At 59.2% G+C, this 41,081-nt stretch carries 30 protein-coding genes; 20 read left to right on the forward strand and 10 right to left on the reverse strand.

What is annotated here, in order from left to right; translation table 11 throughout:
* The first annotated feature begins 277 nt into the window (after positions 1-277).
* The gene (locus JNN07_06965) at positions 278-613 is read left to right on the forward strand and encodes a hypothetical protein (protein ID MBL9167466.1); all 336 of its coding nucleotides are present in this window, start codon (positions 278-280) and stop codon (positions 611-613) included.
* A gap of 1,166 nt (positions 614-1,779) precedes the next feature.
* Positions 1,780-2,193 (forward strand): GFA family protein, encoded by a 414-nt coding sequence (locus JNN07_06970; GenBank protein ID MBL9167467.1) that lies wholly within the window; start codon positions 1,780-1,782, stop codon positions 2,191-2,193.
* Here the strand turns inward: JNN07_06970 and JNN07_06975 are convergent.
* Positions 2,152-2,325, reverse strand: a complete 174-nt coding sequence (locus JNN07_06975; protein MBL9167468.1) for a hypothetical protein — start codon at positions 2,323-2,325, stop codon at positions 2,152-2,154. The genes JNN07_06970 and JNN07_06975 overlap by 42 nt on opposite strands.
* Positions 2,326-2,337: 12 nt before the next feature.
* Here JNN07_06975 and JNN07_06980 point away from each other — a divergent pair, with 12 nt between their 5' ends.
* The 5 genes from JNN07_06980 (at position 2,338) to JNN07_07000 (ending at position 8,347) form a co-directional block, all read left to right on the forward strand.
* Positions 2,338-2,604 carry a hypothetical protein gene (locus JNN07_06980; protein ID MBL9167469.1) on the forward strand — a complete coding sequence of 89 codons (267 nt, stop codon included), beginning with the start codon at positions 2,338-2,340 and terminating at the stop codon, positions 2,602-2,604.
* Positions 2,605-3,001: 397 nt separating this feature from the next.
* Positions 3,002-3,349 (forward strand): hypothetical protein, encoded by a 348-nt coding sequence (locus JNN07_06985; protein ID MBL9167470.1) that lies wholly within the window; start codon positions 3,002-3,004, stop codon positions 3,347-3,349.
* 111 nt (positions 3,350-3,460) lie between these two features.
* Entirely contained in the window at positions 3,461-3,868 is a 408-nt protein-coding gene (locus tag JNN07_06990) for a hypothetical protein (GenBank protein ID MBL9167471.1), read from the forward strand.
* Between the two features lie 1,248 nt (positions 3,869-5,116).
* Positions 5,117-5,566 carry a hypothetical protein gene (locus JNN07_06995; GenBank protein MBL9167472.1) on the forward strand — a complete coding sequence of 150 codons (450 nt, stop codon included), beginning with the start codon at positions 5,117-5,119 and terminating at the stop codon, positions 5,564-5,566.
* 114 nt (positions 5,567-5,680) lie between these two features.
* The gene (locus JNN07_07000; protein ID MBL9167473.1) at positions 5,681-8,347 is read left to right on the forward strand and encodes a hypothetical protein; all 2,667 of its coding nucleotides are present in this window, start codon (positions 5,681-5,683) and stop codon (positions 8,345-8,347) included.
* An 85-nt stretch (positions 8,348-8,432) separates the two neighbouring features.
* Here JNN07_07000 and JNN07_07005 read toward each other — a convergent pair whose 3' ends face one another.
* Complete coding sequence (locus JNN07_07005) at positions 8,433-11,060, reverse strand: hypothetical protein (GenBank protein MBL9167474.1); 2,628 nt, start codon at positions 11,058-11,060, stop codon at positions 8,433-8,435.
* Between the two features lie 143 nt (positions 11,061-11,203).
* Positions 11,204-12,394, reverse strand: coding sequence for a hypothetical protein (locus JNN07_07010; protein MBL9167475.1), 1,191 nt, complete (start codon positions 12,392-12,394; stop codon positions 11,204-11,206).
* 110 nt (positions 12,395-12,504) lie between these two features.
* Here JNN07_07010 and JNN07_07015 point away from each other — a divergent pair, with 110 nt between their 5' ends.
* From JNN07_07015 to JNN07_07035, 5 genes are all read left to right on the forward strand, one after another.
* Complete coding sequence (locus JNN07_07015; GenBank protein ID MBL9167476.1) at positions 12,505-13,356, forward strand: ABC transporter substrate-binding protein; 852 nt, start codon at positions 12,505-12,507, stop codon at positions 13,354-13,356.
* Positions 13,353-14,495 carry a 1-deoxy-D-xylulose-5-phosphate reductoisomerase gene (locus tag JNN07_07020; GenBank protein ID MBL9167477.1) on the forward strand — a complete coding sequence of 381 codons (1,143 nt, stop codon included), beginning with the start codon at positions 13,353-13,355 and terminating at the stop codon, positions 14,493-14,495. Before JNN07_07015 ends, JNN07_07020 begins: the two co-directional genes overlap by 4 nt.
* Positions 14,496-14,635: 140 nt before the next feature.
* On the forward strand, positions 14,636-15,883 hold the full coding sequence (locus tag JNN07_07025) for an 8-amino-7-oxononanoate synthase (protein MBL9167478.1): 1,248 nt from the start codon (positions 14,636-14,638) through the stop codon (positions 15,881-15,883).
* Positions 15,883-17,352 carry an adenosylmethionine--8-amino-7-oxononanoate transaminase gene (bioA, locus tag JNN07_07030; GenBank protein MBL9167479.1) on the forward strand — a complete coding sequence of 490 codons (1,470 nt, stop codon included), beginning with the start codon at positions 15,883-15,885 and terminating at the stop codon, positions 17,350-17,352. Before JNN07_07025 ends, bioA begins: the two co-directional genes overlap by 1 nt.
* A gap of 185 nt (positions 17,353-17,537) precedes the next feature.
* Complete coding sequence (locus JNN07_07035; GenBank protein ID MBL9167480.1) at positions 17,538-21,485, forward strand: Ig-like domain-containing protein; 3,948 nt, start codon at positions 17,538-17,540, stop codon at positions 21,483-21,485.
* 96 nt (positions 21,486-21,581) lie between these two features.
* Here JNN07_07035 and JNN07_07040 read toward each other — a convergent pair whose 3' ends face one another.
* Entirely contained in the window at positions 21,582-21,839 is a 258-nt protein-coding gene (locus JNN07_07040) for a hypothetical protein (GenBank protein MBL9167481.1), read from the reverse strand.
* Between the two features lie 279 nt (positions 21,840-22,118).
* Positions 22,119-24,476, reverse strand: a complete 2,358-nt coding sequence (locus JNN07_07045; GenBank protein ID MBL9167482.1) for a hypothetical protein — start codon at positions 24,474-24,476, stop codon at positions 22,119-22,121.
* Between the two features lie 243 nt (positions 24,477-24,719).
* Here JNN07_07045 and JNN07_07050 point away from each other — a divergent pair, with 243 nt between their 5' ends.
* Positions 24,720-25,349 carry a lamin tail domain-containing protein gene (locus JNN07_07050; protein MBL9167483.1) on the forward strand — a complete coding sequence of 210 codons (630 nt, stop codon included), beginning with the start codon at positions 24,720-24,722 and terminating at the stop codon, positions 25,347-25,349.
* A 298-nt stretch (positions 25,350-25,647) separates the two neighbouring features.
* Here the strand turns inward: JNN07_07050 and JNN07_07055 are convergent, their stop codons facing one another.
* Positions 25,648-26,907, reverse strand: coding sequence for a beta-lactamase family protein (locus tag JNN07_07055; GenBank protein ID MBL9167484.1), 1,260 nt, complete (start codon positions 26,905-26,907; stop codon positions 25,648-25,650).
* Positions 26,908-27,274: 367 nt separating this feature from the next.
* Between JNN07_07055 and JNN07_07060 the strand changes: the two genes are divergently transcribed.
* The 3 genes from JNN07_07060 to JNN07_07070 all read left to right on the forward strand — a co-directional run bounded on the left by JNN07_07060 (position 27,275) and on the right by JNN07_07070 (position 31,166).
* Entirely contained in the window at positions 27,275-28,093 is an 819-nt protein-coding gene (locus tag JNN07_07060) for a hypothetical protein (GenBank protein MBL9167485.1), read from the forward strand.
* Between the two features lie 300 nt (positions 28,094-28,393).
* Positions 28,394-29,269 (forward strand): hypothetical protein, encoded by an 876-nt coding sequence (locus JNN07_07065; GenBank protein MBL9167486.1) that lies wholly within the window; start codon positions 28,394-28,396, stop codon positions 29,267-29,269.
* A 667-nt stretch (positions 29,270-29,936) separates the two neighbouring features.
* Positions 29,937-31,166 carry a TCR/Tet family MFS transporter gene (locus JNN07_07070; protein MBL9167487.1) on the forward strand — a complete coding sequence of 410 codons (1,230 nt, stop codon included), beginning with the start codon at positions 29,937-29,939 and terminating at the stop codon, positions 31,164-31,166.
* 27 nt (positions 31,167-31,193) lie between these two features.
* Here JNN07_07070 and JNN07_07075 read toward each other — a convergent pair whose 3' ends face one another.
* Positions 31,194-31,850 carry a hypothetical protein gene (locus JNN07_07075; GenBank protein MBL9167488.1) on the reverse strand — a complete coding sequence of 219 codons (657 nt, stop codon included), beginning with the start codon at positions 31,848-31,850 and terminating at the stop codon, positions 31,194-31,196.
* A gap of 15 nt (positions 31,851-31,865) precedes the next feature.
* Positions 31,866-33,296 (reverse strand): Asp-tRNA(Asn)/Glu-tRNA(Gln) amidotransferase subunit GatB, encoded by a 1,431-nt coding sequence (gene gatB / locus JNN07_07080; protein MBL9167489.1) that lies wholly within the window; start codon positions 33,294-33,296, stop codon positions 31,866-31,868.
* A 466-nt stretch (positions 33,297-33,762) separates the two neighbouring features.
* Here gatB and JNN07_07085 point away from each other — a divergent pair, with 466 nt between their 5' ends.
* From JNN07_07085 to JNN07_07095, 3 genes are read left to right on the forward strand one after another with little or no spacing between them, the layout of a single operon-like run.
* A complete protein-coding gene (locus JNN07_07085; GenBank protein ID MBL9167490.1) occupies positions 33,763-35,682 on the forward strand; it encodes a PAS domain S-box protein in 1,920 nt (639 codons plus the stop codon).
* Entirely contained in the window at positions 35,679-36,902 is a 1,224-nt protein-coding gene (locus JNN07_07090) for an HDOD domain-containing protein (GenBank protein ID MBL9167491.1), read from the forward strand. The genes JNN07_07085 and JNN07_07090 overlap by 4 nt, the downstream gene beginning before the upstream one ends.
* On the forward strand, positions 36,899-38,104 hold the full coding sequence (locus JNN07_07095; protein MBL9167492.1) for a response regulator: 1,206 nt from the start codon (positions 36,899-36,901) through the stop codon (positions 38,102-38,104). The genes JNN07_07090 and JNN07_07095 overlap by 4 nt, the downstream gene beginning before the upstream one ends.
* Positions 38,105-38,272: 168 nt before the next feature.
* Here JNN07_07095 and JNN07_07100 read toward each other — a convergent pair whose 3' ends face one another.
* A complete protein-coding gene (locus tag JNN07_07100; protein MBL9167493.1) occupies positions 38,273-39,124 on the reverse strand; it encodes an MBL fold metallo-hydrolase in 852 nt (283 codons plus the stop codon).
* Between the two features lie 212 nt (positions 39,125-39,336).
* On the opposite strand from JNN07_07100, the gene JNN07_07105 reads away from it, so the two are divergent.
* The gene (locus tag JNN07_07105; GenBank protein MBL9167494.1) at positions 39,337-39,810 is read left to right on the forward strand and encodes a BON domain-containing protein; all 474 of its coding nucleotides are present in this window, start codon (positions 39,337-39,339) and stop codon (positions 39,808-39,810) included.
* 2 nt (positions 39,811-39,812) lie between these two features.
* Here the strand turns inward: JNN07_07105 and JNN07_07110 are convergent, their stop codons facing one another.
* Positions 39,813-40,715: a mechanosensitive ion channel gene (locus tag JNN07_07110; protein MBL9167495.1), complete on the reverse strand. Its 903-nt coding sequence runs from the start codon at positions 40,713-40,715 to the stop codon at positions 39,813-39,815.
* Between the last annotated feature and the right edge of the window lie 366 nt (positions 40,716-41,081).

Genomic DNA, 41,081 nt, shown 5'->3' on the forward strand with positions numbered 1-41,081 from the left:
CTGTCGCTGCGGGGGCTCTGCTACGACAGATTACCTTTTGAACTGCGAAGCGAATGATCTGGATGACACTCAGGACTCAGAAGCAATCCTCTGACACCCTCCCAGCCGAAGGCCTCCGCGTAGCGGCTTCGTCCAACCAGCCCGATCGAGGACAACCCCGACCAACCCTGGGATTTGCCCAGCTCGACATGACCATCTCAACCTTGATCAGACTTGCCGATTGTCACCTTACAGGTCGGGGTGCCTCATCGGGAGATTAGGCCTCTCCTCATACCCTATGTCTGGCGATATTTCCGAACGTGACTGGAAGGTGTTTCGCGAGGTTCACAGGCATGCCTTGGAGCGATTCAGTGCGAGAATTCTTGCTGAGGCTCAGGCAGAGATCAGCCGCCCTGAGAGCACATCGCATGAGAGATATCTCCGGCTCTACCGACTATTTGAGGAGCGGGATCACGATATTGCACGCGCCTTCAACGATCTGCGTCGCTCGACCGCTCTCATGCAGCTTGGGATTCTCGACGTCATGGGCCTGGTCACACCCCAGGAGCTTGAGCGCTTTAGTCCAGAGGTTCGCGAGTCGCTGGCGCTGCTCGCCCGATTCCGAAAGGCCTAACACGTGCGACCGAGTGGGCGGCCTTCAGGTTACGCCATGTCCCCGGCTGGTTTCGGGACTGTGATCTTGGCCTCTCTGCCCATTGTTCCGCATTCGATCGGCCGTCACTCATCTTTGAAGCGTTACCCATGAAAGTCACGGTCTGGGCAGTCTGTAGATCGGCTCTAATCCTTTGCCTGGCAATCCAATTGGCGATTCATCGCGTAGCCTCCGTAGAGGAGGCCATGCGCTTTGGAGTGGGTCTCACGACTTGTGCCGTCTGTCTTGCGTTGTTTCAAGGTGGTCTCTGGCTTTTCTGCGACATCGTTACCTTAAGGCGAGGCGGCTGGCTCACCCCTTCGTTCGGCCGAAGTCCATTCGCAGCGGATCAAGGCCCCGGGCTGCATTTGGGGACCGGAGCTAAGGTGTTAGTTGGGTTCGGATTACTTAAGGTATTGTCCGCCTTCCTCCAGGGGATGCCATCTTTGGTTCTTGGGCTCTGGCTGCTGTCGGTGGGCGTACTCCTTTGGGGCTGGCAGAAACTTCTTAACCGCCTATTTCGATCCCGGTTTATTCGTCGGTGAGGCTAACCAGCCCGATCGAGGACAACCCCGACCAGCCCCTGGATTTGCCCAGCCCGCCTTGACCATCTCAACCTCTAATGGACTTGCCGATCGTCATCTCACAGGTCGGGGTTTCTCATCGGGACGTCGTTGGACCGATTTTGGATGATGAAGTTCTGGGCTCGATTCTTTGGCAAGGACTATGGTCCTCCACCAACTCCCGATGAAAGTCACCCTTCAGCTATCTGCGGATGCCGGGTGGTGGAGACGCTCTATTCTGCAAGCCGAAGGTCCCGAGTCTTTATCGCTACTGACGACGATCAGTGTTTTCGAGTTTTCTTTGAAGAGTGGGATGATTCGGACTGGCAGGATGGAGGAAAACCGTTTTGGTATCCACGGCGCACAGGAATAATCACCGACTCGCACGAACGCGCCAAAGTGTGTGCTTTAGAGTTTCTCCAGGCCACGTGACCTCCGTCGTTCCAGCCCACTCGATCCAACAGCGCTTAGCCTGCGAGTTTTCTACATGATCACCGTTCTTGCATTCCAGGTTTCGCCCGAGTTGGCTCTCGCTTGGCGGGCTGTGGATCAGCGAACGTTAGGGGGCGTTCACGTCTTGCATTCATGAACCCAACCATAATCTGCGGTGGTTGTTTGTGCGGTTTGGTCCGCTACGAGTCGGCTGGACAGCCTTACAACGTCACGCACTGCCATTGTTCGGATTGTCGTCGGAGCAGTGGCGCGCCGTTTGTAACGTGGGCATCGTTCCGTCGGAGTGAGTTTCGATTGCTCACTGGACAGCCGCGAGAGTTGGGATGGGCTGGGCGGCTGCGTTCGTTCTGCCCCCAGTGCGGTACGCCATTGACGTTCATGGCCAGTCCAGAAGCAGGCGAGCTTGATGTTACAGTTTGCAGCTTCGACCATCCTGCGATAGTGACACCAGCCGACCACACTTGGGTTGATGACCGGCTGCCTTGGATTCGTTTAGCCGATGGTTTACCGACTTATGGACAGAAGCGAGAGACCCACGTCGCCTAACGAGAAAGTCGACCGAACCACCGCCAGCATCGGGATTCCGGGCATGATCACACTCACTACATCCGCCACTTCGTTGAGCGCCTCCGTACGGCGGCGGTCGGTCACGACTGGTCGTTCGGCTGCGCAATTCACCGCGATTGATTCATGAACTATGGGGCAGAGAACGTGGATTTGCGAGACGTCCGGTTCACTCCGGAGCTCCTGAGCGCCATCCCTGAGGCGACCGCCCGGATGTATTCGGTGCTCCCAATCGCGGATGCGATTGACGGTCTTGTGATAGCTACGGCGTATCCCTTCAATCTGGAGGCGATTGACGATCTACACCAGATCGTGGGCAGGGATATCGAAATTCGATGCGCAGATGCGGGCCAGCTTCGTGTTTTCATCAAGAATCATTACGGCGGAGATTAGCTGTGACTAGTCCATCGCCGAACCGCTACTCGATCCAACAGCCCTCAGCCTCCGAGTTTTTCACATGATCACCGTTCCTGCATCTCAGATTCCGCCTGAGTTGGCTCCCGGTCGGCGGCCTGTGGCTCAGTGGATTCGTTCGACAACGGAATGATCCAAGTCTGCTGGAAAACGATTCGTGGGTTCGCAACGCTAGGCGTGCTGCTCTGGTTTGTCGTGCTTGCGTTGATGCCCGTCTATGGCTGATTCCGCTCTTTATCCTCTGGATTCTTGCCGGCTTGTTCACCGTGTGGAAGGTCCGTTGGTGGTGCGCAATGAAGAGCCGAACAAACTCAGTCGACTGAACCTTCGCTAGCGCGCCGGGCACTCACCTCGAAAACGTTGGGCGTATTGAGCCATGAATTCCGATGCACTTTCTCGTCAAGTCATGAGGCTCGCACAGCGCAAAAGCCGGAAGGTCGGACGAGTGTTGACTCGTGAGGAGATTCTTCGATTACATGTTCAGACAGTGGAGCCTTGGAAGCGCATTCTCATTTTTGCGATGGGACTCTTAGTCGGCGCCTTCTCGTTTCTATGCTTTCGCGTGGGAGCACCTGTTTGGATTTGGGTGGGGTTCGCTTTGTGTTCTGCAGTTATCGTTCTCTGCGGAGCGTTCGGTCGCAAGGCGTATCTCGATCGTGAGCTTCAGAAAATGAAGGATGAAGGAGCGACGAGATTGCTGGATGCGATCATCAACGGATTGTGAGGCGTCGACAATGTCGTTCATCCGGGAGGGTTCTGGGCGTAAGTTCATATCATGAAAGTTCTTAGGTATACCCCATACCGGCGCGTCCCTGAGTGGTTTCGTTGGACGTCTATGCGCATCTTACCTTATCTGGCAGTTCTTTGCCTGGCGCTCACGGGGTGCCAGTTTACTCCGTCACCCACCAGGCAGCCTGTTACCACGAACGATGTGATCGGCGTGTGGTCGTTCACTGAGGACTACTCCAAGACCACGGTATTCCTGACGTTCATGCCATCAGGAGTTTTCACTCAGCAGGTTGTTGCCACCACACAAACGAACACCGGGGTTGGCAATTGGACGTTGGATGGACCGAATTTGCAGCTCACAGGTTTTTTGGCGCAGACCGGCTTCGGATGGAAGCCCGATTCGATACGCTGGTATTTCATCGATGGCGACAAAAGGAAGTTGGAGATTTTCGGTGGCGCGTTTCCGGATCCGGACGCTTTCCAGCACTTGAGCTATTTGAGAGCGGCACCATGACACATCACGATCGGACGTCCAACGAGTTCGTGGATCGAACCACCGTCCGCATCCGGAGTGCTGACACTAGTATCATCACTACACCATCTACTTCGTTGAGCGCCTTCCTACGGCGGAGGTCGCTCACGGTTGGTCGTCGGTGGGCATGAAGCGCGTTTGGCTTTCGGATTGTCGGTCGCTCATCCATCTCCTGGTCCTTGGATTAATACGAAGCATGTCGACACGGTGGACATCGAGCGGCGATCAGGAACACCCCACTCCCCAACACCTTGTGCGAGCGATCCTGGCTCATCTCATCGAGGCGGCTGATAGTTCTTCTTGGGCTCACTTCGAGGTCATTGCGCAGGAAGGGTGGTATAGAAATCTGCTGTGGGGCAAGGAGCCATGGGTTGAAGTTGCATACGTGGACCACGGTTGGTTGCAACTCATGGATCTGAGGCCAGCTTTTGGCGGACCTGACTTTTGTCGAAGCTCGCCGTGTGCCTCTTTCGCTCCTCCTTCCTTCGACGCAAGCCACGCCTATCCAAGTTATTGCGCATCGCGACCGATTATTTCATACGTACGTATGAAATAATCGGGAAATGGTTACTCCTGATTCACAGTGTGCAGCCCTGCTGAGAACGCTATTCTGGCTCTGGCTGACGGCTTTGCGCTTCGGCATCGATGTTCATGCTGTCGCTGATCTGGTGCCTGAGGACAAGTTTCGGCCGCTACAGATTAAACTATACGTACGTATGGAACAATCCGTCGGGGGACACTTGGGTGTCTGAAGCAGGGCTCGTTCCCAATAACAATCGGCTGGTTGACGTCAGCGCGATACGCGATACGTGAAATGAGGCTGCTGGGGGAACTGCAGCTGAGCGGTAGTCAAATTACTCGACTGACCCTTCCACCCTCACTCGGGGCCTTACAGGTACTGGATCTGAGCGCGAATCCACTCACCCGATTCGTGCTCTGGGAGCCACTGGCTGGGAAATGGCAACGAAGCACCGAATTTATGCCATGAGCTGTCCTTCGCCTCACACCATCAACGTTTCGACCGAGACGGTGGATCCAACAAATGAATCTCGTAACAAATCGGGAGGCCTTCGGCGGGAACGTAGTCACGTTGCCTAATGTCTGTCCCCCCCCCAGATTCTTCGTGAGATTGTCTTTTGGCCGCTGTCGAATGTAGTGAATTACCTGCGATGTTTTCAGGGCTACCGTCATAGGAGGTGGGGGCTGTAAGGAATGATTTCGGTGTGGGTTATGCATCCGCGAGTGATCACTGTGATGTTGTTGATGGTTCCGCTCGTTGCGAGCGCGAATCCGGTCATGGTGGATGGTCAGTCACTCCTGGCGTTCTCGGTGGTGGCTTTGTGCGCGCTGGTGATCGAGTCGGGAATGGTCACGCTTACTTTGGCCAGTTGCGGACTTTTCATCGTTCCAGCATTCATCACCTCCATCTTCCTCAATGTGGGATTCTTTCTGTTGGGCTTTGTCCCGCTTAGCGATCGAGTGTCTCTGTGGATTCTCGAGCCGGGCGTGGTTCTTGCGGATGCGATCCTCATTAAACTCATGTCGGCCATCCCCATCCTCCAGGATGCGGGGTTTGAGGGGGTAGGGTGGCGACGCGCTCTTCTGGCTTCGTTGCTGGGTAACACTTCGTCATTCTTCGTCGGTGTCATCCTCTGCGGTGCTCCATGGGTCGTGCACTAGCCCAGCAGCCCTTAAGGGACGGAGCAGAGATAAATCTGGGTTTTGTTGGAGGAGTTCTAGCAGGATGCCGATGACGACAGCAGGAATTACGTACAACCGGAGAGACGCGATCTTATGTCGAAATCAATCTGCAATGGGATAAGCAGGCCTAGTCGGCCATGGCATGGCTTGATCCTGGCTTTCATGGTTCATCTCGAGCTCGCGGCGCAGTTTTACGCGCCGCGCACGGAAGAGCACGATCCGGCCCAACGCTTTTTTCTGACCGAGGTATGTCGGCTTCTGGCCTGGCGTGAGAATGGATCCGAATCCAAACTCGCCACGATCACGAACTCGGTTTATCCCCTGCGCACCGGTGGTGTCGATTGGCACCTCAAGTTCCTTTCTCCCTCCGGAAGTCTCTCCAAGACCGGGCTCGTGAGCTATTCCACGAACCTGCTGGAGCAGGGGGATGGATACTATCGCGAGGTGTATCGGAAGGTTCAGGCGCTTGGCTGGGCACCTGTTCCTAAGGCCCTGCCCGAGGAGATACGAAAAGCCTATTGGCGCGGGGCCTTGCGAGCGAAGGTGTCGCGCGAGGAGAGTCTGGCTGAGGGCTTTGGGATGGTGACCAAAGGGGGTCAGGCATGGGGGGCAATCGAGGCGGCAGAACTCTCGGGGTTGCTGACCCATGCGGTGCTTCCTGGAGTGGCGGGGCGGGCCAGCATTGACTCTGTTCTCCTGGCCCGAGCATTTGGCTGGCTAGCGTTTGCTGAGGCGGCGAGTTCGGCGTCCCTTGCCGACCTTTACATCCCCGGACTATTCCTCTCCGGGAGAGAGCGAATCGCGCGCTCGATGTGGAAAGAGGCTGCCTCCAAGGGGCTGGTCCCGCCGAATGCGCTCACGTCGGCCTGGGGGGTCTGGCTTGGTCAAACCAAGTCGCGTCCATTCTATCAGTCCGCCGTCACGAACCGCTATTTGCCCATGCTGATGCCGATGTTGGTGTACGATGAACTGGTGAACAGCAGCGGAAATCTGCTTGAGGAGTTTCTTCCCGCCCTGGTGGATGCCAAGAACGCCATGTCGCTTCACAACTTTGGTCCGTTTCTCTCGACCCAGATGGGTGTCGGGGCTGGCCATTTTATGGACGGAGGGTGGCCCGAACTTCAGCGCGCCGCGTGGCTGCGCTTGATCCAAAGCCGGCCAGCCGAGTTCTTTGGGCCGACCAACTTCAGCTCTGCATTGAAGCAGAGTGTGGCTGCACGTCAGGCAGCGGGCGCTTCCAAAACGGCGGCGGACCAGAGTATTCCCGGGCTTAGGGAGCTCGCCCCGCTCCTTCGGCTTGGTCAGATCGAAGGGGTGGGTCCCCTGGCACCTACCGCAGTCGCGACCGATCGCGATCTTCTCAACTACGGATGGGAAGCGGCAGGTTTGCAGATGGGAGCCCGCTATCAATTCGTAAATCACCGGTGGGGAGTCCATGAGGTCGGCAAATCCATTCGCCAGGCCGCTCGCACTGCCGCGGAAGGCTGGACGCCGTTTTTCGAGAACGAGCGGGCGTCCAAAGTGGCGAACTATGACGCCAGCCTTCGTCGGCTGGAGCTCGTCGAAGGGCTGTTCCAGTTGGTCGGATTCAACCGTCATGCCTATGCCGATGCGGGGCCTGAGAACCCCAGATCCGCCCAGCGATTTGTCCGCCGCGCTTACCTTCGTCCCTGGGACGCGGAGTGGCAGTGGCGAACTCTCTTTGATGGAGGCGACAGCGTTTCGAATATTGTTCCTCATTTGCGGTGGATGGCCAATGAGGCTGGACCCCGGGGATTGGTGGTGGGGTTGCGCTATCTGGCATCAGTCGGTGTTCAAGGGGTTCAGGAGCTGCCGGGAGCGCTGGCGGCACGTGGCGAACTAGCCGAGCGGCTGCCTCAAAAAACCGAGTTATACCTGGAGACTCGCGCTCTGGTTCCGACGAACTTTGTGGTCGCTGGGGAGGTGAAAACCGTGGACCAACAGCGACTGGACCAGGCGAGGGAATTGGAACGGATGTATTGGGACACCGATACTGAGGAGCTGGGGCGTCGAACCTTGGATGCCTATCTGCTGGCGGACGCCTACCCGTCCACCGTGCGTTTCTACAGTCAGATTCGCACCAACCTGACCGATACCATCTCCTTCTCGCATCGACTCGGACAAAGCCTTTTCCTCCTCGGCTACTTTCAAACCAATGACCTTCTGCAGTCCTGGGCGGTCGAGAACAGTCGATCCGGCAGCAGCTCGGATCTGCAACTGGGGATTTACCGTGCGGCAGCCAAGAATGACCGGAAAGCCCTCGCGGCCGCAGTCCAGGACTACATCGAGCGCTATGGATCAGATACCGGACCCGATGATCCACTCCAGAAGCTGCAAGGCTTCCTCCCATTGCTCCCGGCTCTCTCCGATCCGAAGAGCCCCAAATACACCGAGGCTTTGGAATATTTTTCGGGGTCAGATCGGTGGTCGATCTTGCGCTGGATGTGGGTTCGGCGGTTCGAACTTCCTCAGGAAGATGCCATCACATTTCTGGGAGGCCGGGAGAATGAGCCGTTCCTAGGTTTCCTGGTTCAATTGCTGCTGAAAGATCAGGAGGCCATGGAGAGGATGGTCAGAGCCTATTTTGGAAATCCGAGGAATCTTGAGGTCGGCCGTTCCTTCGTCATTCGTTATCTTTACGCGCAGCACGCCCAGAAGAAGCCAACGATTCCTGATGAGAATATGCGTCCTGCGCAAGCCAAGACGCTCCGCCAGGAAATCGCCGAGTGGCTGCGGTGAAGCGGGAGCTTTGTGGGCCCTTGGCGGAGAGCTTTGCGCCGTGTGTCGCCGCCCGGATGCCAGCGAATAGGCCTCGTCAAGGAGGTTAAAAGTCCCTGAACTGACCGGGCTGCGCGTGCTTGAGTTCCGAGGGGTTGGGCCGGTCGGGTGCGGAGCGCGATGCCCTGGGTCCAGGGGCAGTCCCAGATGGTCTTCTCTGGCTGGTTTTGCTGGTGGCACGCGTGGTCAGCTCATCGGTCGCAGTGGAAGAGTGCGGCTTCGCTCGCTGCCCGGAGGGCGTAGTCCTCCCTCCGACCATAGTCTGGAGATGGGTCACAGCGTCATTGACCGCCTTGGCCTGGGAGCTGAGTTGCTCGCTGGCGCTGGCGCTTTCCTCAGCGCACGCCGCATTCGCTTGCGTGACCTTGTCCAACTGAGATATCGCGAGGTTGATCTGTTGGATACCGGTGGATTGTTCAGTCATGGCTGTTGCAATGCCGGCTGCCTGCTCGTCGACCTCCTTCACGCGGCCTACGATCTCTCCTAACGTCTGCCCCACCTCTTGAGCCGCGGTCGCGACTGTGTCCACGCTCGCGACCACCTTCTCGTTCACAGTGACTCCCTGAGCCGATTGCTGAACAGCTGCCTCGATCAGTACTGCCGTTTCCTTGGCGGCCGTGGCACTTCGCTGGGCCAAGTTGCGAACCTCGTCCGCAACCACGGCAAATCCCAACCCTGCTTCGCCTGCGCGTGCAGCCTCGACCGCGGCGTTGAGCGCGAGAATATTGGTTTGGAAGGCGATTTCGTCGATGGTTTTGATGATTTTGGAGACATTCAAGCTGGAAGCTCGGATACCCTCCACCGCGGTTCGCATTTCGCCCGCAGCGGACCGAATCGTATCCAGCGACTCGTTCAGCCGCTGGTTGGATTGAACCCCCGAGTCGGCTGACACCTTCGTGGCCGCGGCCAAATCCTTGGTAGCCTTGGCGGAATCCGCGCTCCGCTTTACCATGCTGGCGATTTCCTCGAGTGCTGCGCTGGTCTCCTCCAAAGAAGCTGCTTGTTGGCTGGCTCCCCCGGCCAGGGTCTGGCTGGCGGACGCCACTTGTGCTGAGGCGGCGGCCGTCTGTTCCGCGCCGGCGAGAAGTTCGGAGGCGATCTCGCGCAGGGGTGGGACGATGGATCGGCTGATAACCCAGGTTAGGAACGCACCCAACGCTAGCGCGGCGATCCCGATACTAACGATCGCTGCTTGGGCTTCGGTCATCTGCCGTTGCATGCGCGGCCCGGCTTCGTTCTGATCCGCCAGAAACGCCGCTTCCAAGCCTTCCATTTCCTCTTCGATCAAAGTTCCGAGTTCGCCCATCTGGCGGTTGATACGAGTTGCCTCGGCATTCTTGCCGGCGAACGCGAAGGTCTTCAGCTCCTTCAGCAGACCGGCATGGACCTCAACTTGAGATTCGATCGTTTTGATCGTTTTATGACGATCGGGCTCGGTGATCTGTTCCTCGATCTCATCCAGTGCTTCCCTGAGGAGTTGGCTGTGGGACTCGTAGCGGTTCAGCGTTTCCTGACTGCGGGCCAGCATCAGATCCTTGGCTGCGATTTGCATGAGCAGAAACTGTTCGAGAACGGCAGCTCCCTCATTGCTATGCCGAGCATCCGTTCGGAATTCCTTGAAGCCTTCGAGTGCGGTGTGGAGGCCTTCATATCCCGCGAAGCCCACTCCGGCGAGCACCGCGAGCAGGGCGGCGAATCCAAGCGAGATTCGCTGGGGAACCCGCCATCGCGGCAACACCGAGTTGGCGAACCACCAGGCGGCGGCCATGAGCAGGAGTAAAGCACTGGCTGTCCCAAGGACCCAATGCATCACCCGGGCTTCGGCCGGTGCGGCGCTGGGCGTGGTGCGAGCGTGTGTGTTAGCTTCTGCGCCGGAGACGCCTGCTTCCTTCGCTTGATGCGGCGCGTGGGGAGCTATTTCTGAATGACCCGACTCCGCCTGATGTTGGTTCCCGCTGGTGTACGAGAGCAGTCGCGATTGCTCCTGGTGCTCGCCAAGCCAGGTCACCGTTCCTGATTGGAGATCATAAATTGCGCCCATCACTTTGAGCCGGCCTGCTTGGACCAGCGATCGAACTTCAGGACTTCGCTTGAACAGGTCATCGATGGAGATCCAAATATTGGCTTGGACTGCTTCGAGCATCAAGGCCTCACCCACCAGGCTTGGGCTGACTGATTTGGCCCGGGCGGCGGCTGGAGCGATGTTGTCGACCAGGGAGGGGATGCTTCCGTGGACTTCGGCTCCCTCGACCACTGCTTTTACGGCGCCGCATGAGGTATGGCCCATCACTATCAAGAGCGGGGTCTTCAGGTGTCCCACGCCATACTCTATGGTGCCCACTTCATCCGTGTCCGAGACATTGCCCGCCACCCGGATCACGAAAAGGTCACCCAGCCCTTGATCCAGAATCAACTCGGGTGCAAGTCTTGAATCCGAGCAGGTCAGGATGGTTGCAAACGGAGTCTGGCCGGTCGCCAGGGCCGCACGGCGGGCGGAGTCCTGGTTTGGATGTAGTGGCTTGCCTGCTACATAGCGCGAGTTACCCTCGGCGAGACGCTGGCGCGCCTGGTCCACCGTGATACCACTATCCACTGATGCCTGCGCGATCGAGCTAAAGCCCTGGGCCAGCAGGGTTACGAGCATAACTGCCAGTGTCCTAAGGAGTGCGTTCATGTTTTGGTTTTCCCCTCCCCTTCTAGCGGCAGTTTTTAGGCCTTCTGTAGAGGATTCTCGGGAAAACCAACGGAGCCTTGCCCTACCGCTGTGACGTTATACCGCCGTTATTGGCCCAGGCAGCGGCATTCACCACAGTGAAGTCAGATGGGCTTTCGGCCCTCGGAGCTCCGTTTGAGCGCGAAATTCAGCACGATCAGTGCGGCCCCTCCGCCGAGGGCGAGCCACAGCAGGGAACGCGCTTGTGCTGCCACGACAGCCGCTGATTTGTCCGCAGCCTCACGAACCTGGTCCGGACGGGTCATGGTGGCCAGTTGGCTCAACTGATGGCTGAGGTTGGTGACTGAACGTTCCAGGATCAGCACGCTCGACTCCAGCGCCTGCACCCTCCGTCCCGCCTGTTCCACCTGCCCGAGCGCCGCGGACACCTCAGCCCGGGCGGCCACACTTTCTGCCAGCTCCCGCGGCAGAGCAGCCAATCGGTCTTCAATCCGCTTAACCTGCTCAGGCACGATCCGTTGCAGGGCGCCCAGCTCCTGCAGGGACGCCATCGCCTGACTCACCTCCCCATGTCCGAGCAGATTGGCGGCAGCTGACTCCGCATGCCATTCGGTGAGGCGGGGAATGCGGCTGGCCAGAAAAATAGCCCGCTCCCCCAAGAGCTGTGCGTCGTGTGTCGCCGCCCGGATGCGTGCGAATAGGCCTCGTTCGGTCGCGCTTCCTCCGGCCAGTGTGGTCGCCAGCTCCTTCGCGAATGCGTCGAAACGGATGAACTCCGAGACCGCCGGTCCCGGATGGTTTTGGCGCCAGGTCCGGACGGTCTGCTCCACTTCGCGTATCTCGTCCGCTGACAGGTAACGCTCCGAATGCGTCCGGATGTGATGCTGGATCCCTTCGAAGGCGGAATCGATTTCCGGGGCGTGCGAGCCGAACTCCCGAGTCGACCGGGCTTCGGTAATCCAAATCTGATGCGAGAGCGCGGCCATGGCGAGGAGGTCCAGAACCTGGACCAGAGCGTTGGGGCCCGCGACGATCGCATAGCTGGAAGTCGCGTAGGCAGCCTTCAATCGCAGCGCCTCCTTGCGTGCCGCAGAACTTTCACTCGCCGCCGCCACCCGATTGCAGGCAGCTGCCAGGCGGGCCACCTGCCATTCCACCAACGCTTCATTCTCTACCATAAGCTGGGCCATGGCGTGCGACGAGGCGTCGGCGGGCGCTCGAGAGCTGGGGGCGGTGGCGGTCGAGGCTTCCGAGGGTGAAGATAGGGAAGCCGGAGTGCGGCAGCCTTGGACGAGAAGAGCCGGCAACAGTAGCAGCAAGGGACGGGTCAGCATGTCGACACCCATTGGGTGGGCCGTACTTTGGCTGTGGGCCTGACTAAGTTCAAGTCCGCCTTGCTGAAAAGGGGGTGACATCCGGGCCGGAACCGATTTAGCTCTTCAGCATGTCGCAGACGACTTTGACTTTAGGGCACTCTCCGGATCCGGATGATGCTTTCATGTTTTACGGGCTGGCCAAGGGGCTGGTCCCGTCGAACGGCTTTGAGTTTGAACATATTCTCCAGGATATTCAGACCCTGAACGAGCGGGCCACCCGCGGCGAGTTGGATATTTCGGCAGTGAGCATTCATGCCTACGCCTACTTGTCGGACAAGTACGTGCTGCTGCCCAGCGGGGCGAGCATGGGAGATGGCTACGGGCCGATGCTGGTGTCCCGCGCTGCCCACTCGCGTGAAGAGGTGATCCGACGGCGGATCGCGGTGCCGGGGACCATGACGAGCGCCTTCCTGGCCCTCCAGCTGTGGGCCGGCAAGGGAGCCAGCGAGCTGGACTATATCGTAGTCCCGTTTGACCAAATCTTTTCGGCAGTGAAGTCGGGCCAGGCGGACATCGGCCTGATCATCCACGAGGGCCAGCTGACCTACCAAAATGAGGGGCTGCAGGTCTGTGCGGATTTGGGAGCGTGGTGGAAGCAGAACCAGGATGGTCTTCCCCTTCCGCTCGGCGGTAACGTCATTCATCGTCGTTTCGCCCCACCGGTGCGCAAAGCGATCTCCGATATTCTAACCGCCAGCATCCAATACAGTTTGGATCATCGTCCGGAGGCGGTTCGGCACGCGCTGCAGTACGCTCGTGATATGGGAGTCGAACTCGCCGATCGGTTCGTCGGGATGTATGTGAACCATTGGACTCTCGACTATGGAGACGCGGGACGGGAGTCCATCCGCCGTTTTCTGGGACAGGCGTTTGAGCGGGGGTATCTAAGCAAGAAGGCGGAGCTGGAGTTCGTCGCATGAAGAATGTTGTTTTGTTAGGCAGCACCGGATCCATCGGCACCAGTACACTCAAGGTGGTGGAGGACCTCCCGGACCGTCTGCGCCTGATCGGATTGGCCGCGGGAAACAACCTCGATCTCCTGATCGAGCAAGTGCGAAGGCACCAGCCGGCTGCCATCTCGCTGCAGGACCCCGGCAAGGCTCAGCAGGCTCAAACCCTGCTGGGCACATCCACCCAGGTTCACTGCGGTGAGGAGGGCTTGATCCGCTTGGCCACCCTGCCGGGCGCCGACATTGTGCTGATTGCCATCGTGGGAACGGCGGGGCTGCAACCCGCGCTGGCTGCCATTCGGGCGGGCAAGGACATCGCCATTGCATCCAAAGAAATTCTCGTCATGGCGGGGGAGACGGTGATGTCCGAGGCCCGGAAACATGGAGTGCAGGTTTTGGCCGTGGACAGCGAACACTCGGCCATCTTTCAATGTCTCGATGGCAAACCGGCGAGTTCGGTGCGCAATCTGTGGCTGACAGCCTCGGGCGGGCCGTTTCGGCGTCTGGATCGAGCTGAATTCGGAAAGATCACCGTCGAGCAGGCTCTCAAGCATCCCTCGTGGGTCATGGGGCGCAAGATCACCATCGACTCCGCCACCCTTTTTAACAAGGGCCTGGAGATGATCGAGGCACGCTGGCTCTTCGACGTCGAGATGCCACGGGTGAAGGTGATTGTGCATCCGCAAAGCGTGGTGCATTCCATGGTGGAGTTCGTGGATGGCTCGATCATCGCCCAGCTCTCCACTCCCGATATGTGCCTGCCCATTCAGTATGCGCTGCTTTATCCGGAGCGGGTGAACAGCGACCGGGTGCAAACCGACTTTGCGAAGCTGAGCCGGTTGGAATTTGAGGATCCGGATACCGAGCGGTTTCCCGCGTTGAACCTGGCCCGTCGTGCCGGGGAGGTAGGCGGCACCCTGCCGGCGGTGTTGAACGCGGCCAATGAGGTGGCGGTGGAGGCTTTTTGTCAGCGTCGCATCGGCTTCGAGGCGATCAGCACCACCGTCAGGCGCACCATGGATCGACATCGAGTGGTGGAGAAGCCCAGCCTGCCGCAGATTCTAGAGGCGGATGCTTGGGCGCGCGAGGAGGCGGGCCGGCTAGGATAATCCCAGCCATTCGCATTTTGGATTTTCGATTGGTTTGAACGCGGACGCGGACCTTTCGACTTTGCGCGGGGAAATGACCCTCGTCATCGTCCACGGCAAATCGGAAATCGCAGATCTAAAATCCAAAATGCCGACCCTGCATGAAGCCTTTTGACGACGAGTTGCTGGCCCGCTTGTGCTCCCTGGATTCCCAGGGACTGCGGCGGCGTTTGCGTCGCGTGGATTCCCCGCAGCAGTCGCGTTTGCAGGCGGAGGGCCGCGAACGGGTTAATTTTTCATCCAACGACTATCTCGGTCTCGCGAACCATCCCGTGTTGAAAGAGGCGATGATTCATGCCGTCGAGCGGCATGGGGTGGGCAGCGGGGCGTCCCGGTTGGTCTGTGGCTCCCTGGCCCCACATCATGAGCTGGAGGAAGCCTTGGCGGCGTTCAAGCAGACGGAGGCGGCGCTTACCTTTGCGTCGGGATACGCCACTGCAGTGGGAACCATTCCGGCGCTCGTGGGTAAAGACGACTTTGTCATCACGGATAAATTGGTCCATGCGTGCATCATCGACGCCGTGCGCCTCTCGGGTGCGACGTTGAGGGTGTTTAAGCATAATGATGTGGAAGACCTGGAGCGGATGCTGCGCTGGGCGCAAGCCGAGCGGGAGTCCAAGAGCCGGGCCGCCGGAGCTTCGGGGTCATCTCCTGCACCCGCGCCGGGCGAGGGACAGATCCTGGTCATCACGGAGAGCGTGTTTTCGATGGACGGAGATCTGGCTCCCTTGCGGAATGTGGTTGAGCTTAAGGAACGCTACGGGGCTTGGCTAATGGTTGACGAGGCTCATGCCACCGGACTTTTTGGCGAGCGCCGGAGTGGGCTGCTGGAAGCGATGGGTCTGGCGGGCCGCGCGGAGATTCAGATGGGGACTCTGGGCAAGGCCCTGGGAGCCTCCGGCGGATACATTGCCGGATCTAGCGCGCTGATCGATTGGCTGGTGAACCGAGCGCGCAGCTTCATCTTCTCCACCGCGCCGTCCCCCGCGGTGGCTGCCGCCGCGCAAGCGGCGGTGGAGCTGGTGCAGAGCGGGGAAGGGGAGCTGCGTCGCCAGCGTGCTTGGAGCCAGGTGAACCGACTTAAGGAGGCAGTGATCGAGGCTGGGTGGGTATTGCCTCCCGCGCAGAGCACCATCCTGCCTCTCATCGTCGGCGGGGAGGCGGATGCCTTGCGCTTGGGGCAGTCGTTGCTGGAGGCAGGGTTTTGGATTCCGGCGATCCGGTATCCTACGGTGGCGCGAGGCAAGGCTCGGCTTCGGTTCACGGTGACGGCGGACCATACCCTCGAACAAATTAACGCGCTGGGTGAAACCCTGAAGACACTGCGCGCGAGCTGGAATCTCGGCTAATGCATCCGATCGCTCAATTGGACCGCCGTTACGTGTGGCATCCGTTTACCCAGATGGCGGACTGGTCCAAACGCGAGCCCATCATCATCGCCGCAGGGAAAGGGGCGGTGTTGCGGGATGTTCACGGTCGATCCTACTTGGATGCCAATTCTTCCATCTGGACCAATCTGCACGGACACGGGCATCCGCGGATTAACCGGGCGATTCAGCGTCAGCTGGGCAAGATTGCTCATTCCTCCGCCTTGGGGTTTGCCAACATTCCAGCATCGCAATTAGCCGCACGGCTGGTTCGTGCCGCCCAACCGTTGAAAGGGCGCGGGGCTGTCGTCGCTGGCAAGGGGCAGGGACCGACGCTCAGCAAGGTTTTCTTCTCCGACGACGGTTCGACTGCCATGGAGGTGGCGTTGAAGCTCGCTTACGAGTATGCGCGTCGGGTGACCCGCCTCCGTCTGCCACGGTTTCTTTCGCTTCAGGGAGCCTACCATGGCGATACTGTGGGAGCGGTGAGTCTGGGGCACATCGACCTGTTCCACCGGGCGTATCAGCGCCTGCTCTTTCCGGTGGATTCGGTCATGGCTCCCTACTGCTACCGCTGTCCCTTCAACCGCGCCCGGCCGGAACGAGCGGATGCGCGGGAGTATCGACGCTGTCATTGGGAATGCGTGGATCAGGTGGCGCGCAAGTTCGAGGTCGCCAAGCGCAAGCAGCAGCCCTATGCCGGGTTGGTGGTGGAGCCGCTGATGCAGGGGGCGGCCGGAATGATCCCGCAGCCCCGAGGTTGGCTGGCGCGGGTGGCCGAGTTGGCGCGCCACTATGGAACTCCGATCCTGGCGGACGAGGTCATGACTGGCTTCGGGCGAACGGGATTCCACGAACCCGATCCGGGAAAGTCGTCACCTCGGGGCGGACTCTTCGCCTGCCAGTTGGAAGGCGTGACGCCGGACTACCTCGCCGTGGCGAAAGGGTTGACGGGCGGCTATCTGCCCATGGCCGCCACCTTGACCACGATGCCGGTCTACGAAGCGTTTCTGGGGGATTATGAAGAGTTTAAGACTTTTTTTCATGGCCACAGTTTTACGGGTAACCAGCTCGGTGCCGCTGCGGCGTTGGAGAGTTTGTCGCTGTTGGAAGCCCCAGCGGCTCGGCGTTCGCGTTGGCGCTTGCAGCAGCACCTGAATGAAGAGCTCCGGGGGTTGTGGCGACTCCCCAATGTGGGAGATATCCGGCAAGTGGGTCTCGTCGTTGGTGTTGAACTGGTGCGTGATGCAGCGACTCGTCAGGCATTTGATCTCCGGGAGAGAATAGGAATCCGGGTCTGTGAAGCCATGGCAGCGCGAGGGGTTTTGACGCGTCCGATCGGCAATGTGATCGTCTTGCTTCCTCCTTATTGCATGACTCGCGCACAGGTCCGACGCATGGTGGGAGCCCTTGGCTCGGCGATCGAGGAAGTCGCTGCCAGCGTTGCTTAACCTTCTGCCTCGGGGGAGGTCGAGAGTCCACGCCACGTTATCCCAGGTTTCGATCGAACTTGACCCGCGTGGGTTGCTTGGCTAGGTTCGAGGCACTATCAGCCTTCTTGATGTGGGGTTGCGGCCTGATGGAGATTTTGTGCTCCGGCAGGTTGGTAACTTGTTCGTGCTATACTAGAAGTTGTATGCCCAAATTTCCCCTCGGAATCGACGGCTCTACGTGGCGTTCTCTTCAAAAGATTTTCGCCTTTCTCGCGATTGTGGTTTCCCTATCCACACCGGGGAGGGCTCAAGACTCTTTTGTGGAGGTGAACGCTGCGGCCGCCGCAAGCGGTGCAGTTGCATCGGCATCCAGCACGGCCGGGGATCAGACGAGCCAATACGCCAACGACGGTGAAAGTGAGGGCGACAATCTGACGCGAAGTCTTGATGAGTTGAACCCGTGGGTGCGTGTTGATTTTGAGGCTGTGCAGCCCATCGGGCGTGTCGAGTATTGGGGGCCGGACAATTGCTGTTCTGAGCAGACTCGAGACCTGTTGATCACGCTCTTGGATTCGAGCGACGTTGTGGTTTGGAGCTATCAGGCGGTGGGTAATGCTCCGAGGCCGCTCGCGATCAACCTTCCTTCTGCTGTTAATGCCAAGGCAATTCGCGTCGAGCGAGTGCTGGCCAGCCCGGCTTCGATTGCGGTTTCCGAGCTGCGCGCGATTCAGCCCGACGGCACGGCAATCCTGGCTACCGTGGTGACTCATCCGGGCGACCTAAGTGTGGTCGAGAGCGGCACCGCCACCTTCGGACCCGTGGCTGCTGTGGTGGAAGGGGGGCCGCAGGAGCGCCTGACCTTCCAGTGGCAGCGTAACGGAGTCGACATCCCTCGTGCTACCAGCGCCTCCTATACCACCCCGATCGTTGGCTCGGCTGACAATGGGGCGAAGTATCGTTGCCGTTTTTTGCTTTCGGGTAAGTTCACAGACAGCACCGAAGCGATGCTCACTGTTACCGAGGACGCCATTCCTCCGGCGGTTACTGGTATCTCGTTTCTCGGTGGCCGCGGATTGAGTGCCCGAGTCAGCTTCAGCGAGTGGGTGGATGCTGCGACCGCTGAGACCGTCGCCAACTATGTTTTCGCGGGAGGGGTGACGGTCCAATCCGCCCGCCTCCTGCGAACCTACTCTGATGCGGGGGGGACTTACGGCAGTAATGTGGTTCTCAGCCTTTCCGGGCCCCCGATGAACACTGACTACTCAGTTCGCATCGACTCGGTCAAGGATGTGGCAGGCAATGAAATGGCCGCGGCCGCCAACCTCAGCGGCAACGTTGGTTTTTATGAGATCAATCTGGCTCGCGGTGGCATCGCTTCTTCCTCGAGCGTGGATTTCGGAGGCGTTCCGGAGCGTGCCATTGACGGCGATGCCAATGGCGAGCTGAGCGCCGGCACGCTCATGCACAGCCGCGCCGAACCCAATCCTTACCTTCAGGTGGATCTTCCGGCGCCAACCGCGATCGGTCGGATCGTCTTTTGGCGACGCACCGATTGCTGTGATGAGCGGAACACCGATGTGCTTATTACCGTTCGCGATGAGGTTGGAGCTGTTCTTTGGCGTTTTCAGCAAGGCATACCTTCGCCGACGCCGAACCCGCTTGCCTTCAACCTCGACCCGGTGGTCGTGGGTAAGTCGATTCGCATCGAGCGTCAGGCGGAAGCCAACGTGGTCCTCTCCGTGGCTGAGCTTGAGGCGGTCGCGCCCTATGTGAACGTCACGATCGAACCGACCCAAGTTCCGTCCAATGTGGTCGCGTTGCAGGACACCACTGTCACCTTTGGACCTGTGGAAGCAGCGGTTACCGGTGCCCCGGCTGACAAGCTCAGCTTTCAGTGGCAAGTCAACGGGGTAGATATTCCCGGGGCCACTCGTGCGAGTTACACCACCGAACGATTGAGCCTCGCTGACAATGGCAAGACCATCTCGGTGAAGTACCTGCTGTCCGGCGTGGCGGTAACCCGGAGCGCGATTCTGAGGGTGAACCAGGACGTGGTTGCTCCCTTGGTCGCCTCCCACGGGGCCATAGGACAGAATATCGCAATCCGCTTCAACGAGTTGATGAGCGCAACCGCAGGCAGGGCTTCTAACTACACTTTCATCGGGGGAACGATCGGCTTGGCCGAGCTCCAGTCCGACGGGAGGACTGTGGTTCTTCGGGTCACTGGCCTGGGTAACGATTACCGGCTGAATGTCCGTGCCGGGATCACGGACCTGGCCGGCAACTCGATTGTTCCAGTGACTCTCAGCGGGGTGGGCTTTACCAACTACAGCATGGGCACCATTGGCACCAATGGAGTTGGCGATGGCTACACGTCGGGCGGCCAAGTATTCGGGATTCGGCGGAGCGGGGGGATTCGTGCTGCCAACCGCAATGGGGATGATATTCAATTCGTTTACCAGCAGGTGAATGGCGATTTTGACAAGGTGATCCGGTTGCAGCAACTGGATGAGGGAAGCCGCGGAGGTTTGATGGCGCGCCACACACTCGAACCAGTCAGCCGACTGGTAAAGCTAGTTGCCTCCGATGATACCGTGGCCTTCAGGAATCGGATCGTGCTCGATTGGGACGGGAAGACCCCGACCCCCTACGACCAGCAGGGAGCGATTAGCGGTCTGAACGCCGTTCTCGCGAACCGCGACCAATGGCTGCGGTTGAAAAGGACGGGGCAGAGTTTTCATGCTTTTGTGCGGGACAGTGCGCATTCGTGGGCCTTGGTGTTCTCCAAGTATAGCGTCGACATGCCTGGGCAGATGTATGTTGGATTCTTTGTGGGCAACAACGGTGAGCTGCCCGGTCAGGCTGTGTTTAGCGATTATGGGGACTATGTGGCCACCGGCGACACTCAGGCTCCCACGCTTTTGTCCGGCGGCACCTGGGACAAAAAGCGCGTGGGCATCAAGTTCTCCGAGCAGATCCTCGGAGCCTCTGTCATCGCCTCCAACTTCAGCCTCAGCCAGGGCACCGTCACCAAAGCCGTGGTGGGGATCAACGGCGATTCGGTGTACTTGGACGTGGCCGATCTTGCCAGTGACAGTTTTACCGTCACTGCCACGGGGGTTCGGGACCTGGGCGGGAACGTGATGGTGGGCAGTCAGGCCGTCACGGTGACCGTTGACGGCTGGCAGGCTGATGATGAGGGTGTCTTTGTGGATCCGAAGCAGCGTCCTCAGGTCGGTGATGATCCCGCTATCATTGGCTCCTCTACCTTTCTTGCGTCGGGCGATCAGGTAGAAATCGACTACATCGGAGGGGGCTACAATAATTCCTTCGCGGATCGGAACCACTTTGTCTACAAGCCGATCTCGGGCGACTTTGACTGGGCCGTGGAGTGTACGCGGTATGACAAGACAGACAGCCTGGCCGGCTGGGGAAATGGGGGGTTGACCGTGGCGGCCGGCCTCTACGCGGCGGTCAACGTGGACGGAACCCCCATTGAGCCGAACACCGATCTGGCGACCCGCGTGCCTCGGTATTCTGCCGTGACCTACACCTTCGGCTCGGCAAATGGGAACAAGCGGGCGCTGAACACGTGGCGGGATCAGGTAGGAGACGATCAGGGAAACAGCGGAGGACCCGAGTTCACCACCCCTGATACCAACGGTTTTGTTGGAAAGTTTGGAACCTATACTCGTTTTATCAACTCCGCGGGCGAAGCACTCTCCAACACTCGTCCTGACCAGAATCCTTGGTTGCGTCTGGTCCGCGTAGGTACGAAGGTTACGGGCTATTGGTCGCTCTTCGGGAACACCTGGCAGCTGATCGACGGGGAGGGGCGTGACATGCCCAACATCCCAAACGATGCCATCATTGGATGGATGTGCACTACCGACCACAACGGTGGCTATGGCAAGGGGAAACCTAACCATTACGTGGCGGCCAACCTTCGCAATTTCGGACCCTATGCCTCGCTTCTCGATGTGCGCATCCATCCAACCGGATCTGGTTTCGATCTTTTGTTTCGGGGCGGCAAACTCCAGTCAGCATTCGACCCTGGAGGCCCATGGATCGATGTTCCGGGGGGCGACCGAAGTCCGATTCGCGTGTCGGCGGAGGGCGGGCAGCAATTTTTCAGAGTGATCGGGAACTAGGTCTATGAGACCAAAAAAACAGGCCAGGAAGTGATTCCTGGCCTGTTCTGTTTCCGACAATGGTTAACGCGATCGCGTTTTGGCGACGGCTACGATCTAGTGGAGATCGAGTAACTGGGCGGGCGAGGACTGGAGCTTCATCGATCCGCCACGTAACTGATTCAAACCCCAGACAACCACCGCCATGAGCCCGATCACAGCCACGATAAAGAGCACGCTGCGAACGTTCCAAGGCGATGGACGTCCTCGATACCGAGCGCCTCTAGGTGGAGGCGAGACCCGGGGGGCTGCCGGTCTGGCAGTCGCCCGGGCCTTCTCTTCCACTAGGACCGAAGTAGAAGAATTTTTTGTCATTGATACCATCTTACTTAGTTTCTGCCTTCGTGTCCGATGGGACCGAAGGAATATTTTCGTACACAATCCCTTGGGTTCATTCACCCGGCACGCTTCCGGGAAGCCCGGACTGCCAGCTGAGAACCCAGGGTTCAAACGGCAGGAGAAACCCGCTGAATCCCAGTCTGGGAATCATTTCGCTTCTCCCGCCTAGTCCGACTTTATGCTCTAACCGGAGTGCAATGACAAGTAAGTTTAGGTAACTATTAGGTCACGTCGCTACTTCTCATTAGCTCGGTTTCAAGGCAAGGCGGGTCTGGAGGGGCCTTGGTAGGACTGGGCTCCGCCCGTGGGAATCTCGTCGGGGCGGGCCCGGACGTGGTTTGGGTTACTGGAGGCTGGCGGGGAGATCAGTCCATGGTAGCGGCCCATCCAGTAGGCTAACAGCCAGGATCCGCACTCGATGGCTTGCTTACCGTCGGCTCCGCCGTCGAGTTGCAGGGTCCAGGCATCCCACCGCATGGGTTCCCTCTCCCGCGGTGAGAAGGCCCGAATTCCCCCTTTGTAGGTGCGATAGCCGGCGGGGGTCCTCACATCCGCTCGATGGGAGTTGCGGAAGCTCCAGAGACGCAGATCCAGTGGCCATTCTCGGAGGTGCGCAACAGCGGGTTCCTCCTCGCCCACATTTCCAGTCAAGGCGATGTAGACAAAGTTGTACCACGGGTTTTGTTCCACGCGCACCGTCTCGAAACTTCTTTCGTAGCCTCGTTGGTAAAGCGATTTTAAATCCGGATCCTCCTCGAAGCGGAGGAGATTCCACCAACACCAGAAGGCCAGTTGATCCTCGAAGTGAGCCATATCCTCTGGTGGAAAAGTGCTGCGTTGTCGGAGGGTGTAGTCCGGATAGCCCAGTTGGACGAGCTGTTGGTAGGCACTGGCGAACGCCGCATCCCCGGTGTAGTGGGCGGCCGCCTTCATGAAGGACAACACTTCGAGCGCTTGCAGGCCGCGGTCAAACCTTCCTTCGTCCGTCTTGAAGTATTCGGGATCCCAGCGTCCCCAGCGTGTGGGTTTGCCGTCCGAATCGACCAGCTTCCATTGGTGATCGATGAGATGCTTGGCCAGTCGGCCGAGGTGGCGCTTCGCCTGGTCGATCTCCACCCCTTCAGCCGCCAGCTCCAGGAAGAGTCCGATACTGTAAAAGTGGGAACAAATCTCGTCGCTGGAGGTGTCGCCCTTCCATTCGAACGCTCCGTCGCGGGTATCATGCCACTCGGCAGGATATCCCCCGGACCCAACGGCTGACTTATGGCCTGGCTCGCCTTTGGCCCAGACAGCCCGGGCGGGTAGCCCCGGCACTCCGGTCATGTGCTCGAGCCATCGCAGCGCGTGGAACGTGTTGGTGGCTTCGCGCCGCGCCGCCGGGTCGCGGGTGACGGCCCAGCGGTAGCTCTGCGCGGCGAGGTAGTCGCCGCTGTAACCACCGTCGTTGTCGCTCACTTCACGCAACCAGGTGCCCGAGGATTCATCCCATTCCAGTTTGTGGGTGAAGCCCAGACGTTTCATGCCCCAGGCTTCCAAGACCTGCTCGTAGTAGTCTGCCTTTTTCGCGAGGGTGTAAGGCTCTAGTCGGAGGATCCCCAGTCCGCCGTCGGTCGCGCAATACACGGTGTTGCTGGCAAGGACGATGGCTCGAACCTCGTTCCCGGGAAGCCATCGCTTCCCAGCGTAGTAGCTAAAGTCTCCTGAGTGATGACGTATCAGCCCATGAGGAGTGCCTAACCAAAGATCTTGGAAGTTTCCGGCGGCGAGGCAGGTGATCGGTTCAATGGGCAGGCCCTCGGCGCCCGTGATGGAATCCAGGGTCATGCCGCGTAGCCGTTCGAGTCCTCGGTCGGTGCCCATCCAGAGCGAACCGAGAGCCCCGACTAGATCCCTCACGTTGGGGTTGATGAGCGTTCCCCAGTCCCAGGCTTGATCGGAAGGAAAGCCGTAGGTGTCCAATCCCCCAAATCGGCCTCGGTTGAAGTGCGTCAGCCGACCTTGGCCGGCCAGCACCAACGAACCTTGATGGGAGACCAACCGGCGGATGGGGAAGGGGGCCTTTTGGTCTGCTAGAGGCTGCCACTGCTTTCCGCCATCGGCCGGCAATCGAAGCAAACGGTCTCCCTGGGCGGCGACTACGACGCCGCGATGCTCGGTGAGATCGTCGATCGGGATCGGGCCGAACCGTTGCCAGGCGGCTTTGTCGTAGACCCAGGTCTCCCCGTCGGTCATGGCCCAAAGCCGTCCCCCGGCCGTCTTCAATCGACGGATCGATTGAGTTGGGGATTGACCGGTGGGCGATTGCCACTCGCTTCCCACCAGCCGCAGCAAGCCGTTTTGGTGGCCGACCCAGACTTGGTCATCGAGGACCGCTACTGAGATCAGGGGGAATGGAGTGGGAAACGACTGTCCCACCTCCTGCAGATAAACGGAATCCACGATCGCACGTCCGCTGAACGTGCCGGGGAGTTGGCCGGCGGACGCCGTTCGGACGAGGAATAGGATTAGGGCTAGGGCCAGGACGCTGAGTTCCAGGTGGGCCGAGTTGTGAGTGCGGCCGTCGCGGAGGCGGGGTGGCGTGGATGGCCGGTTCGGATTCAGCGAATGATGCATGCCTGATGAGGGTTAGCGGGTCTGCGAGCGGTTGTCCATCCCGGGGGACAAAGGCCCAGGCCTTGGGGGAACGCTGGGATGATTTTCCTTTTCATTCGCCATAATCCGGCAGTCCTCACTTTTAGGACCTCGTCGGCGAGTTTACGCAATTGTCATCTTTACGCCACCGGATCCCAACGGTTCTTCTCTAACTAGGAGGCAGTCTGAGTTTGCCTAAACCTTTGAACTAACGAAAACCATCTCATGAATTTACGTGCCATCGCTTTTCTGTTGTCGGCTATCGTTGCGGCCCCCGCCCATGCTCAGCTGAAGATCACTGAGGTGGAGTCTTCCGAGGCGGGCGGGCTGCATGCGGACTGGTGGGAAATGACCAACTTCGGGAACGAGGCGGTGAGCCTTGACGGATATACTTTCGACGACAGCAGCGCGACGATCGCCAACGGCGCTAGCCTTGGCTCGAGCTTGGCGATTCAACCGGGGGAATCGATTGTCTTTGTGGAAACCATGACCGCGCAGGAGTTTCGGACTTGGTGGGGGAATCTTCTCCCGGCCACTGCCAAAGTGGTGACCTATACCGGCAGTGGTCTGGGTCTGAGTTCCGGGGGGGATGCCGTCAATGTTTGGGATTCGAAGGGGGTCCTCGTGGATAGCGTCAAGTTTGGTGCTGCTCAGGCCGGTGTGAGCTTTGGTTTTGATCCGCTAACCAAGTCCTTCGGCGGGTTGAGCGTGGCCGGTATCAACGGGGCGTTTATCGCTGCTGAGAACGGGGATGTGGGATCGCCGGCGGCGATACCAGAGCCGTCGAGTCTGCTTCTTGGCGGTCTCGCCGTCACTTTGCTGGCCTGGCGTTCCAGGGCTTCACGGCCGATGTGACGTGCGGTAGGACCGGGGGGAGTGACGAGTGCAGAGTGCAGAGTGCAGAGCGCAGAGTGCAGAGTGCAGAGTGCAGAGTGACGAGTGACGAGTGACGAGTGACGAGTGACGAGTTGACCGTAGCGTCGTTCGTTACCAGGACGATTCTCCTTTGGTAACTCATAACTCGCTCCGGGCTCATTTCTCAGCACTCTGCGGGGTCGGGCTCCCTAGCAACCCGGTGAGAACCAGCGGTATGGCTCAGTGCCTCTCCTTTGTATCTTTTTGGAGGTAAGGATGACTGGATTGGGGATCAGTCTCATTTAAGCGCCTGGTAATAACCGGTTGCCCACTTGGCGAAGAAACCGTGCTGGTTGAAGGGCAAGTGCTGAGCGAAGGCGATGGCTACCAGCTTCTCGTGGGGATCGATCTGGCAGTAGGTGGTCGCAGCTCCATACCACCCGAACTGCCCGGGACTGGTCGGGACCGCCCCTCGGCCAGGATCCAGGCTGACTTCAACCCCGAGTCCGAATCCCTTCTCGCGGGTGGAGATTTGCGCTGCATCGGGAAGTAGGGTTAGGTGATTCGCGGTCATCAGTTCGACGGTCTTACGGCCGAGGATCCGATGGCCCTCGAGGGTGCCTCCGTTGCAGAGCATCTGGGCAAATCGAGCATAATCATCGACCGTGCTGAAGATTCCCGCCCCGCCGCTTTCGATGCCGCGGCCCGGCTCGGGCCAAGTGGAAAGAATGGGTTCTGCTTCCTCGAATCCGCCTCCGGGCTTGTTCTGGTAGGTTTTGGCGAGGCGTGCCCGTTTTTCGATCGGAACATCGAATCCTGTATCCTGCATTCCCAGCGGCGTGAAGATCCTCTTTTCCAGAAACGTGCCAAAGCTCAGGCCGGAAACGCGCTCGATGAGAGCACCCAAGACGTCGGTGTTGATTCCGTAGCTGTACTGATCCCCGGGATGGTGTTTGAGCGCCAGCTTGCCAACCTTGGCAATAAACTCCTTCAGGCTAGAACCACTCCACAAGTCGGCCCGCTTGTAACTTCCCTGAAGCGGATCGTTGGCATCAAAATCATAGACCAAACCACTGGTATGGGTGAGCAGGTGCTTGATGGTGATGGGCCGCTTCGGCGCGACGAGCTTAGGGCTTTCGGGGGTTCCCCCGGCCGCCACCTGCAGGCCTTTGAGTTCAGGAAGATAGTTTGCGATCGGATCATCGAGGCTAAACCTTCCCTCCTCGAACAGGACGAGCACCGCGACGCTCGTGATGATCTTCGACATGGAATAGATCCGGCAGATGGTATCGCGCTGCATCGGCAGTTTCTGTTCCAGGTCGCGGTAACCATACGCCTCCACGTCGGCGATTTTGCCGTCGCGTGCCAGCAGAGTAATGATGCCGACATGCTTCGCTTCCTCCACAAACCGTTTCACGGTGGCGTGCGTCACTTCGAGCCGAGTGGCATTGAAGCCCACTCGCGATGGTGAGGCGGAGGGAAGCTGAGCGCCATAGGCGCTCGTTGAAGCCAGGAGGACGGTGGTGAAGGCCAAAGTCGAATAGAATGGCAGCGTCATAGGATGGAGGCATCGTGCAGGGACTCGACACGCTGGGCAATACGGGAATTGTTTACGAGGTGGTAGGGGGCTCGGCGCCAGGGGCCAGGTGTCGGGGTTCCCGCAGATCCCCGGACGGGGCGTTCCTATTTCGGAGCACCCCGCAGGGCGTGCCAGCTCTCTGCCCGGTGCCAGTTGAAATGGGCTCTGAACAATCGTAATCCCTCAGTTTTGTCCGCTTCCGAGACAGTTTTGGTGAGGGACGCAAACTTTCGCGCCACGCGCCAGGTAGTTGCGTTGTTTGATCGAGCCAACGAGTAAAGTTTTGATACGAAGTGCCGATGGATGAAGGGAGAGAGAGTTGTCTTTTTGACCAGTTGCAATTTGTATGAAAACACTAAGCCGTATCGTTCCCTTCACGACTGCCTGGCTCGCCATATCGGCCCTGATCGCCGTCGTAGGACTCACCGAATCCCAAGCCGAAACCAAGAAAAAGAACGCTGAAGTTCAAAGCGTGAATGGCACCGCGACCTATCAGGTGGCTGGAGGCCCTGTCACCGAGATCAAAGCGGGCGACACCATTCCCGAGGGTGCTGTGATCACTACGGCGCCTGGCTCATCGGTCGATCTCTTTCTCGGTCGAAACACGGGCGTTCTCCGGTTGGCCGAAGATTCCGCGCTCAAGATCGCGGTCTTTCAAGAGACTGGGACGGGCGCCGACGTGATCACCGATACCCACCTGGAGCTGCAGAAGGGCGAGTGCCTTGGCCAGGTCAGCAAGCAGAGTTCGGGTTCCACTTATCAGATTACCTTGCCGGACGGCGTGGTGGATCTGAAGCAAAGCCGCTTCCAGATCGCCAACCGCGCGGTGGAGAACTTGACCGAAAATCCGAACGCCAAACTCGGAGGCTCGACTCAGTCCACCATTCGCTTTGTGAGCGGCGAAGGTCAGTTTGTCAAAGATGGCAGTGTGTTCCAGTTCAAGGGTCCCAGCGAATACAGCCCTGCCGCCAACAGCGTCGCACCGCTGTCGGCCGAAACCCGCCAGACGCTAACTGCCGAGTTCAAGGCGATCGAAGCCAAGAGTCCGGAGTCCGGTTCGGAAAACAACCCCTCCAACAACTCGACGCAATTTGCGAAGGTCGACCAGACCGTGGTGCAGCCGCAGGAAACCATCCTGTCGCCCACCACCGGCGCCTCGAACTAATTTAAGTCGAAGAGACCTCTTTACGGGGCGCGAGCCCCTGCGAATCCCCGCGGCCGATACACAACGGCTTGCGGGGATTCTGCTTTTTTGAGGGATGGACCTAGAACAACGGAAGGAAACCACGGATTTCTCGGACCGCACGGATGAGCGAAGATATGAACGGACCACCTCAACTCATCCCGCTCCACCTTCAAGGAAACCATCAGCGAATCGGCGCGACACTTTTCTAGTTCAGAGTTTCATACGTGTGCCGATATCAAGGCAGGAGAATGTTGTAAAAACCCATCTGTTAACCTTTGTATGAAATCACTAAGTCGTAGTATTCCCTTCCTCACCACTTGGTCCGTTGCTGTTGGCTTGATGACGGTGCTGTCCACTCACCCCGCGCAGGCTGTCGTGGGAGGCGCGGTAGTCGCCGGCGGAGTCGTTGTGGAGAATAATAACGAGAACGAGGCAGCGGAGCAAAATGCTAGTAAGCAAGGTGCCGAGGTTCAAAACGTGACAGGGACGGCAACTTATCAGGTGGCAGGCGGACCGGTGATCGAGATCAAGTCTGGAGTGATCATCCCCGAAGGTGCTGTCATCAATACATCGCCCGGCTCCTCCGTGGATCTATTCCTTGGGAAGGGAGTCGGCGCGTTGCGGGTGACAGAAAGTTCGACCCTTCAGATCGCGGCACTTCAGCGAGTGGATGCTGGATCAACCACTGTGACCGAAACGAGGTTGGTGCTGCAAAAGGGGGAGATCCTTGGCGACGTGAAGAAGCAGTCTGGCGGTTCTACCTTTGCCATCACGCTGCCTGACGGTGAGGTGAGTACGACCAAAGGCCGCTTTCAGGTCTCTAATCGGGCTTTGGACAATCTGGCAGACAATGCCGGACGAAGCGTTCAGGGGGGGGTGACTCAATCGACCGTTCGGTTTACCGAAGGCCAGGGGAGCTTCTCCAAGGGTGGTCAGGTTTTCTCATTTAATGGTGCAGGAGAGTACAACCCGGGATCGAGTGGTGTGGCGCCGTTGGCTCCGGAAGCCAAGCAGTCCTTGGCCCAGCAGTTTGACAGCCTGAAGTCGAATACGGGCAACACTGGGGATTCCGGCAATCAGTTTGTCGCGGCAAATCAGAACAGCGTGCAGCCGCAGGAGACCCCGTTGTCGCCTACAAGCGGAAGCTCGAACTGAACACTGGGTTCTCCGGTGAGCGCTAAGAGGCGCACCTCTTCCGTTCGAACGGTTCAGCTCCCTGCGACCGCCATGTGCTGGTGGTCTGCAGGGAGTGTCGTTTCGTGGGGCAGGGGTGAGTGGTGAGTGATGAGTGACGAGTGACGAGTGACGAGTGACGAGTGACGAGTGACGAGTGATGAGTGACGAGTGACGAGTTGGGAGCGTCAGAGCTCTCCCGTGTTCCCGCACCCTCGTAATCGTAATCGCCCCCCTCTTTGTAGCGTCGTCCGTCCCCGGACGATTCCCCTTCGGCAACTCATCACTCAGTTCCTTCCACCCGCCGGCGAATGGAGTGACCTCAGGGATCGGCCTACAAACGGGAGTTTGTTGACCGCGAAGGACGCAAAATGACGCGAAAAAGAACCCGTTTTGCGAACTGGAAAGGCAAGAACGGTCCCTAGCGTGGAGAGCCACCGGGGGTGCCAGCACCCCCGGCTTATCTCTGCGAACCCCTTGGGTCCGGGGCCTCAACCTCAAGTGATGAACTCCCGTGTCACCTCACTGGTCTAGTCCGGATTTTTGGGGGTAAAGGGGAAGAGAGGGCTGCCGCACTCCATAGGCTCGCGACCAGGCCTTTGCAACGTGCGCTCGACGGCTGGCCGAGCGCGTGGCAGCGTTCGCCCTGATGCGCGCACGCCAGCCTGCTTTGCGGTTCATTTTTCTGACGCTGTTCCTGGATATTCTCGGGATCGGATTGATCATTCCCATCCTACCCAAGCTGGTGGAGAGCTTCTTCTCGAACAATGTTCCGGCCGCCGCCAGCCTGTTCGGCTTGTTGGCCGCGATCTACTCCTTGATGCAGTTCATCTGCGCTCCCATTCTGGGAAGCCTGTCGGATCAGGTGGGGCGGCGCCCGGTGATCCTGATTTCCCTGCTGGGCTCCGGATTGGATTATCTGCTGCTGGCCTTGGCTCCGAGTCTGGCGTGGTTCTTCGTAGGACGTGTGATCGCGGGAATTACCAGCGCCAATATCAGCGCAGCCACCGCCTATATTGCCGATATCAGCCCGCCGGAGAAGCGCGCCGCCAATTTCGGGATTGTGGGAGCGGCGTTTGGCTTGGGGTTTATAGCCGGCCCTGCGTTGGGGGGGATGTTGGGTGACCATGACCTAAGGTTGCCATTCTTTGTGGCTTCGGCCCTCAGTTTGGCCAACTGGCTTTATGGATTCTTTGTCTTGCCGGAGTCCTTGGCTCCGGAGAATCGCCGGCGCTTCACCTGGGGACGGTCGAATCCGATAGGTTCATTGAGGGCTCTGGGGCGCTTTCCGATCGTTCAAGGTATGTCGATGTGCGCCTTTCTGTTGAACCTTTCCCAATATTCGCTGCATGCGACCTGGGTTCTGTACACCAGTCATCGCTATCACTGGACGACCGCACAAGTGGGAGCCTCTCTGGCAGTGGTGGGTCTGATGGCAGCGATTGTCCAGGGAGGACTGGCCCGTCGTTTGATACCATTGCTCGGCGAGGTGCGTTCCCTGACCATCGGCCTGATGCTCGGAGCACTGTCGATGTTCGGCTACTGTTTCGCCACCCAAGGCTGGATGATCTATGTCATCCTGGTGATAGGCTCCTTGGGTGGGATTGCCGGCCCTGCGTCGCAGGGAATTATTTCACGCAATGTTCCGTCGAATGAGCAGGGAGCGGTGCAAGGCGCCTTGGCGGCCTTGGGGAGCGTGGCTGGGTTCATCGCACCGATCATGGCTACCAGTCTGTTCGGCTTCTTTATTGGAGATCGGGCGCCGGTCTATCTTCCGGGGGCTTCCTTTTGTGTCGGGGGCATGTTGATCTTAGTCGCCTTGGCGACCGCCTTGCGCACCCTGGCCAAACATCCCCAGCGGGCGAGCTCCGCAGTGTGAATCCGAACTCCTCAGGGTCGGTCCGGGTTACAGCCCCAAACGTTTGGCGAACTCGGGGGCGAGTTCGGGATGAGCACCCAGGGCGGTTCGAATCCCGTCATTGACCCGGGCATCACCCAGGCGGCCAAAGTCGGACTTTTGAAGTATTCGATCCAGGTAGAGCTGACGGAGCGCTGGATGTTCCCAGAACGGATCCAGATCCAGATCGGTGCCGGACACTTCCGGAGTGCCTACGGAAGACAGCGGCCAGCTCACCGCGAGGAAACGGATTTCACGCACCAGGGGATCGTTGCGGCTGAGATGCTGCGCGAGCTTATGGACGTCGGGGAGATAGCGGAAAACAATGTCTGCTGACCAATCGGCTGAAGCCGTCCGTGCCTCGGGACAGGGCGACTTCAGGGCTGCCACGATCGCAGGTTCCCCGATGTCGCGGCAGACGACGAATTGGCAGGCGTGGTAAATCACTGAGCTAGCCCAGGCTGCCACCTCCAGCGAGAGGGGGGGAGCTTCTCCAATCAGGTCGGCACGGGCGATTTCCTCGCAGTGACACAAGAACTCGAGCGCGGCCTCATCGAGAGGAGGCGGGGATCCGGAACCGACCGCCACTTTTCCCTCGCTGGTGAGCGACTGCAGGAAGTCTACCAGGCGGTTCGGGACCTTCGAGCTGTGAGTCGAGTCGGGCACGTGGGAACGATTCTCTCAGGAAGCGGCCTTGAGCTTCTTCTCGAGGATCTCTCCGGCGAGCGCGGGGTTGGCCTTGCCCTTGCTAATTTTCATGACCTGACCTTTCAGGAAGTTGAGCGCGGCACCCTTTCCGGCCTTGAAATCTTCCACACTCTTGGGGTTGGCTCCGATGACTTCATCGCAGATTTTTTCGATGGCTCCGGAATCGCTGACCTGGGCGAGTCCTTTCTGGTCCACGATGGCGGCGGGAGCGGTGCCGGTGGCATGCATGTCGGCAAACACATCCTGGGCGATTTTGCTGCTAATCTTTCCGGAATCGACCAGTTCCACCAGTTCCACGAGATGCTCCGGCTTGAAGCGCAGGTCGCCGAGGGTCTGTTGATGCTCGGCGAGTTTGGCCCGCAGATTATTGATTACCCAGTTGGCAACCCCTTTCGGATTTTTCGCTCCCGTGGCGGCTCGGGCGAAGTAGTCGCCCAGCGGGACGTCGTTCTTAAAGACCTCAGCGTCGGAGGGCGGCAGTTGGAATTGGGAAATGAAGCGTAGTTTTCGGCTCAGAGGGAGTTCCACGGCTCGGGCTTTGACCTTCTGGATCCAGGCTTCATCGGGAGTGAACGGCATTAGGTCGGGCTCGGGAAAGTAGCGATAGTCGTGAGCATCCTCCTTGCTCCGCATGGGTTCGGTGATTCCCGCCACGTCATCCCAGCGGCGCGTTTCCTGACGAAGCCTGCCGCCCTGGCTGACCACCTCGATTTGACGTGGGATCTCATACTCCAGGGCGCGACGGACGCCCGAGAAGCTGTTCATGTTCTTGATCTCGATTTTGGCTCCCAGCTTCGTTTCGCCCTTGGGACGGACGCTGATATTGACATCGCATCGGACCATGCCCTTTTCCATGTCGCAGTCGGAGATCTGGCCATAGGTGAGAATGTCCTTGAGCGCGTTCAGGTACTCGTAGGCCATATCCGCGCTGGTGATATCCGGTTCGGAGACGATCTCTAGCAGGGGCACTCCCCCGCGGTTGAAGTCGACGCCGCTGTGGCGGTCGAAGTGGGTGCTCTTGCCGACATCCTCCTCCAGGTGAGCGCGCGTGATGCGCACACGGGCGACCTTTCCCTGGAACTCGAAGTCGACGTGACCGTTCTGGGTGGACGGTTTGTCGTATTGAGTCACCTGGTAGTTCTTGGCCGAATCCGGGTAAAAATAGTTCTTCCGATCGAACTTGGCGAAGCGGGGGATCTCGCAGTTCAAAAGGAAGCCGGTGAGCACGGTCAGTTCGAGCGCTTCCTCATTGGCGACGGGGAGGACCCCCGGCAGACCGAGGCACACTGGGCACACCTGGGTGTTCGGATCGGCTCCGTAAGCATTGGCGCAGCCACACCACATCTTGGAGCGCGTGCGCAGTTGCACATGAGTTTCGAGCCCGATGACTGCTTCGTATTCCATAAGTCCCTGCCTATTTGCCACAGGGTAGGGGAGATATAAATCGAAAAGAGAGGAATAATCCGCTGGATCCCGGCCTTGGCCGTGACGGGGGCGGAGCCGGCCGGCAACCGAGACCGAGCGACGTGTCCGGCTCTGGTGCGAGGCTGTCTCGTTTCGTGCAACGAGTAGCGCCGGTCTGCTGGCCTTTTGCCCGAGCTCCGAGAAGGAGGCCGATCCATGGGTTGCGCCTCAGCCACTTGCGGAGAAGGAGGCGCGAGCTGCGTTTCCCTGTCGGCGGGCCCGCGGAGGGCCCAAGATCTGCTGGAGTAAGGTTTACATTGGTGAACGGTGGCTCCTCTGGTGGACCGAGGGCCGAAGCGGGTGGAGGGAAGGTCCAGCCTTGGATCGGATGACATCGGATTGGCTGTACAGGTGGGGTGTCTTCCGCTTCTGGATTCGTAGGTGTTGCTTCTTTCGCATGAAGACGATGAACAAGGACTCAGCTCGGATCCGGGAAGGATTTGGACAGGTGGAGGCCGTCCCGGTGACGGGTTCGAATTCTAGTCCAGGTGCGACGTTGCCACCGTCAGCCGATTTTCACTGGAGTGCAGAATGGCGGCGGCTCGGGATTCTCTCGCTGATGGGCGTTGTGGTGGTCTGGGGCGTTCTGATGTTTTTTCCGGGCCGACTGGCGACTTCCGCAGCGGTGCTGCTCAGCGCCTCCTTTGCCGCCTACGCGGCGCATGCGGTCACTAGGCCCCTGAGACGGCAGGCTGCCGAGCTGCGTGCCAGCGAGGAGCGAAATCGGGTAATCGTCGAGTCGGCTCAGGACGCCTTTGTGCTCATGGATTCGCAGGGCAGAATTGTGCAGTGGAACCGCCAAGCTGAGGTCATCTTTGGCTGGCCGCGTGCCGAGGTGATTGGTGCCATCCTGGCTGACACCATCGTTCCCGTGCGTTACCGCGAGGCGCATCAGAAAGGGTTGGACAGATTTCTTCAGTCGGGAGTGGGGCCGGTCCTCAGCCGGACGATCGAAATTTCCGCCTTGCGACGCGATGGAAAAGAGTTTCCGGTCGAGCTGAGCATCAGTCCGATCCAGGTGGGGGAGGGATTCTGTTTCAGCGCGTTCCTGCGGGATATCACCGCGCGAAGGGAGGCGGAGGAGCTGTTGCGTCGGTCCCGCGACGAGACGGAGCTGCTGCTGGCCTCATTGCCGGCGGTGGTCATTGTGGTGGACACTCGCGGTCAGGTGGTGCGGTGGAACCCCGCTGCGGAGCACTTGTTCGCGATCAAGGCCTCAGAAGTGGTAGGGAAGCACTTTTTCGACGCCCCCATCAAATGGAAGTGGAACCTACTGCGGCAGGCGGTGATTGATTGCTTTGCCCACAGCCATCCCATCGAGCTGGCGAACGTGGCCTTTGAGAAACCGAACGGCAAGGACGGGTGCCTGCAGCTCATCCTCTCTCCGTCGCGGCAGAACGACGCGGCGGGTTTGAACTTTATCGTCCTGGGAATCGACATGACCGACCATCGGCTGCTCGAGGGCCAGCTTCGTCAGGCCCAGAAGATGGAATCGATCGGCCAGCTCGCTGCTGGGATCGCCCACGAGATCAACACGCCCACTCAGTTCATTGGCGACAACCTGCGGTTTCTCAAGGACGGGTTTTCGGATCTGGGCAGCGTGGTCGCCTGTCTGGAGCGGATGCTTCAGGAGGCAGCTGCGGGCGGATCAATTTCGGCGTCCGAGCTGGATGCGGCGCGCACGGCGGTTGAGCAGGCTGACTTGACGTATCTCATGGGGGAGATTCCCAAGGCCATCAACCAGTCCCTCGACGGCACGGATCGCGTGGCGAAGATAGTCCGGGCGATGAAGGAGTTTTCGCATCCCAGTGTGGACGAGCGAAAACCCATCGACCTCAATCGATCCATTGAGAGCACGCTGACCGTGGCGCGCAACGAGTGGAAGTATGTGGCCGACCTGGTTCTGGAGCTTGGCTCCGACCTCCCGCCCGTCCCGTGCTTTCCGGGGGACTTCAACCAGGTGGTTTTGAACTTGGTGGTAAACGCGGCGCATGCGATCGCCGAGACTCCAGCCGTCAAGTCCGGAGGGAAGGGAAAGATTACTGTTCGGACGTTCTTGGTCGACGGCTGGGTGGAGATACAGATCCAGGACACCGGCATGGGGATTCCAGCCGCCATCAAGGACCGGATCTTCGATCCCTTCTTCACCACCAAGGAGGTGGGCAAGGGCACTGGCCAGGGTCTATTCATTGTCCACGCCGTGGTGTCCGAGAAGCACGGCGGTCGAATCTCTTTTGAAAGCACAGTGGGTGTTGGAACCACCTTCAAGGTCCAGCTCCCCCTGCGCCCGCAGGTGAACGCCACTAACAACACTCGAGCTGCATGAAAACGCGAATTCTGTTCGTCGACGATGAGCAAATGGTTCTGTCCGGGCTTCAGCGGATGCTGCGCCCCATGCGGCAGGAATGGGAGATGGTATTTGCCAACAGCGGGGCTGAGGCGCTGGCGCTGGCTGCCACTCAATCGTTCGAGGTGATTGTTTCCGACATGCGCATGCCGGGCATGAACGGCGCGCAGTTGCTCCAGGAGATGATGAGGCTTCACCCGCGCACCGCCCGGTTCATTCTGTCCGGCTATGCCGACAAAGAATTGATCATGCAGTGCACCACCACTGCGCATCAGTTTCTGTCCAAACCGTGCGATGCCGAGGTGCTGATCAGCTGCATCAAGCGGGTTATCAGCATTGACGCGCGGCTTGAGAATGAAGCGTTAAAGGCCATGGTTTCAGGGCTGACGACCCTTCCCAGTCTGCCGAAGGTGTATGCGCAGCTGAACACCCAGTTGGAAAACTCGAGGAGCTCATCGGAGGTGATCGGCCGCTTGATCGCTCAGGATCCGTCCATGACTGCCAAGGTTCTCCAGTTGGTTAACTCCGCCTTTTTCGGGCTTCAGCATCAGGTGGTGCATCCGGTGGAAGCGGTCGGTTTTCTGGGATTTGAGACCGTCAAGGCCCTGGTTCTCTGGGTTCACATCTTTGGAGAGCATATCGACCCGCAAGTTCCTGGCTTCTCCATGGACGGCTTGTCCCGGCATTGCCTGATGACTGCGACGTTGGCGCGGGAAATCATCGTATCGCAGGGGCATGATCAAAAGGCGGGAGACGAGGCATTCACCGCGGGGCTCCTTCACGATATCGGCAAACTGATCCTCGCCATCAACCTGCCTCAGCAATACGGCCGTGTGATCCACCACTCCGAGCAGGCGGGCTTGCCGCGCTGGCGTGCGGAGTGCGATATCCTCGGCGTGCACCATGCGGAACTGGGAGCCTATCTCATCGGGCTTTGGGGGCTTCCGTATGGAATCGTGGAGGCGGTCGGCTTGCATCACCATCCATCTGCTGGAGAGAGCCGGGTGCTTTCCGCACCTGGGGCGGTCCACATTGCCAACGCCCTGGTGCATGAGCTGAAGAGCGATGACTCCGAGGGCGTTGCTCAGCTCGATGAAGCCTATTTAGCCCGCATTGATTGTTTGACTGAACTCGAGGTGTGGCGCGGTCGCTTCCGCCTCAACTTGGCCCCTAAAAACTCACAGAAAGCGTGCGCATGAAAAAGATCCTCTTTGTCGATGATGACGAGAACATCCTCGGTGCCTTCCAGCGACAGTTCCGTAAGCAGTACACGATCGAAACGGCGTTGGGACCCGAGCAGGGCCTGACGGCCATCGAGAGCGGCGACAGTTACGCCGTCCTGGTCGTGGACATGAATATGCCGGGTATGAACGGCGTGGAGTTCTTGAAGCGGGTGCGGGCGCGGTGTCCGGACATCGTCCGGGTGATGCTCACCGGAAATGCCGATCAGAATACGGCGGTGCAAGCCGTCAACGAAGGTCATATCTTCCGGTTTCTCAACAAGCCATGTTCTCCGGACCTGCTGGCCGGCGCGCTCGATGCCGGATTGCGTCAGCATGAGCTGATCACCGCCGAGCGCGACCTGCTGGAGAACACCCTGAGCGGGAGCGTTCGGGTTTTATCGGAGATGCTGTCCATGGCTCTGCCAAAAATTTTCGAGCGTTCACGCGCGATGAGGGAGGAGGTTCGCGTGCTGGCACGTCATTTGGGCGAGCGCAGCACCTGGGATGTGGAAGTGGCTGCCATGCTGGCGCAGATCGGCTTTGTCGCCATCCCGCCTGAGGTCATTTTGAAGGCGCGCGCGGGGCAGCCGCTCACCCCGACGGAGAAGCTGATGGTCGAGCGCGTGCCGGAGATTGGCCACAACCTGCTCGCCAAGATCCCGAGAATGGAAAAAGTGGCCCGCATCATTCTCTATCAGGCCAAGCAGTTCGACGGAGTGGGCTATCCTGCCGATGGAGTGGTGGGGGACAAGCTCCCGCTGGGCGCGCGTTTGCTGAAGTTCCTCGGTGATCTCTCGCAGCTTGAGGCCAAAGGGCTCACGCGAGCCAGCGCCCTCGAGCTGATGCGTTCGCGTCCGGGTCATTACGATCCCCTGGTTCTGGATGGGGCGATCGGATGTTTTGATCCTCAGTCGCAATCGTCTGTCGACAATGAGGTCCCGCCTGTCCCCATGAGCTTTAAGCAACTGAGCGTTGGGTTGGTCCTGGCGGCGAATGTGGAGACTCCGGACGGCTCGCTGATCGTCTGTGCCGGCAATGAGGTGACGCAGATATTGTTGGAGCGGCTGCGGAATTTCTCCACCACGGCTGGCATTCGCGAGCCGATCTACGTACGCGCTCTCAACAAGGCGGGGACGGCTCCGACCCTCCCGACCGTTCCGACCGCGGCGGCGGCTTAGAGAGCTTCCTGTAGTCTAGAAGGGAGAATGGCCCTGAAGCGACAGGGACCGGGGAGTGTTTGCCCACGGAGCACGCGGAACACACGGAGCGTACCACCCGCAGAAGCCCCCCTTTCGGATCCGCTTGGTCTGTGTGATCCGCGGGCCATCGCATTCGCTCCCCGGTTCCTACTTCCCCTGTGCGTGGAGTCTTCCCTGTTCTCCGGCTCGCAGGACTTGGAATGGCTGACCGATGGCTTGGCACGTGGCTACGAACAGGTCGGGTGACGCGGTGTTGAATTCGAACAGTTCGTAGTGGCAGGGCACCACGCAGCGTGCGCCGATGTCTCGCGCGAGCTCGGCGGCTTCGCGACCATCCAGATTGCCGGCGACTCTCCGCTCCGGCCGATCTCCATTGATGGGGAGAAACGCGAGGTCCACCTTCCAAGGGGTCAGCCACTGTTCCATTCCGGGATACCGCAGTGTGTCTCCGGAGTGGTAGAGTCGCCAGGGTCCGGCCTCGATCACAAAACCCATGAAGCGATGCCGACCGAGCTCGTCGGTCTCCAGGGTGTTGTGGGCGGAGGGAATGCCATGAAACCGGAAAACATCGTCGCCGAACGAGGCGCCCGCCGTCAGGCCTATGGGCCAATCGGCCGGAGTGCCGAGTCGCTCGGTCGCGAAAGCTCGATTCGCCTCGGGCAACACGAGTCGGACGTCCGGGCTGGCGTTTCGAATGCCGAGCAAGGTTTCCCGGTCCAGGTGATCCGTGTGGTTATGGCTGGAGGTAACCCAGTTGACAAAGGTGAGTCGCTCGGGGGCGATCACTCGTTCGGTCATTCGAACGTGCGGCTTGTCCGTGGAGGCGTATTTGAGCGTCAGCGAATCGGAAAGATAGGGATCCAGCAGCAGGAATCGGTCTTTCCATTTGACTAGAAACCCGCTTTGGCCGAGCCACCAATAGTGCAGGTGAGGGGAATCCGCCGGGACGCTCTGGATATCGGCGAGCAACTGTTCATCGGATTGGAGCGGACGGATCATACTAGGACGCCAGACTAGAGGGTGTCAGCTGTCCCGTCAAATTGGCGATTTACGATTTCGGATCTGCTCGGATGGGATAGATTCAACCCTTCAGGGATCCGTGGGCAACCCCTGTCCCTCGTGATCGTAATCGTGATCTGCGGCCCTCACCCAGAATTTATCACGCCCGTAATTCCCGTGGCAAAATCAGTCGCTGCTGCTACGTTCCGCGCATGATGAAATTTGGATGCGCCCTGATTTGTGGAATCGCCCTGGGAGCCGCGGCTTTCTGGTATTTTACAGTGGGACGCTACTCCACCCAGACCGGAGGGACGTCTTCCGCTGGCGCGCCGAGCCGCTCGGCTCCGGTGATTCCTGGGCTTGATCGATTCTCCACCGACGAGATCAAGGCGGAGCTGGAGAAAACCGGCTCGATCGTTCGCGAGAAGGCGCGGCAGGCAGGCGCGACCATTTCCGATGCGGCAGCCAATGCGCGGATCACGGCCACCATCAAGGCCAAGTTTCTCAAGGACTCCGAGCTGCCGTCGTTTCAGATTGGAGTGGACACCACCGATGGAGTGGTGACGTTGTCGGGCAAGGTGACCTCGGTGGATGCCGTGTCACGGGCCGTACGGCTTGCCTTCGAGGTGGAGGGGGTGACCAAAGTGTACTCCACCATCCAGGTTGTGGCTCAGGACAAGCGTTGAACCTACTTCCGCTCGACAAAGAAGACACTCTTGTCGGGTCCTTTAATGCCAGCCGCGGCCAGCGCGGGGGGGGCGGCGGCGATGATTTGGCTGTTGGTGCCGCCGTAGCTCGTGGTTTTAGTCCAGGCGTGGAGTTCGATGAGTGTTCCACCATCGACCAGCTTTAGATTGACCACCTCCGGGGCAGGGTCTTTGAGTACGGCTGGGTTGGCTTTGGCGACTTCCAACAAGGTGGCGTGAGCCTTCGCCAAGTCGCTGGCGACTCCGACACTAATCTGGAGATCGATCCGGCGGGTCGGGTTGGCGGTGTAATTGGTGATGGTAGCGCCCATGATGGACGAGTTGGGCACAATGATTTTCTTGTTGTCGGCAGTGTGGAGCGTGGTGGAGAACACTTCGACCTCCTCGACCGTGCCCTCGATGCCGGCGGCGTTGACGACGTCGCCCTTACGGAAAGGACGGAAAACCACGATAAGGAATCCAGCCGCGAAGTTGGAAAGGCCACCTTGGAGCGCGAGGCCGATCGCCAGACCGGCGGCCGCTATCACGGCGGCGAACGTTTTGGTGTCCACGCCTACCTGTCCGAGGGCGCTGATGACGACAAAGGTCATGATCGCCGCATGAGACAAGTTGCCCACGAAGCCGGATATCGTCTCATCGATGTTCCGTTTCGTCAGGAGCTGTCGGACCATTCGGCGCGCGATTCCGGCAGCCACGTAGCCGATGAAGAGAATTGCGATTGCCGCCAGGATATTCACGCCCCAGACGGCCACCTCGGAGGGCAGCCCGGTGGCTTCTTCGAAGCGAGTGAGCCAGGTTTGGTGGGGTTTAATGATGGCGGTTTCGGGCAGCTTTATCACGGGTTCCGTGGCGGCGGCTTGAGCAAACAGCAAATAGTTCAGCATAAAGTGGTGATACGCCCTGGATACGGGCGGACGAAATCATGAAAAGCAATATTTCCGTTGGCAAGCGGAGTTTGAAGGCAGGAGAAGGGGTAGGTGGGAGGTGGGAGGTGGTAGGTGGGAGGTGGTAGGTGGGAGGTGGTAGGTGGTAGGTGTCGGGTGTCGGGTGTCGGGTGTCGGGTGTCGGGGTCTTGTCCTGAAATAGGTTGTCACTCTATGAACGAAAAAGCGAATGGAGTGAAGGGTGCAACCCGATACAGTGAGGCCTTTAAAATGCAGATTGTTCGGGAGCTGGAAAAGGGAGAAATCAATTATACCGACTGTGGGCGCAAGTATGGTATAGGAGGGAAGGCTACTTTGCAGAAGTGG

The sequence above is a fragment of the Verrucomicrobiales bacterium genome (assembly GCA_016793885.1).
In the GTDB taxonomy this organism is placed as follows: Bacteria; Verrucomicrobiota; Verrucomicrobiia; order Limisphaerales; family UBA11320; genus UBA11320.

Excerpts from the sequence above, each read along its gene's own strand:
- JNN07_07055 (MBL9167484.1), bottom strand. The coding sequence starts at position 26,907 with ATGACGCTGCCATTCTATTCGACTTTGGCCTTCACCACCGTCCTCCTG.
- JNN07_07035 (MBL9167480.1), top strand. The coding sequence starts at position 17,538 with ATGCCCAAATTTCCCCTCGGAATCGACGGCTCTACGTGGCGTTCTCTT.
- JNN07_07085 (MBL9167490.1), top strand. The coding sequence starts at position 33,763 with ATGAACAAGGACTCAGCTCGGATCCGGGAAGGATTTGGACAGGTGGAG.
- JNN07_07045 (MBL9167482.1), bottom strand. The coding sequence starts at position 24,476 with ATGCATCATTCGCTGAATCCGAACCGGCCATCCACGCCACCCCGCCTC.
- JNN07_07050 (MBL9167483.1), top strand. The coding sequence starts at position 24,720 with ATGAATTTACGTGCCATCGCTTTTCTGTTGTCGGCTATCGTTGCGGCC.
- JNN07_07060 (MBL9167485.1), top strand. The coding sequence starts at position 27,275 with ATGAAAACACTAAGCCGTATCGTTCCCTTCACGACTGCCTGGCTCGCC.
- JNN07_06970 (MBL9167467.1), top strand. The coding sequence starts at position 1,780 with ATGAACCCAACCATAATCTGCGGTGGTTGTTTGTGCGGTTTGGTCCGC.
- bioA (MBL9167479.1), top strand. The coding sequence starts at position 15,883 with ATGCATCCGATCGCTCAATTGGACCGCCGTTACGTGTGGCATCCGTTT.
- JNN07_07025 (MBL9167478.1), top strand. The coding sequence starts at position 14,636 with ATGAAGCCTTTTGACGACGAGTTGCTGGCCCGCTTGTGCTCCCTGGAT.
- JNN07_07065 (MBL9167486.1), top strand. The coding sequence starts at position 28,394 with ATGAAATCACTAAGTCGTAGTATTCCCTTCCTCACCACTTGGTCCGTT.
- JNN07_07095 (MBL9167492.1), top strand. The coding sequence starts at position 36,899 with ATGAAAAAGATCCTCTTTGTCGATGATGACGAGAACATCCTCGGTGCC.
- JNN07_07005 (MBL9167474.1), bottom strand. The coding sequence starts at position 11,060 with ATGAACGCACTCCTTAGGACACTGGCAGTTATGCTCGTAACCCTGCTG.
- JNN07_07090 (MBL9167491.1), top strand. The coding sequence starts at position 35,679 with ATGAAAACGCGAATTCTGTTCGTCGACGATGAGCAAATGGTTCTGTCC.
- JNN07_07070 (MBL9167487.1), top strand. The coding sequence starts at position 29,937 with ATGCGCGCACGCCAGCCTGCTTTGCGGTTCATTTTTCTGACGCTGTTC.
- JNN07_07020 (MBL9167477.1), top strand. The coding sequence starts at position 13,353 with ATGAAGAATGTTGTTTTGTTAGGCAGCACCGGATCCATCGGCACCAGT.
- JNN07_07000 (MBL9167473.1), top strand. The coding sequence starts at position 5,681 with ATGTCGAAATCAATCTGCAATGGGATAAGCAGGCCTAGTCGGCCATGG.
- JNN07_07100 (MBL9167493.1), bottom strand. The coding sequence starts at position 39,124 with ATGATCCGTCCGCTCCAATCCGATGAACAGTTGCTCGCCGATATCCAG.
- JNN07_07040 (MBL9167481.1), bottom strand. The coding sequence starts at position 21,839 with ATGACAAAAAATTCTTCTACTTCGGTCCTAGTGGAAGAGAAGGCCCGG.
- gatB (MBL9167489.1), bottom strand. The coding sequence starts at position 33,296 with ATGGAATACGAAGCAGTCATCGGGCTCGAAACTCATGTGCAACTGCGC.
- JNN07_06995 (MBL9167472.1), top strand. The coding sequence starts at position 5,117 with ATGCATCCGCGAGTGATCACTGTGATGTTGTTGATGGTTCCGCTCGTT.
- JNN07_07015 (MBL9167476.1), top strand. The coding sequence starts at position 12,505 with ATGTCGCAGACGACTTTGACTTTAGGGCACTCTCCGGATCCGGATGAT.
- JNN07_07010 (MBL9167475.1), bottom strand. The coding sequence starts at position 12,394 with ATGCTGACCCGTCCCTTGCTGCTACTGTTGCCGGCTCTTCTCGTCCAA.
- JNN07_06985 (MBL9167470.1), top strand. The coding sequence starts at position 3,002 with ATGAATTCCGATGCACTTTCTCGTCAAGTCATGAGGCTCGCACAGCGC.
- JNN07_06980 (MBL9167469.1), top strand. The coding sequence starts at position 2,338 with ATGAACTATGGGGCAGAGAACGTGGATTTGCGAGACGTCCGGTTCACT.
- JNN07_07110 (MBL9167495.1), bottom strand. The coding sequence starts at position 40,715 with ATGCTGAACTATTTGCTGTTTGCTCAAGCCGCCGCCACGGAACCCGTG.
- JNN07_06990 (MBL9167471.1), top strand. The coding sequence starts at position 3,461 with ATGCGCATCTTACCTTATCTGGCAGTTCTTTGCCTGGCGCTCACGGGG.
- JNN07_06965 (MBL9167466.1), top strand. The coding sequence starts at position 278 with ATGTCTGGCGATATTTCCGAACGTGACTGGAAGGTGTTTCGCGAGGTT.
- JNN07_07105 (MBL9167494.1), top strand. The coding sequence starts at position 39,337 with ATGATGAAATTTGGATGCGCCCTGATTTGTGGAATCGCCCTGGGAGCC.